The following is a 57,440-nucleotide window of genomic DNA, read 5'->3' as shown; positions in this document are numbered from 1 at the left end:
CGTGCAGGGTCAGTTCGCCGGCTACATCGCCGCGGCCGACAAAGGTTTCTACAAGGAGCAGGGTCTCGACGTCGAGATCCTCGAAGGCGGCGTCGACATCGTCCCGCAGACCGTGCTGGCGCAGGGCCAGGCCGACTTCGCGATCGCCTGGGTGCCCAAGGCGCTGGCGTCGCGGGAGCAGGGCGCGCAGATCACCAACATCGGCCAGATCTTCCAGCGATCCGGCACCTACCAGGTCTCGTTCGCCTCGTCCAACATCAAGTCGCCGGCCGACCTCAAGGGCAAGAAGGTCGGCAACTGGGGCTTCGGCAACGAGTTCGAGCTGTTCGCGGCGATGACCAAGGCCGGCCTCGACCCGGGCAAGGACGTCACGCTGGTGCAGCAGCAGTTCGACATGCAGGGCCTGCTGCGCCATGACATCGACGCGGCACAGGCGATGAGCTACAACGAGTATGCCCAGTTGCTCGAGGCCAAGGACCCGGCCACCGGGCAGCTCTTCCAGCCGTCGGCGTTCAACGTGCTCGACTGGCAGACGGTCGGCACGTCGATGCTCCAGGACGCGGTCTGGGCCAACACCGGCAAGCTGTCGGACCCGTCCTACCAGGACACGGCGGTGAAGTTCCTGACCGCGTCGATCAAGGGTTGGGCCTACTGCCGCGACAACCCGGAGGAATGCCGCGACCTGGTCGTCAAGCGCGGCTCGAAGCTCGGCGCCAGCCACCAACTCTGGCAGGTCAACGAGGTCAACAAGCTCGTCTGGCCGGCACCCGCCGGCGCCGGCATGATCGACGACGCGGCCTGGAAGGCGACGGTCGACCTGTCGATGACCACGAAGAACGCCGACGGCCAGACGGTGCTGACCAAGGCGCCGGAAGGCCTGGCCTACACCAACGACTACGTGACGAAGGCCCTCGACGCCCTCAAGAAGGCGGGGGTCGACGTCAACGGCGCGTCGTTCGCCCCGAAGACCGTCACCCTGACCGAGGGCGGCGCCTGACAACTTTCGCCTCGGAATGCTGTCCCCCGCGAGCTGAACTATGGTTGCGGATTGGCAACTATGAGTTCAGCTCGCGGATGGGAAGCGGATGGTGACAGGGCGTCGGCTGGCTGACCGCTACGAGATCGCGGAGGTGGTGGCCAAGGGCGGGATGGGTGTCGTCTGGCGCGCTCGCGACCTGCGGCTCGGTCGCGCGGTCGCGGTCAAGCTGGTGGCCGGGGAGGTGCTGGCGGACCCGACCGTGGTCGCCCGCTTCGACCGCGAGGCCCGCACGGTCGCGCGGCTCAACCACCCCAACATCGTGGCCATCTACGACGTCGGCACCGACGGCGACGACTCGTTCCTGGTGATGGAACTGGTCGACGGCAGCAGCCTGGCCACGGTGATCGGCGACGGCCCACTCCCGGTGGGCGAGACGCTGGACATCGCGACGCAGGCCTGTCACGGCCTGGCGGCGGCACACGCGGCCGGGGTGATCCATCGCGACATCAAGCCGGCCAACCTCATTCGTACGCCCGCCGGGGTGGTCAAGGTCTGTGACTTCGGCATCGCCCGCCTCGCGCAGGCGGCCGGCCAGGCCCGATTGACCGGCACGGCGGTCGCGATGGGCTCCACCAGCTACATGGCGCCGGAGCAGATCAACGGAGGGTCGGTCGACGCCCGTGCGGATCTCTACGGGTTGGGCTGCACGATCTACGCGATGCTGACCGGCAGGCCGCCGTTCGTCGGGGAGAGCCCGCTGGCCGTGGTGCACCAGCACGTCACCGCGGCGCCGCCGGATCTGCGCACGGCGCGGCCCGATGTGCCGGCGGCGTTGGCGGCGCTGGTCGATGAGCTGCTGGCGAAGTCTCCGGACGATCGGCCCGGCGACGCCGGGGCCGTGGCCGTCCGGCTGGCGGCGTTGCGCGACGACGCGGCTGGGGCCGTGCCGCTACCGCTCGCTTCGCCGCTGTCTTTGCCGTCATCGCGGCCGTCGTCGCCGTCGCTATCGGGGCCGTCGTCGTCGCCGCCTCCGGGCGAGGACCGCCGTCGGTGGTGGCTCTGGGGTTTGGCCGGGTGCGGTTCGGCCGCTCTGGTCGCGATCATCGTGACGTCGTTCCTCGCGACCCGGGAAGGCCCGCCCGTCGTGGTCACCGCCGCGTCGCCGTCAGCGGGATCGGCGTCGGCGCCACCGCCGCCGTCGGCGGCGACAGCGCGGCCGACCCGCGCTCCGGCCGTTCAGCCGACGCGCACCAGCACGTCGCCGAGCGCCGTCCCGACGTCGCCGTCCGCACGTCCGACGCGGACCCGACCGACGGACCCCATCGCCAGGCTGCGATTGTCCATCGAGGAGCAGGTGGCGGCCGGGGCACTGACCGCGGCCACCGCGACCGATCTCCACAAGCGGGTCGACGACATCGCCAAACGGCTCGGCGCCGACGACGACAAAGATCTCCCCAAGAAGGTCAAGGACCTGCGCACCAAGCTCACCGACCTCCGCCGGGAGGGCCGGCTGACCCAGTCCGGCTACGACGCGCTCAACCGCGACCTGGATCCGGTCGCGGCGCTGGCGCCACCACCGCCCCCCAAGTCCTGACCTTCTCCGCCGCCGAGTCACCTGGTGCGGCCGTGGTCGACCCGCGGCCGCCGCTTAGGCCCTGACTGGTTGCGGCGGCGACGCGCTTGGCGCGGCCGTGGTCAGCCCGTCCAGGTTGGCCGCCTTGGTCCTGACTGGCTGTGGCGGCGACGCGTTTGGCGCGGCCGTGGTCGGTCCGTCCAGGTTGGCCGCCTTGGTCCTGACTGGCTGTGGCGGCGACGCGTTTGGCGCGGCCGTGGTCGGTCCGTCCAGGTTGGCCGCCTTGGCTCTGACTGGCTGTGGCGGCGACGCGTTTGGCGCGGCCGTGGTCGGTCCGTCCAGGTTGGCCGCCTTGGCTCTGACTGGCTGTGGCGGCGGCGCGTTTGGCGCGGCCGTGGTCGGTCCGTCCAGGTTCGCCGCCGCCTAGGCCCTGACCGGCTCCGCCGGAGACCCGGTCGGCGCGGCCTCGGTCAACCCGCGCAGGTTCACCACCGCGACGGAGGCCAGCAGCGGTGCCAAGGCCGCGAGGGTCCAGGTCAGGCCGATCAGCCCGGCGACGGCGCCGATGACCGGCGGGGCGAGCAGGATCCCGGTGTAGGTCATCGTGCTGAACCGGGCCACGGTGCCAGCCGCGCCGGTGGTGGCCGCACCCAGATGCCCGGCGGCGCCGAAGAGCACGGGCAGGGGAGTCGCGAGGCCGATCCCGATGAGGGCGAAGCCCGCGATCGCCACCGCCGGCCACGGGCTGGCCACGACGACGACCAGCCCGCCAGCGGCGGTAAGGGTGCCGACCCGGAGCAGTTCGTGCGCCGTCCGCCGCGCGAGCAGACGATCGCCGACGAGCCGGCCGGCGGTCTGGCAGGCGGTGAACGCGACGTACCCGAGGGCGGCCACGCCCAGTGGGGCGGTCAGCCGCTCGTGCAGGAAGATCCCGCTCCAGTTGGCCACGGCCGCCTCGACGGTGAGCACGGTCGCGCCCATGGCGCCGAGCACGACCAGCGGCCGGCTCCAGCGCGCCCGCTCGGCGCGCACGACCGAGCCGCGGTCGGTCGCCGCCGGCAGAAGCCGGTTTGTCCAGGCGGCGGCGACCGGGACGAGCACCACCGCGAGCACGCCGTAGTGCACGGCGCGGGAGAGCCCGAACTGCGCGGCACCGGAGGCGACCAGCGACCCACCGACCGCGCCGATGCTCCAGGCGGCGTGGCACCCGTTGAGGATCGACCGGCCCAGCGCCCGCTCGACCGCGACCGCGTGCGCGTTCATCGTCACGTCGAGCAGCCCGTGCACAGCGCCGAACAGCAGGTGCACCGCGAGGAGGCTCAGCAGTTCGCGGGCCAGAGCGGTGCCGACCAGGGCGATCGGCAATGCGGTCACGGCGGAGCGCACCACCCAGCGGCTGCCGAACCGGCCCGCGAGCGCACCGGCGCCCTGCATGGCGCCGACGGCGGCGACCCCGAAGGCGGCCGTGACCAGGCCGAGCTGTCCGGGGGAGAGCCCCAGGTCAACTTTGAGCGACGGCGTCCGTGCCGCCATCGTGGCGATCAGTGACCCGTTGACGGCGAATACCGCGGTGATCGCCCAGCGCGCCCGTGCGGCCATGTCTCGTCCTCCCGCCGCGGCACCCCCGGCGGGCACCGCACACAGACACGACGAATGGGCGCCCCCCGATTACTACCGGTGGACCAGCAGGCGGCCCCGCCAAGGGACGCTGCCCTCGATGAGTAGCGGAACAGCGGCGCCGTCCGGGCCCACCGCGTGCAGGTGAAGGTGGGGCTCGGTGGAGCGACCCGAATTGCCGACGAGGCCGACGACCTCGCCGGCCGACACCGTCTGGCCTTCCTGGACCGCGACCGACCCCTCGGCGAGATGGCAGAGGAAGAGCCGCGTCGCGCCGCCGATGACCACATGGTTGCCGTAGGGCGGCGCCACCGCCGGACCGTCCGGGTAGCCGTCGACGGCCCGGACGACCGTGCCCGACACCGGCGCGACGACCGGTGCCCGGCCGGAGTTGCGCCATAGGGTCCCGGACACCGGAAGCAGGTCCACCGCCCAACGCTGTTGTGGGTGCACGTGGTGGTGGTTGAGCCAGCGGGACGCGCCACCCTGGAGCACGTAGCCGCCGTGGCCAGGGCCGAGCGGATGCGCCACCGACAGCGGCGGTATGTCCGGTGCGCGGCCCGCCAGCGTGGCCGGCAGGGCGGCGGCCACGATGACGGCGGCGACCAGCAGATCCAGGTGGCCGAAGGAGGCCGTGCCCGTGCCGAGCCAGCCGGCCGCCAGCGCCGCTGCTGACAAGCCTGCCCACCATGGCCGCAGCCGCACGCCGGTCAGGTCCCAGCGATGGTTCGTCCACTGCCCGCGGAGGAACGCCAGCCCGGCCACAGTCCAGGCCGCGCGGGCGAGAGTGGACGGCGAGAGGGCGATAACGACGGCGAGATAGACCGGCACGGCGAGCAGCACGCCGCGGAAGACCGGACCGCGCAGGAGCCGGGGAGCGGAGCGCACCGGGACCAGGGGGTAGATCTCCACCCGGTCGGCGAGGCCGTCGGCGTTGCGCGAATAGAACACGCCGTAGCGGGTGCCGCCGACGGTGACCTCGACGCGGCCGGCGCCCTGCGCCACTAAGGACAACGGCTCACCGAGCCTGGTCACCGCGTCGATCCGGCCGGCTGCGGCCGGCTCGCGGAGGGCCGGCGCGAGCAGCGGGCAGTCGGCCGCCGGACCGCCCAACAGCAGTCTGGTCAGCAGCTCGCCGAACTCCGGCTCAGGGGGCACTCGGCCTGGCCGTTCGTTGAACTGCGGCTCAGGGGGCACTCGGCCTGGCCGTTCGTTGAACTGCGGCTCAGGGGGCACTGGGTTCAGCCGTTCGTTGAACTGCGGCTCAGGGGGCACTGGGTTCAGCCGTTCGTTGAACTGCGGCTCAGGGGGCACTGGGTTCAGCCGTTCGTCGAACTCCGGCTCGGGGAGCGGTCTGGTCAGCCGCTCGCGGAACTCTGGCTCAGGCACCATCGGCGCAGGATCGCATCACCGGTGCCGCGGCATCCTGGCAGCCTGCCGGCCGGCGTCGGGGGTCGCCGGCCGGCAGGGGGCGGGGGTCGCCGGCCGGCAGGGGGCGGGGGTCGCCGCGCTGCCCAGCCGGCGTGCCCCCGCCCGTGGACGCGGGTCGGTCACAAAAGGCGCCAACCGGAAGTGAACCGTCGCGTTCCAGGAGTCAACCTATTCCAACTGGTTGCAGCTGGTCAATGTGCAATCTCAACTTGTTGCAACAAGATGACATGACAAGGGTGGGTGTGGTGGACTCGCGGTGGCCAACTGGAAAGCGAGCGACTCCACCGTGGAACCCACGACCGAATACCGCCGCGTGCTCGACGACCTGGTCCGCCGGATCGGATCCGGCGACCTGGCGCCCGGCGAGAAGCTGCCGTCCACCGTCCGACTAGCCGCCGAATACGCCGTGAGCATCTCCACGATCCACCGCGTCACCACGACGCTGGAGGATCGTCAGCTCATCCGCGGCGTGCCGGGGAAGGGGCGGTACGTCCGCTGATCACCGGCGTCCCACATGTCGGGACCTCCTACTAAGTCAGTAGGATTAGTAGGCTAATCTCAGGACCATGTTCCTGTCATCTGACCTGCTCAGCGTCGCCCGGCAATACGCGGGCGACCCGGCCGGCTGGCCGGTCGCGCCCCGATTCGACCCCGTCGAGCGGTGGTACCACCGGATCGCGGCCACGCCCGACCACGAGGTCTGGGTGCTCACCTGGCTGCCCGGCCAGCACACCGACCTGCACGACCACGGCGGTGCCAGCGGCGGCTTCACCGTCGTCTCCGGCACCCTGACCGAGGAGACGGTCAGCCGGGGCGGCGCGTTGAAGGCCCGCCCGCTGCCGGCCGGCGCCGGGCGCCGGTTCGGCCCGCGCTACGTGCACCGGGTCAGCAACCTCGGCCCCGACCCGGCTATCAGCGTGCACTGCTACGCGCCGGAATTGCGTAGCATGACCCGGTATGACCTGACCGACGGCGTCCTCCGGGTCGCCGAAGTGGCGCGTGCGGGGGTGGCGTGGTGAGCCGTTCGATCGACGAGGTTCTGGAAGCGGCGCGGAAGCGGCTGGTGCGGCTCGACCCTGAGCCCGCCCACATCGCCGAGCGTGAGGGCGGCGCGGTGCTGATCGACACGCGGCCGATCGGCCAGCGCGAGGCCACCGGCACGATCCCCGGTGCTGTGATCATCGACCGCAACGTGCTGGAGTGGCGGCTCGACCCGCGCAGCGACGCCCGGCTGCCGTTCGCCGACTCCTACGACACCCACTACATCCTGTTCTGCCAGCAGGGCTACGCCTCGTCGCTGGCCGCCGCCTCGCTTCAGGACCTCGGCCTGCACCGGGCCACCGACCTGGCCGGCGGCTTCATCGCCTGGCTCGCGGCCGGCCTGCCGGTGCTCCAGCCAGGCGTGACCCAGGCACCGCAACTCGTCGGCGCACATCCCGCCCCCCGGGAGGACCGGTGACCGTCACCGCACACACCTCGCTGTTCGCCTTCGCGCCCGAACGCATCCAGGCCGAGACGAGGGCCGAGACGAGGGCCGAGACGAGGGCCGAGACGAGGGCCGGGACACAGGCCGAGACGCAGGTCGACATCGACGTCGCCGCCCGCCAGGTCGTGCGGCACGGCCGCGAGGTGCCGCTGACCCGGCTCGAGTTCGACCTCCTGGTGTTCTTCGCGCGCCACCCGCGCCGGGTCTTCACCCGCGACCAACTGCTGCGCAACGTCTGGGGCTACGACATCGCCGGGCCGCGCACCGTCGACGTCCACATCAGACGGTTGCGGGCCAAGCTGGACGTGCCGGTGGTGCGCACCATCTACGGCGTCGGCTACCGCCTGGCCGACGACGCCGGCGTCACCCTCAGCGCCGACGACTAGTCGAACAGGTCGAGCAACCCCTGCGCGTTGCGCTGCGCATAGTCCGAGTAGCAGTTGTTCATGAGCACGTGCGTCTCGTCGGCCGTCGAGGCCAGCTTGCGCAGCTTCGGCGCCCACGCCTTCAGCTCGCGCTCCGAATACTCGTACCCGAACTTCTCGTAGATGTTCTTGCTGGTCCACTTGAGACTGTGCCCGTGGAAGCGCATCACCGCCAGCTCCGCGGTCGCCTCCAGGATCGGCGGGATCGAGGAGCGGTGCCCCTGTGGCATGTCGACCGCGACGTAGGGCAACCGGTGGTGCCGCAGGAACTCGAGCGTCTCGGCATGGTTGTCGCCCTCGAACCACGACGCGTTGCGGAACTCGAACACGGGCCGCAGCGGCTTGACCCGGTCGCGCACCTCGACGAGGAAGTTCTTGTTTGACCGGCGGATGCCGAACCACGGCGGGAACTGGAACAGCAACGCCCCGAGCTTGCCCGCCGCGACGAGCGGGTCGAGGGCGGTCAGGAAACGAGTCCAGATCTCCTCGTACGCCTGCGTCGGCAGGTCTTTGGGGTAGATGTTCGTTTTGTCGGTGTCAGGCCGCAGGTCCTTGAAGATCGAGCTGACCTTCGTCGGGTGCCCGGTCAGCAGGCTGTAGGCCTTGACGTTGAAGGTGAACCCGGGCGGCGTGCGGGCGGCCCACAGCGTGGCGGTCTGCTCCGACGGCGGCGCGTAGTAGGTCGCGTCGACCTCGACCAGCGGGAACCGGCCGGCGTAGTAGGCCAGCCGCTTCTCGGGCGTGTCCGCGTCGGGCGGATACCAGCCCGACGCGAGCAGCGTCTTGTCGGTCCACGACGCGGTGCCGACCTTGATGTCGCCCACAACCAAAACCCTAAGCGGCCCGCCGCTCCCGCGTCTGCTTGCAGGCCACGCAGGTCGTCGCCGCGGGGAAGATTTCCAGCCGCTCGACCGGGATCGGGGCCGCGCAGCCCTCGCAGGACCCGTAGCCGCCGGCCGCGAGCCGGTTGAGCGCGTGCTCGTATTGGTCGCGCCGGTCGAGGATCGTGCGCAGCACCGAGCCGGCGGTGTCGCGTTCGGCGGTCTTCGAGCCGCTGTCGGCCTGGTCGTCGCCGGCCGAGTCGCTGACCTCGACCAGCCGCAGCACCTGGCCGCGCTCGTGCTCGGCCTCGTATTCCGCGGTCAGCTCGTCGTAGCGGGCCAACAGGGTGAGCCGGATCTGCTCGGTCCGGGTCGCTTCGTCGACTGGCATGGCGGCCGCCTTCCGGGTTGTGTCGCGGATGCGGGCTGTTACCCCGCGACCACCTAAGTCAAACCCTTCACTCCCGTTTCACCAATGCCGGGTGACGTGGGTCATCAGTGCGCACCACCACGTCGGCCCAGCCGGCCGGGTCGACCTCGCCGACGTAGCGGTCCCACGCGGGCAGCGTCCAGGCCCAGTCCGGCGGCGTGCGGCGGGCCAGCGCGGCGGGCGACACCACCAGGTGGACGGTGACGTCGAAGGGCAGCCCGCCGCCGAGCAGGAAACCGCCGGTGACCAGCACGACCGCCGCCGGTTCGAGGGGGAGGTAGCCGGCGCGGCTGGCCCGGTCGGTGGCCGGGTCCCACAGCGACGGCAGGATCTCGCCGCTGCCGTCCGGCCCGGCCGGATCGAGCACCTCCCGGCGCAGCCCCGACTCGTCGAGCCAGTCGGTGTAGAACGCGTCCGGATTGGTCCTGCCCTGCTCGAACCGAAGAGAGGCAGACCGCAGAAAACCATTCGCGGGTACGGCGTGCGCCGGCCGCCCGCGCAACCGCAGCGCCTCGACCAGCGCGGCGGCGAGCGGATCGGGTCCGGCCAGCGGACTGTCGGCCACCGGATCCCGGCTCAGCGGCGTCGCGCCGGCCGGCGGCGGACCGTCGAGCGCCACCCGCAGCCGGCCGTCCGACGGCGCCGCCGCGATCCGGTCGGCGAGATCGTCGACGAACAGTTCCGGAGTGATCGGCCGCACACGCACCCGCCCATGATCTCTCGACACGGCAGGATGGCCGGCATGCGGGCGGTCCTCACCGGGTTCGCCGGGATCTGGCTGGTGACCCTGGCCGGCTACCTGGCGGGCCGGTTCGGCGTCCTGGGCCAGGACGCCACCGCGCTGCTCGCCCGCCTGGTCTTCTACCTTGCCGCACCGGCGCTGCTGTTCTCCACCCTGGCCACCTCGAGCCTCGACAAGGTGTTCACGCCGGCGCTCGCGGTGTTCGTGCTCAGCACGGTCGTGGTCGCCGCCCTCTACGTGGCGCTCACCATCAGACGTCACCCCGCCTCCGAGGTGACCATCGGCGCGCTCTGCGCCTCCTACGTCAACGCCGGCAACCTCGGCCTGCCGATCGCCGCCTACGTCCTCGGTGACGCCTCGCTGGTCGTACCCGTGCTGCTCTTCCAGCTTCTGATCGCGACCCCGACCGGCCTGGCCGTGCTCGACGTGACCGCGGCCGGAAATCGGCCGAAGGCGTTGCGGCTGTTGTCGGCACCGTTGCGCAACCCGATCAGCGTCGCCTGCCTCTGCGGTCTGGTGGTGGCCGCCGTGGGCTGGCACCCGCCGGCCGAGGTGCTCCGCCCGTTCGAGTTGGTCGGCGGCGCCGCCGTGCCATTGGCGCTGATCGCCCTCGGGCTCGCGCTGCGCGGCAGCCGCCCGCTGGCCGCCGGTCCCGAGGCGGGGCAGCGCTACCTCGCCGTCGCGCTCAAGGTCGCCGTGCAACCCGCCGTCGCCTGGGCGATCGGCCACTTCGCCTTCCGCCTCGACGGCCACGCGCTGCTCGCCGCCGTGGTGCTCTCCGCTTTGCCGAGTGCGCAGAACCTCTTCGTGTACGCGACCCGCTACGACCGCGCCACCGCCCTGGCCCGCGACGCGATCGTGCTGTCCACCCTCGCGGCCGTCCCCGCGCTGGTGATAATCGCCGCGCTCCTGACGTGAGGTTTTGTTACGGTTCCGCGCGTGACGGTTACCCCCGCTGATGTGACGACCGCGGTCGCCCTGCTCCGCACCACCCTGCGCGACGTGCCCGACGACGCCTGGGACGTGCCGGCCGGCACGCTGACCTGGACGTGCTGGGAGACGATCGAGCACACGGCCGACGACCTGTTCGCCTACGCCCTGCAGATCGCGCCGTCCGATCCGCCGCAGGACACCCACATGCCGGCCGGCTGGAAATACCTGCGCGAAGGCGGTCCGGCCCTCACGATCTTCGTCGAGCGCGACTCCGGCACGCTCGGCCTGCTCCGGGTGCTGGAGGGCTGCGGCGCGATGCTCGCCGGCGTGGTCGCCGCGGCGCCCGCCGACCGGCTGTCCCACCACGGCTACGGCATCAGCGACCCGGAGGGGTTCGCGGCCATGGGGGTCGTGGAGACCCTGGTGCACGGCTTCGACGTGGCGGGCACGCTGGGCGTCACCTTCCAGCCGCCGGCCGACCTGTGCCAGCGGGTGATCGACCGGCTCTTCCCCGACCTGCCCGAGCACCCCGACCCGTGGGAGCGGCTGCTCTGGGCGACCGGCCGCGGCATGCTGCCCGGCCACCCGAAGCGCGACTCGTGGCGCTGGGACGGGCGCCCGGCGGCCATGCGGCTTAGCGTGGGGTGATGCTGACCGCGCGGCCCACCAGCGTGTGGCGCAACCGCTACGAGATCGCCGTCGACGGCCGGCCGCTGACCACCTGGGACCAGTCGTTCTGGAAGCACGGCGGCACCTTCACCCTCGACAGCCGGCCCTACGAGGTGCGCGGCAACTTCTGGGGCACCCGCTCGACGCTGGTCGACCAGCTGGGCGGCGAACTCGCTGCGGCTGAGCGGGTCGGGCGTCGGCGTTGGACAGTCACGTCCGCCGGCCAGACCTACCGGTTCCAGCGCACCTCATGGTGGAACAGCAGCCGGCAGGAGCTCTACGTCGACGACCGCCCGGTCGGCTCGGTGGCCCGGCGCAGCGCCTGGCGCCGCGACGTCGACGCCGACCTGCCCGGCGTCCCGGCCCCCGGTCCAGGTGTTCGTGCTCGCCGTCGTCATCGCGATGTGGGACGCCGAGCGGGCCGCCGCCACGTCGAGCTGAGCGGCGTCTATGCCCGGCCGGCCGCGCGGGGCTAGCCTGATGGCGTGCTGGTCGCACGCGAAGTCAGCAGGTGGACCAACCGCTACGCGGTGATCCGTGACGGCCGGCGGGTCACCACGCTCGACGCCGTGCTCCGCGACGGCCAGCCCGCGTCGTTCACGCTCGAAGGCCGGCGCTACTCGATCCCCGGCGCCATCTGGGACACCCGGCTCGTGCTGCACGACGAGACGGGCGGCGCGCTCGGCGTGGCCGAACGGGGCCGCGACGAATGGTGGAGCATCACCTCGGCCGGGCAGACCTACCACCTGCGGCGCACCTTCATCGTCGCCGCGCGCGACCGACTCGACTCCGGGGATCCGCCGCTCGGCCGGGTCTACCGGACCGGGGGCGCGGAGCGTGCCGTCGAGCTCGAACTCCCCGGCGCGCCGGAGCTGGTGCAGGTCTTCCTGCTGGCAGTGGTCATCGCCGGGCGCGACGCACAGGTGACGTTCCGGGGGACCGGGTTCTGGCAACGGTGGGCGTGACCATCAGAGCCCGGGCAGTCGCACGTCGGTGGCCTCGCCGAGTGCGCGCAACGGGGTCACCGCCGCATAGCCCTGGGCCAGCAGCGCGAGGTCGGTGCCGGGCACCAGGTCCTGATCGGACTGGCGCAACGCCGTGCGCACATAGCCCTCGCCGGACTCCACCACCGTCATCACCACCTGGCCGAACGCGGCGAGCGTGGCCCGGCGTACCCCGCGCAGCTGGTCGGCGGGCAGGTCCGGTGCGTTGACGTTGAGCACCACGCCGGCCGGCGCGGCCAGCAGCGCGTCGACCAGGTCGACGGCCGTCGCCGCGGCGGAAGCCCAGTTGCGGGCCGCCTCGTCCGCCGGCGACAGCGTCACCACGCCGCCGCCGCTGGCCGTGGTCGCGTTGGAGGCGGAGAGGATGTCGAGCGAGACCGCCATCGCCCGGCAGCCGGCGGCCGACGCGGTCAGCGCGGCGCCGACCGTGCCCGAGTGCAGCACCGCGCGGCCCGCGTTCGCGCCCCGGTTGATGCCCGAGAAGACCAGGTCGGGCGGGGGACCGAAGGCGCCGTGCAGGCCGAGCAGCGTGATGTAGGCGGGCGAGCCGGCGATCGCATACCCGGTGCTGCCGTCGAGGTCGTGCCGTTCGATCAGCACCCGGCCGTCGTCCTCGGTGGCCCGCAGCGCGGCGCTGGTCCCGCTGGAGTCGGCCCGGGGCGCGGCGACGACCAGGTCGCAGCCGCGGTCGGCCAGTGCCGCCGCGAGCACCCGGATGCCGACGGCGTCGATGCCGTCGTCGTTGGTGACCAGGGCCCTCATGGCGTACGCGACGGGGACAGCCCGACCGCCGACACCTGGCGCGCGAACGCCTCCGCGTCGACGACGGCCGCCCCACCGTGGTCGTTGTTGAAGTAGACGTACGCGTCGGCGAACGCGTCCTTCAGCCGCCCCGCCCAGGTGCGCAGCGCGGTTCGCCCGTACCGCGGCCGGGGTGTCGCCCTTCCTTCGTGAAACCGCAGGTAACCCCAGTCGGTAGTGCGCCACAGCGGTGTCATCGGCCGGCCCAGCCGATCGGCCCAGGCCAGCGCCGCGCGATGTTTCTCAAGAACCGTGCGCACCTCGTCGGTCCACCAGCTCTGATGCCGCGGCTCGACCGCGACGCGGACCTCCCTCGGGAAGCAGGCCAGCACGGCATCGAGGGAGGATGGCGCGGCCTTCAGGTTCGGCGGCAGTTGGATCAACACTGGCCCCAGCCGATCGCCCAGCCCGGCCGCGTGGTCCAGGAAACGGCGCACGGGCTCCGCGGGGTCGTTGAGGCGCCTGATGTGGGTGAGGTAGCGGCTCATCTTGACGGCCACGACGAAGTCGCCGGGCGTGCGGGACCGCCACTGGGCGAACGTGTCGCGCTCCGGCAGCCGGTAGAAGGCGTTGTTGACCTCCACCGTGGCGAATTGCCCGGCGTAGTGCTCCAGCCAGGCCCGCTGAGGCAGCTTCTCGGGGTAGAACGGGCCGCGCCAGTCCCGGTACTGCCACCCGGACGTGCCGACGAGAATCACGGGTCCTCCATACCCCGCATTCGTCCCCGCAGCCCGGGCGCCGCGGGTCATTCTGAGGGCGGTCGCCGGTTACAGGTGATCGCTGGCCGGGTACAGGGGCGTCTGGAGCGCCCCCGTACCCGGGGCGCCGCAAGCGCGAGGGGGCTTACTCGATGACACTCGACGACGACGACATGGCCACGACTGGATCCGGTAGCGCGGAAGGCCCGGCCGACGGCGGGGCGATGCCAGGACGCCATGACGGCGGTGCCGACGGCAGCGCGGAGGGCCCGGCGGATGGCGGCACCAACCCGTCCGGCCACGACGGTGGCGCCGACGGCGGTGCCGAAGGGGTCGCCGACGGCGGCACCAACCCACAGGGCCACGACGGTGGCGCCGACGGCAGCGCCGAAGGCCCCGCTGACGGCGGCACCAACCCGAACGCCCACGACGGCGGCGCCGATGGCAGCGCCTGACGGGAACCGCGGGCTGACAACCGGAGCGCCGGGCGGTGCACACCGCCCGGCGCTGTCCCGTTGCGTCAGCGTCGACCCGGCCAAGTTCGCCGGCGCCTACTGGGGCCGGGCGCCGCTGCTCTCCCTGGCGAGCGAACTCGAGGGCGCCGACGGCTTCCGCGACCTGCTGTCACCGGACGACGCCGACGAACTGCTGAGCCGGCGGGGCCTGCGTACCCCGTTCATCAGGGTCGCCAAAGACGGCGCGCTCGTGCCGCCCGGCCGCTACACCGGAAGCGGCGGATCCGGCGCCGAGATCGACGACCAGGTCCTGGACGAGAAGATCCTGACGTTGTACGCCGACGGCGCGACCCTGGTCTTCCAGGGTCTACATCGGACCTGGCCGCCGCTGATCGAGTTCGCCGGCGAGCTCGGCGCCGCCCTCGGCCAGCCGCTCCAGATCAACGCCTACCTGACCCCGCCGGGCAACCAGGGCTTCGCCACCCACTACGACACCCACGACGTGTTCGTGCTCCAGGTCGACGGTCGCAAGCGCTGGAAGATCCACCCGCCGGTGCTCGACGACCCGCTGGAGCGGCAGAACTGGAACGGCCGGGCCGACGAGGTGACCGCGACCGCGGCCGGCGAACCCGCGCTCGACGTGGTGCTCGAGCCCGGCGACGCGCTCTACCTGCCGCGCGGCTGGCTGCACAGCGCCGCCGCGCAGGACGACTCCTCCCTGCACCTGACCATCGGCATCCGCGCGCTGACCCGCTACGCCCTGGTCGAGGCCCTGCTCGGCGAGGCGGCCAACGACCCGCGACTGCGGGCCACGCTGCCCTACGCGCTCGACGTCAGCGACCCCGACCAGCTCGAGCCGGAGCTGACCGAGACGATCGAGGCCCTGCGCGACTGGCTCGACACGGCGTCACCGGCCGCGGTCGCCGAGCGGCTGCGCCGCCGGGCCTGGCCGGCCGCCCGCCCGGCCGCGCTGCGCCCGCTGGCCCAGGCCGCGGCGATCCGCGCGCTCGCGCCCGACGACCGCATCGTGCCCCGGGAACGGCTGCGCTGGCGGCTGGAGCCCGACGGCGACGACCGGATCACGCTGCGGGTGTTCGACCGCGCGGTGACCTTCCCGGCCGGCTGCGCGCTCGCCCTGCGCGCCTTCCTGGACGGCGGCGTCACCCGGGTCGGCGACCTGCCCGGCCTCGACGAAAACGAGGACCGCCTGGTGCTGGCCCGCCGGCTGCTCCGCGAGGCGATCGCCGTCCCTGCGTAGCCGGCCTACTAGCCTGGGCTGGTGACGCGACGCCCGGTGCTGTGGATCTGCGGACCGTCCGGGGTCGGCAAGACCACGGTCGGCTTCGCGCTCTTCGAGGAGCTGAGCAGGGCCGGCATCGCGATCGCCTTCGTCGACCTGGACCAGCTCGGTCTGTGCTACCCCGCGCCACCGCACGATCCGCGGAACCACCGGTTGCGGGCGCGCAATCTGAGCGAGGCGTGGTCGGCCTTCGCGGCCGCGGGTGCGCGGTGTCTGGTGGTCAGCGGCCTGGTCGACGATGCCGCGGAGGTGCGCCGGCACGCCGAACTGCTGCCCGACAGCGACGTGACGGTGTGCCGGCTACGGGTCGGCCATGACGAACTGCGCGGCCGGATCGCCCGCCGGGGATCGTTCGTCGACCAGACCGAGGAGGCGATCCGCAACGCCGACGCGCTCGATCGCAGCGACTTCGCCGACCTGGTCGTCGACACGTCGGGAACCGCGGTCGCGAAGCTGGTCGCGCGGATCCGGGACAGCGGCTGGCCGGGCACCGTGGCGCCGCCGGCAGCGCTACCCGCGCCACCGTCCACACCGCCGCCGGTGCCCCGCCCCGCCGCGTTCCCGGTCCTGCTGGTCTGCGGTCCGCCCGCGGTCGGCAAGTCCACCGTGGGCTACGAGATCTTCCGGCGGGTGGTCGGTGACGGCATCCCGGCCGCCTACGTCGACCTGGCGCAGATCGGTTTCTGCCGGCCGTCGACCGACCGGCACCGGCTCACGGCGCCGCTGCTCGCCCGGTTGTGGCCGGGATTCCACGCCGCCGGCGCGCAATGTCTGGTCCTGTCCGGCAGCGTCGCCGACGCGGAGGCCCTCGACCGCTACCGGGCCGCGCTTCCGTCGGCCCGGTGGAGCGTCTGCCGGCTGCGCGCCGAGCCCGGCACGCTCGCCGAGCGCGTCGAACTGCGCGGCCAGGGCGGTGGGCCGGCGATCGCCGGCGACGAGTTGCGCGGTCGACCGCCGGAGGAGTTGCACCGGCGTGCGGCCCAGGCCGTCGAGGTCGCCGCGGCACTCGACCGGGCCGACATCGGCGACCTCCGCGTCGACACCGACGGGCGGGAGGTCGCCGACCTCGCCGATCTCGTGCGCGACCGGCTCGGCGGTTGGCCCGGCTGACCGCGCGGGCCGGTCAGGCGTCGGCCGGGGCCGTCATCAGCTCTTCCGGTGCCGAGTCGAGCAGCGCCTGGGTGGTATAGGAGATGTGCTTCGTGAGCGCCGCCTCGGCCTGGTCGACGTCGCGGGCCAGCACGGCGTCGCGCAGCGCGCGGTGCTCGCCCGCGATGTCGCGGGTGTCCTCGCTGCCCAGGTGACGTGACCAGCGCCGGTAGAGCTCGGCCGCGTCGCGCAGCGACGCCGCGATGTCGCGCAGCCGCCGGCTCGGGCAGCCCTCCAGCACCGCCGCGTGGAAGGCGGCATGCGCCGTCGCCCAGTCTTCGTTGACCGCGCGCGGCTGGACGGTCGCGAGCTCGGGGGTGCGGTCGAGGGTGTGGTAGGCCGCGACGACCCGCGACTCCCAGGCCAGGTCGCCGTGGTTGATCGCGTGCCGCAGGCAGAGCGTCTCGATGTCGATCCGGGTGCTGGTCAGGTCGCGGAGGTCCTCCTCCGAGACCGGCGTGACCCGGAACCCGAGCTGCGGCTCCGAGAGCACGAGGCCCTGCTCGACCAGCCGGGACAACGCCTCGCGGAGGACGCCAACGCTGGTGCCGTAGCGGACCCCCAGGTCAGCGAACGGCAGCCGCTGCCCGGGCAGCAGGCGCCCGGTCAGGATGTCACCGCGGAGGTTGATATAGATGCGCTCCGCGCGCGTTTCACTGCGTGGCATGGCTGACACTCTAGCGGACTCGCGAATGTCACGGGTGAAGTAACAGATCCTCGCTCGGATTCGAAAATGTATTGACACCTCGAACGTGGGCTGAACATACTCGGCGATCAAAGGGGCCCTGTGGGACGGGCAGCTTTGACCGACGAGGAGCGTGGCCAATGGCGATCCAGCGGGTCGAGGTTTTCCGGCTCAGCCAGCCCGTCACCGCGGCCGCCGGCCCGTCCGGCGCCACCTACCGCGAGCGCAACAGCGTCCTGGTCAGGCTCCGCGACAGCGACGGGCTCGACGGTTGGGGCGAGACCTACGCCCGCGTCGGTGTCGCCGCCACCATCGAAGACGTCGGCGAGGTGCTGATCGGCCGCGACGCCGCCGACGCCCGCCCGCTCCTCGACGCGCTGCGCATCGCGACCGCCGACGGCCTCGCGTTCAGCGCGCTCGCCATCGCCCTCGACGACCTGCGCGCCCGCCGCCTCGGCGTGCCGGTGTCCACGTTGTACGGTGGCCGCCGGCGCGACAGCGTCCGCGGCTACGCGTCCAGCGGTGGCTACGTCGACGGCGTCGACCCCGAGCAGAGCTGGCCCGACGAGGTCTCCGCCGCGACCCGCGACGGCTTCACCGCTTGCAAGATCCGGATCGGCCGTTTCGCGCCCACCCGCGAGCTGCCGATCCTGGCCAAGGTGCGCGACCAGGTCGGCCCCGATGTCGACCTGATGGTCGACGCCAACGGCGCCTACGCCGTGCCGCGGGCCCGCGAGGTCGCCCGGGGCCTGTCCGACCTTGGCTTCCGCTGGCTCGAGGAGCCGCTGATCCGGCACCGGGGCGGGCTGACCTACCCGGGCTACGAGCACCTCGGCGGCCTGGGCATCGCGATCGCCGCCTACGAGGGCCTGGAGACCCGCGGTGCCTTCGACTCCTATCTGACCCGCACCCCGGTCGACATCGTCCAGCCGGACGTGGCGATCTGTGGCGGGATCGGCGAACTGCTCTTCGTCGCCGACCTCGCCGCCCTGCGCGGCCGGCAGTGCGTGCCGCACGCCTGGGGCGGCGCGGTGCTGCTCGCCGCCACCCTCCAGGCGATCAGCCTGCTGCCCGAACCCTCCGAACTGGATGGACCGGACTCACCTCTGCTCGAGGTGGACCGGTTCGAGAACCCGATGCGCACGCGGCTCGCCCAGGAGCCGCTCACCCTCACCACCACCACCGGCCGGATGGCCATTCCGGACGGTCCCGGCCTCGGCATCACGGTCGACGAGGACTTCGTCCGGCACGCCTCCGCCGGCTGACACCACGCATGCACTGATCGCGATCGGAGACCCCCCTCATGACGAATGTGATCAATCGACGCACCCTGTTGAAGACGGGCGCCGGCGCCGCGCTCGGCCTCGGAGTCTTCGGCCTCGCCGCGTGCGGCGACGACGGTTCGCCGGCGCCCGCCGGTGCCGGTGCCGCCGGTGGCCCGAAGAAGGGCGGCACGCTGCGCTGGGCGGTGGCCGCCGGCAACGCCACGCAGGTCGCCGACCCGGCCAAGGCCGGCGGCACGATGCCGCTGCTGATCGCCACCAACTGCTACGACACGCTGGTGCGGGCCGACGAGAACTACCAGCTCACCCCCGCCCTGGCCACCGAGTGGTCGTCCAGCGCCGACGCCCTGACCTGGACCTTCAAGCTCCGGCCCGGGGTCAAGTTCCACGACGGCGGCCCGCTCACCGCGCAGGACGTCGTCTACTCGTTCAAGCGGATCCTCGACCCGGCCCTGGCCGCCGTCGGTCTCGCGCAGATCGGGCCCTACCTCGACGCGTCCGGCATCACGGCGGCCGACCAGACCACGGTGAAGCTGACGCTGAAGAAGCCCAACGCGTTCATCCCGGTGATGGTCTCGCACGCCGGCTTCAGCATCGTCAAGGACGGCACCACCGACTTCAGCAAGGGCAACGGCACCGGCCCGTTCACGCTGACCGGCTTCGACGCGGCCGCCCGCACCTCGCTGGCCCGGTTCGACGGCTACTGGCAGGACAACAAGCCCTACCTCGACGCCATCCAGATCGTGGTCATCGCGGAGGACGCCACCCGCCTCCAGGCCGTCACCTCGGGCAGCCAGGACGTCGTCGACAACATCACCGGCGCCAACACGCTGCTGCTCAAGGGCAGCGTCGAGCCCTACATGCTGAAGAACGGCGGCTGGGTCGGGCTGACCATGTTCGGTGACACCGCGCCGTTCAACAACCAGAAGATCATCCAGGCGATGCAGTACGCCGCCGACCGCAAGAAGATCATGTCGGTCGTGGCGCCGGGCATCGACATCATCTCGCCCGACATCCCGATCCCGCCGGAGGACCCGTTCTTCCCCTCCGGGCTCCAGCCGCGGGCCTACGACCCCGACAAGGCCAAGGCGCTGCTCAAGGAGGCGGGCGTCAGCGGCAACTTCAGCTTCGACGTCTACGCCTACGAGGGCGACAAGCTGGACACCGCGGTCAGCTTCAAGAGCACCGCCGAGGCGGCCGGCATCAACGCCAACGTGATCACCTGGCCGCACGCCACGTTCTTCACCGACATCTTCAAGAAGAAGCCGGCGATCGGCATCAGCGTGGCCCGCCTGCACATCTCGCAGGCCCTGCCCCGGCTCTACGGCAAGGGCGGCGACCTCAACATCACCCACTTCAGCAACCCGCAGTTCGACGACCTGGTCGCACAGGCCACCGCGTCGTCCGACCAGGCGAAGCAGAAGCAGCTCTTCTCCGACGCGCTGACCATCGTCAACGACGGCGCCGCCAACGTGATCCCCGGCTGGGAGGGTCAGGTCTACGGGAAGAGCAAGCATGTGCAGGGGCTGGACGCGGCCAACGGCGCGCACATGTACCTGTCCGGCGCCTACCTCAGCTAACCCATGACACAGACCGCACAGCAGGCCGGGCGCCCTCGAATCCGGAGGGCGCCCCGCCGCCTGCCCTACCTCGTCCGCCAGCTCATCACGCTCGTGGTGACGCTCTTCGCCATCACGATCGTGATCTTCGGGCTGACCGCGATCGCCGGCGACCCGGCCCGCGACATCCTCGGGCAATACGCGACCGACGCGCAGGTGACCGCGTTCCAGCAACTGCACCACCTCGACCAGCCGGTGGTGGTGCGCTACTTCGAGTGGCTCGGCGGCGTGCTGCACGGCGACCTCGGCGTCTCGTACCAATCGAATGGTCCGGTCTGGGATGTCATCTCGCCCCGGCTCGGCCCGTCGATCGTCCTCGTGCTGCTCTCCTGGGTGCTGACCGTCGTCATCTCGGTGCCGATCGGCCTCTATTCGGGGGTACGCCTGCGCGGCAAGCGGGACGCCTCGCTCACGTTCGTGACGCTGATCGTCGCCGCGTTCCCGGAGTTCGTGCTCGGCCTCATGCTCGCGATCCTGCTCGGCGTCTGGCTCGCCTGGCTGCCGGTCGACTCGACGGCGGTCAGCTACGGCGGCCTGTTCGACAGCGCGTCGGCCTATGTGCTGCCGGCCATCACCATCGCGCTCGGCACGATTCCCTACATCATCCGGCTCATGCGGGCGAACGCCCGCGAAGTGGCGTCGGAGACCTATGTGCGGGCGGCGGTGCTGCGCGGCGTCACCGAGCCGTCGTTGTCGCTGCGGCACATCCTGCCCAACGCGGCCCCGCCGGTGGTCACCGCGCTGGGCCTGCAGTTCGCCGGTCTGATCGGAGGCGTGGTGGTCGCGGAAACCCTGTTCGGCTTCCCCGGAATGGGCCAGCTCCTCGCCCAGTCGGCCGCGTCCCGCGACGCCCCGGTGGTCGAGGCGATGGCGCTGCTGATCGGCGCCGTGTTCGTCATCGCCAACCTGGCCGCCGACGCGATCGTCGTCTACGTGACGCCCAAGCTCCGGGACACCGTCCGATGAGCGCGTCGGTTCTCGACAACGTCACTGCGGCCGATCTCCCGATGCCGCGCCAGCGGCGGTGGCGTAGCTTCCTGGCGATTCCGCAGGGCGGGTTCGGTGTCGGGCTGCTGTTGTTGTTGCTGGCGCTGGTGGTGATTGGGCCGTTCATCGCGCCCGACTCGCCCAACGAGATCAGCGACCAGCCGATCCTCGGCCCGTCGGCGCAGCACTGGCTGGGCACCGACTCCTACGGCCGCGACATCTTCAGCCGGGTGCTGCACGGCGGCGCCTCGGTGATCCTGCTGCCGCTGGTCGCGGTCTCGGCCGCGATGGTGGTCGCCACGCTGGTCGGGTTGCTCGCCGGCTATCTCGGCGGCAAGACCGACGCGGTGGTCACCTGGATCATCAACATCGCCCTGGCGATCCCGTCCTACCTGGCGGTGCTCGTCGTGGTCGCGGCCTTCGGCGGCGGCGGGGCGGTGGTGGTCACCGCGGTCGCGGTGGTCTACGCGCCCTACATCACCCGGGTCATCCGGTCGGCGACCCAGGCCATCGCGCCACGCGAGTTCGTGCTGGCCGCCCGGGCCAGGGGCGAGTCGCTCGGCTGGATCCTGTTCCGCGAGATCACCCCGAACATCGGGCCGACCCTGCTGGTCGAGATCGCGCTGCGGTTCACGTACGCCATCATGTTCATCGCCTCGCTGAGCTTTCTGGGTCTCGGCGTCCAGCCGCCCAGCGCCAACTGGGGCGTGATGGTGGCCCAGAACCGGGCGCTGCTGCTGGTCTCGCCGGTCGGTGTGCTCGTGCCCGCGCTGCTGATCGGCGTGCTCGCGATCGCGGTCAACCTCATCGCCGACGCGCTCACCCAGTTCTTCGGCGACCGCATCCACGAACGGTTGATGGTGTGACGACGCAGACAACGCAACGCGACGGCGACCTCGCGGCGGAGGGCCTCTCGGTCGGCTACCGGTCGCGCGCCGGGCTGACCCAGGTGCTCGCCGACGTCTCGGTGCGCCTGCACGCCGGCAAGATCCTCGGCCTGGCCGGCGAGTCCGGCTCCGGGAAGAGCACGCTGGCCCTGTCGCTGCTGGGCTACCGGGTCGCGGGGCAGGAGACGCTGGCCGGCCAGGTCGCGTTCGACGGCCGCGACCTCGACCGGGCGTCCATCAAGGAGTTGCGCAAGGTGTGGGGAGCGCGGCTGGCCTACCTGCCGCAGGACACCGCGACCTCGCTCAACCCCGCGCTGACGATCCGGCGGCACTTCGTCGAGGGGTTGCGCCGGCATCGCGGGCTCGACACGGCGGCCGCCGTCGCGCGCAGCGCCGAATGGCTGGCCAGGGTAGAGATCCCGGAGCCGGAGTCGGCGCTGCACAAGTATCCGCACCAGTTCAGTGGCGGGCAGCAGCAGCGGATCGCGCTGGCGCTGGCGCTGTCGGTCGAGCCCGAGGTGCTGATCCTCGACGAACCGACGACCGGGCTCGACGTGGTCACCCAGGCACACGTCAACCGGCTGATCGTGGCCCTGGCCCGGGACGCGGGCATCGCCGCGCTCTACGTCAGCCACAACCTCGCGTTGCTGGCCACCGTCTGCGACGAGCTCGCCATCATGTACGCGGGCCAGATCGTCGAGCAGGGCGTCGCCTCGGCCGTGTACGCGGCGCCGCGGCATCCGTACACGTCGGCGCTGATCGGTGCCGTGCCCACGATCGCGTCCGACCGGCCGCTGCACGGTATCCCCGGCATTCCCCTGCCGTCGGTGCCGGTGCACACCTGCGGTTTCGCGCAGCGGTGCGGGTTCCGCACCGACGCCTGTGCCACCGACATCCCGCTGGTCACCCTGGCCGACGACCGGTCGGCGCGGTGCATCCGGCTGGACGAGTTGCCACCGTTCGCGCCGGCCGCCTCGCATGCCTCGGTGTCGGCCGTCGTCGCGCCGCGCTCTGCCCCGGCCGTCGATGCCATCCTCACCGTCGACAATGTCGGCGTCGTCTTCTCCCGGCCCGGCACCGGTGAGCCGTTCGTCGCCGTTGACGACGTGTCGGTGCGGGTGCCGGCGGGTCGCGCACTGGGCATCGCGGGGGAGAGCGGCAGCGGGAAGTCGACGCTGCTGCGCTCGATCGCCGGCCTGGTGCGCCCGTCGTCCGGCTCGGTCAGCTATCGCGGCGCCGAACTGGCCGGGCTGGCCGGCGAGCGCCCGGTCGCGCTGCGCCAGGCGATCCAGATCGTGTTCCAGAACCCGGATGCCACGCTCAACCCGCGGCACACCGTCTACCAGTCGCTGGAACGGCCGCTCAAGCTGTTCCGGGCCGACATCGCCAAGCGCGACCGGCGCGACGCCGTAGCGGCGATGATGAAGCAGATCCGGCTCTCGCCCGACCTGCTCGACCGCTACCCGCGCAACCTGTCGGGCGGCCAGCGGCAACGGGTCGCGATCGGCCGGGCGCTGCTCGCCGAGCCCGAGGTGCTGCTCTGCGACGAGGTGACCTCGGCGCTCGACGTGTCGGTGCAGGCGTCGATCCTGGAGTTGCTGGTGGGCCTCCAGGCCGACCGGGAGCTGACGGTGGTCTTCGTGACCCACGACCTGGGCGTGCTGCGGGCGGTCGCCGACGAGGCGATCATCCTCCAGAACGGTGCGATCCGGGAGGAGGGGCCGACCACCAAGCTGCTGCGCGAGCCGACCCATCCCTACACGAAGGAGCTGATCGCGGCCGTTCCCAACCCGGAGCGGTCCAGTGAGTTCCTCAGTGGAGGGTCCTGACCGTGCATCCCGCCGCACTCGCCGAGTTTTCACCCCTGTCCCGCACCTACTTGAACACCGCCGGCTACGGCCTGCCGTCCCGCCGCACCGTGGCGGCGCTCGAAGGAGCGCTCGCCGCGTGGCAGGACGGTTCGGCCGACTGGGTCAACGACTGGGACGTTCAGGCCGAGCGGTGCCGCGCGGCCGCCGGTCCGCTGCTCGGCGCCCCGGTCGACGAGATCGCGCTGCTGCCGGCCGTCTCGGTCGGCGCGGGCGTCGTGCTCGGTTCGCTGTCCGCCGGCGACGAGATCCTGGTGCCTTCCGGTGAGTTCGCGTCGGTGCTGCTGCCCGCGCTGGTGGCGGCCCGGTCGCGGTCCGTCACCGTGCGCCAGGTGCCGTTCGACGCGCTCGCCGAGGAGGTCCACCCGGACACGGCGCTGGTGGCCACCAGCCAGGTGCGCTCCAACGACGGTCGGGTGCAGGACCTGGCGGCGGTCGCTGCCGCGGCCCGTGCGGTCGGGGCGGCGGTGCTGGTCGACGCCACCCACGCGGCCGGCGTGCTGCCGGTCGACGCGGCAGCGCTCGGCCTCGACTACGTGCTCGTCGCGGCCTACAAGCACCTGCTCTGCCCGCGCGGCGTGGCCCTCATGCGGGTGGCTCGTTCCCGGTGGTCTCAGGTGCCGGCGTTCGTCGCGTCCTGGCGGTCGGCCGGCGACGCCTACGCCCACTACTACGGCCCTTCGCTCGACGACCTCGCGCCGACCGCGGCCCGCTACGACGTCTCGCTGGCCTGGCACGCCTGGGTCGGCGCGGTGCCGGCGTTGGAGTTCCTGGCATCGGTGCCCGCCCCCGACCGGCGCGACTGGTGTGTCGGCCTGGCCGACGAGACCGCCAAGCTGCTCGGCCTGCCACCGACCGGCTCGTCGGTGCTCGCGGTGCCGGTCGCCGACCGCGCCGCGGCCGCTTCCGCGTTGCGGGCCGCCAACATCGTGACGTCGGTGCCGCCCACCGGCCCCGGCGCCCTGATCCGGTTGTCGTTCCACCTCTACAACGACCTGTCCCAGGCGCGGCTCGTCGCCGACGTGCTGGCGCCACACCTGGAAACCCGGAGGTAGTCCGCGATGAGTTCGGTCGTGCAGCTCGAGTACGTCGGCGATCTCGCGCCGTACGCCGAGGAGAAGGCCGCGCTGGCCGAGGTCGGCGCCGAGCTGACCGTGGTCCGCGCGGCCGACGGCGACGCGGTCGTCGAGGCGGCCCGCGACGCCGACGTCATCTGGGTCGAGTGGACCCCGCACCTGACCCGCGACGTCCTGGAACGGTTGCCGCGGCTTGGCCTGGCGATCCGCTGGGGTGTCGGCTATGAGCAGATCGACGTGACCGCGGCGACCGAGTTGGGCATCGCGGTGGCCAACGCTCCGGCCTACTGCACCGAAGACGTCGCCGAGCACGCCCTCGCGCTGCTGCTCGCCGTCTCGCGCCAGGTGGTCTACCGCGACCGGCAGGGCCAGCAGGGCCTGTGGCGGGCGGGCCCGGCCCGGCAGCGCCGGCTGGCCGGCAGCACCGTCGGCGTGGTCGGCCTCGGCCGGATCGGCAGCCACGTCGCGCATGTCGCATCCGCGTTCGGCGCCACGGTGCTGGGCTACGACCCGGTGGCCACGTCGAGCGACCCGGGCGTACGCCAGGTAGGGCTCGAAGAATTGTTGTCGGCGTCCGACTTCGTGAGCGTGCACGTGCCGCTCACGGCCGAGACCCATCACCTCTTCGACACCGACACGCTGGCCCTGATGCAGCCGCACGCCGCGCTGGTCAACACGAGCCGGGGCGGCGTGGTCAGCCAGGCGGCCCTGGTCGAGGCGCTGGACTCCGGCCGGCTCGGCGCCGCCGGGCTCGACGTGTTCGAGCAGGAGCCGTTGCCGGCCGACAACCCGCTGCGTGGCCGCGACAACGTGATCCTGACCCCGCACGAGGGCGCCAACTCGCCGCAGTCCGGGGTCGACCTGCGCCGCGCCGTCTACGGCGCCACCGTCGAGTGGCTTCGCACCGGTTGGACCGACGCGATCGTCAACCCGGCGATCCGGCCGCACGCCCGGGGCGTCCGCTGATGGCCCGCCGCGTGTTGGCGCAGGGCGGCGAGATCATCCTGCGTGAGGTGCCGGACCCGACGCCCGGCCCCGGCGACGTCCTGGTCCGGCCGCGCTACTCGGTGATCAGCCCAGGCACCGAACGGTCGATCGTCCGGGCCACCCGCACCAGCGTCGCGGCGGCCCACGAGTATCCGAACGCCGACTACGAATGGCGCACCGTCCGCTCGGGCGCGGTGCGCGGCCAGACCCGGATGCCGCAGCCGCCGCCCGACGACGCGGCCTCGCTCGGCTACAGCCTGTCCGGCACGGTGGTCGCGGTCGGCGACGACGTGCTCGACCTGCGCCCCGGCGACCTCGTCGCGTGCAGCGGCAGCCAGTGCGCCTACCACTGTTCGCTGGTGTCCGTGCCGCGCAACCTGACGGTCCCGGTGCCGTCGGGGGTCGACCTGGCCGCGGCCGCGCACGTCACGCTGGGCGCGGTCTCGATCGAAGCGTTGCGCCGCACCGAAACCCGGTTCGGCGAGACCGTCGCGGTCTTCGGCAGCGGCATGCTCGGCCTGCTGATCGCCCAGCTCGCGGCCTCGGCCGGCGTCTACGTGGTCGCGCTGGACACCAACACCGACCGGCTCGCACTGGCCACCCGGCTGGGCGCGGTCGCGACGCTCACCGACACGTCTTCTGACGGGCTCGATCGGGTACGCGGCCTGACCGGCGGCTTCGGTGTCGACGCCGTGATCGTGGCGGCCGCCGACCCGAGCAGCACGCTGGTCAACTTCGCGTTCGACCTGCTGCGCCCCGGCGGCCGGGTGGTCGCGCTCGGCGACTTCGGGATGGACCTCGATCGCAAGCGCTTCTTCGGCGCCCAGGCCACGTTCGTGCCGTCGATCGCCTATGGGCCGGGCCGCTACGACCCGGTCTACGAGGAGAACAACGTCGACCTGCCGATCAGCGTCGTGCGCTGGACGGAGAACCGCAACATGGGCCACTTCGTCCGGCTGCTCGCCGAGAAGCGCGTCGACCTCGACGTCATGACGTCGGCCCGGGTGCCGTTCGACGACGCGCCCGCGGCCTACCGGGCGCTGTTCGCCGACGACTCGCCCCTGACCGCGGTGCTCGACTTCGGTGACTGACCCGCGCTGGCTGGCCGATCCCCGGCTCTCGCCCGACGGCACCCGGGTCGCCTACGTCGAACGCACCCTCGACCACGCTGCCGACGTTGTGGCGTCCCGGGTGGGTGTCGTACCGGCCGGCGGCGGTCCCACGGTCTGGCTGGGCGCGGGCGAGGCGCCGCGCTGGTCACCGGACGGCCGCCGGCTGGCGGTGTCGCGTGGCGAGACGGTGTGGCTGGTCGACGCTTTCACCGGCGTCGGTTCGCCGCTCGCCAGGCAGGGCGGGGGACAGGTCACGTCGGCGGCCTGGTCACCGGACGGCTCCCGGCTGGCGCTGGCCCGATCCGCGCTGGTCCCGTCACTCGACGGGGTGCGGGTCGACGGACTGCCGGGGCGCTGGCGGCGGCACCGACGTCTCCAGGTTGTCGCTGTTGACGGCCATCCTTTGTGGACGTTACCTGGCGATGCTTACGATCCACAGTGGTCTCGCGATCGGTTGGCCTTTCTCAGCAACGAGTTCAGCTCCGGTGGCGACCTGTGTGTGGCGACCGGCCCGGACGACATCACCCGCGTCACCGACGGAGCCGGCCCCGTGCGGGGCTTCGCCTGGAGCCCCGACGGCACCCGCTTGGCCTACCTCGGACACCGGCACGGTGACGCCGGCGACGTCAACCTGCGCCTCTGGCTCACCGACCCCGACGTGGAGCTGACCGCCGACTGGACGCACGGCCTGGGCAACCCGGTCCGTGGCGACGACCCGCGCGGCACCGGCGACGCCCCCGTGGTCTGGTCGGCCGCCTCCGGCCGGATCTACGTCGAGGTAGCCGTCGGCGGCCGCGGCCCGCTGGCCTGGTTCGCCCCGTCGTCGGGCCGCAGCGGCCGGGTCTTCGACGGCGCGCACGCCTGCCTGTCCCCGTCGGTCGGCGGCGGCCGGATCGCGTTCGTCCGCAGCGACGCGCTGAACCCGGGCGACGTGCACGTGGCCGAGGAGCCGACGGGCCGTTCCCGCGCACTGACCGACGCCGTTCGTGAGGGTGCCCCGATGGCCCCGCTGGAGGTGCGCGCGGCCGACGGCGTGGCGATCGACACCTGGCTGACCACGGCCTCGGGGCGGCGCCCGCTGCTGGTCAACGTGCACGGCGGCCCGCACGGCGCGGTCGGCTGGCGGCACACGGCCGAGGTCCAGCGCCTGGCCGCCCGCGGCTACGCGGTGCTCACTCTTAATCCGCGCGGCAGCCAGGGCTACGGCGAGGAGTTCGCGACCGCCATCCGCGGCGACTGGGGCGGGGTCGACTGGTCCGACATCACCGCGGCGGTCGACGCGGCGGTGGCCCTACCGGGCATCGACCCGGCGCGAATGGCGATCTGGGGAGTCAGCTACGGCGGCTTCATGGCGCAGTGGGCGATCGCGCACACGGACCGCTTCGCGTGCGCGGTCAGCGAAAACGGCCTGAGCGACTTCGTGGCGGCGTGGGCGGTGCCGGGCTTCTGGGACCTGCCGATGGGCGGCACCCCATGGACCTCACCGCGGTTCGTCGACCGCTCGCCGCTGATGCACGCCGACCGGATCAACACCCCACTGCTGCTCATCCACGCCGAACACGACCAGGTGGTCCCGATCGCGCAGAGCGAGCAGATGCACGCGGCGCTGCGCTCGCTCGGCCGCGAGGTCGACCTGGTCCGCATCCCTGGCGAGGGCCACCTGATGAATCTCCACGGCCGCCCCTCCAGCCGCACCCGCCGAGCGGCGGCGATCGACGCCTTCCTCGACCGCCACCTAAACCCCCAGGCGAGCAAGGCCTAGCGGCGCCAGCCACGCGGAGCCGCCGTTGATGCGGCCCCTGACCCACCACTGTCGGGAGACTTTGCTCTGCTGCCAGATAGGCCCCGCCGAACGCTCTGGGTGGGGCGTATCTGGCAGCAAGGACCCGAGACCCGGCCCGCGCATCTGGAGGCTTTGCTCTGCACCCCTGTAGGAAGCGCCCCGCCGACGCGCGCTTCCTACAGGGGTGCAGAGCAAAGCGGAAAGAAGCACAGCCCACGGTGGGCCCGGTGGAACGGGACCCTGGGAGCGATGGCCGCGGGCCTGCTAAACGGCGGGCTGGACGGCGACTACGCAGCGCTGGCTGATGGTGCCGATTCGCTCGATCGTGCTGACCACCTTGTCGACCGGGCGCGGGTAGACCGGGGTGTGCGGCCCGAGCCGACGCCGTCTGGGGTGCCGGTGAAGATGAGGTCGCCGGGCCGGGACTGCTGCTCGCCGAGCAGGACAGCCGCGCCCGCCGGGTGAGCGGATCCGCGCCCGAGAATGGGATGACCGCGGTGGCGGGCGGGAGGACCCGGTGGGCGACGGGCCCGCCGGAGCCCTAGGGGAAGCCGGAGTAGCCGCGCACGTAGGGCCGCAGGGCCGGATGCGACGCGCCGGCGGGCGCCGCCTGACGCGCGTGCGCCTGCGGGCCGAGCGGCGCCGAGTGGATCTTCGTCAGGCGCCCGCGCGCCGCCGGGGCGGGCTTCCCAGGACCCGGGCCAGGTAGCGCGCGGTGTCGCCGTTGCCCGAGGCGACCTGGTCGGGCGGGCCGGCGGCGACGATTCGCCCACCCGCGTCCCCGCCGCCGGGGCCCAGGTCGACGATCCAGTCGGCGGCCGCGACGACGCTCATCTCGTGCTCCACCAGCATGACGGAGTTGCCGGCGTCGACGAGGTCCTGGAGCTGGCGGGTCAGCAGCTCGACGTCGGCTGGGTGCAGCCCGGTCGTCGGCTCGTCGAGCAGGTAGAGCGTGTGTCCACGGTGGGCGCGCTGGAGTTCGGTCGCGAGCTTGATCCGCTGTGCCTCGCCGCCGGACAGCTCTGTGGCCGGCTGGCCCAGGCGCAGGTAGCCCAGCCCGACGTCGAGGAGGGTACGCAGGCTCCGGGCGGCCGCCGGGACGTCGGCGAGGAACGTCGCGGCGGTGTCCACGGTCATCCCGAGCACGTCGGCGATCGTCGCGCCCCGGTAGGTGATCTCCAGGGTCTCCGCGTTGTAACGGGCGCCGTGGCAGGTCGGGCAGGGCGCGTAGGTGCCGGGGAGGAAGATCAGCTCCACGGTCACGAAGCCCTCGCCCTGGCAGGTCGGGCACCGGCCGGACGCCACGTTGAACGAGAACCGGCCCGGGTCGTAGCCACGTTCCCGCGCCCCGTCGGTGTTCGCGAACACCTTGCGTACGGCGTCGAACAGGCCCGTGTAGGTGGCTAGGTTGGAGCGCGGGGTGCGGCCGATCGGCTTCTGGTCGACGCTCACCAGGCGGTCGAAGGCGTCCAGCCCGTGGACGTCGGCGGCGGCGGTGGTGGTCGCCCCGTCGCGTGCGGGTGCCGCACCGGGGCCGCCCGGCTCCTCGTCGTCGGGCTCGGCCGGCGCCGGCAGGCCGAGGTGGTCGCGCACGATCCCGGCGAGGACCTGGGTCATCAGCGTCGACTTGCCGGATCCGGACACCCCGGTGACCGCGGTCAGCACGCCCAGCGGCAGGTCGACGTCGAGGTTGCGCAGGTTGTGCCGGTCGATCCCGCGCAGCCGCAGCCAGCCGGCCGGCTCGCGGGGCGCCCGGCGCGGTGCCCGACGGCGCGCGGGGAACAGGTAGGGGCGGGTCGCCGAGCCTTCGACGTCGCGCAGGCCGGCAACCGGTCCACTGTAGACGATGTGCCCGCCGCCCTCGCCCGCGCCGGGTCCGACGTCGACGATCCAGTCGGCACGGCGTACCACATCCATGTCGTGCTCCACGACGAAGATGGAGTTGCCGGCGGCGCGCAGGCGGTCGAGCACCCGCATGAGAGGCTCGGCGTCAGCCGGATGCAGGCTGGCCGACGGCTCGTCGAGCACGTAGACGACGCCGAAGAGCCCGGAGCGGAGCTGGGTGGCGATCCGCAGCCGCTGCGCCTCGCCCGGCGAGAGCGTCGGCGCCGGGCGGTTGAGCTGGAGATAGCCGAGCCCGAGGTCGACGAGCACCGTGATCCGGTCGCGGAGGTCGGCGGCGAGCGTCACCGCGACGTCGCTGCGCTCGCCGGACAACGACGACTCCCACGCGGGCTCGGGATCGGTCAGCGCCGCGGTCGGGCGCAGCACCTCGGCGAGCTCCGCCAGCGGCAGCGCCGACAGCTCGCTGATGTTGCGCCCGGCGAACGTCACCGCCAGCGCCTCGGGCTTGAGCCCCGTGCCGTCGCACGTCGGGCATGGTCCCACCTCGACGAAGCGCAGCGCCCGCTCGCGCATCTTCGGGCTTTTCGAGTTGGTCAGCGTGTGCATCACGTGTGAAGCGGCGCTCCAGAACCGTCCGTTGTAGATGCCCTCGCCGCGGTCGCGCTGCGGATGCACCTCCACGACCGGCTGTTCCTCGGTGTAGAGGATCCAGTCGCGGTCACGCTTGGGCAGCCGGCGCCACGGCCGGTCGACGTCGTAGCCGAGCGCCACGAGGATGTCGCGCAGGTTGACCCCCTGCCACGCCCCGGGCCACGCGGCGACCGCGCCGTCGCGGATGCTCAGATTCGGGTCGGGGACCATCAACCTTTCCGAGACGACGTGGGTACGGCCGAGCCCGTGACAGGTCGGGCAGGCGCCGACCGCGGTGTTGGGGGAGAAGGCGTCGGAGTCGAGCCGGTCCGTCATGCCGCGCGGGTAGGTGCCGGCCCGCGACATCAGAAGGCGCAGCAGGTTGGACAGGGTCGTCAGCGTGCCCACCGTCGAACGGGCGCCACCGGCGCCGCGCCGTTGCTGCAACGCGACCGCCGGCGGCAACCCGGTGATCTCCTTGACCTGCGGCGCGGGGATCTGGTTGAGCAACCGGCGGACGTAGGGCGCGATCGACTCGAAGTAGCGCCGCTGGGCCTCGGCGTAGATGGTGGCGAACGCGAGGGAGGACTTGCCCGAGCCGGAGATGCCTGTGAACGCGACGAGCCCGTCCCGCGGGATGTCGACGTCGACGTCGCGCAGGTTGTGCACCCGCGCGCCACGGACCCGCACGTAGGCGTCGTGCGAGGGTCGCGGCGATCTGGGCACGGTCTCCCTCCCGAGCCGGGCGAATGCTGCTTATGCCAGCGTATCGGGCGGACGGCCCGTCGGGCGGCGGACGCGTCCTGGGAAGGGCTCGAACGGCCTGCTAGACGGCGGCGTGGGCGGCGACGACGCAGCGCTGGCGGATGGTGCCGATTCGCTCGATCGTGCTGACCACCTCGTCGCCCGGGCGCAGGTAGACCGGCGGCGTGCGGCCCGAGCCGACGCCCTCCGGGGTGCCGGTGAAAATGAGGTCGCCGGGCAGGAGTGGGCAGATCGCCGACAGGCGGGAGATCAGGGCGGGCACCGACATGATCATGTCGCGGGTGCGGCCCGACTGCATCACCTCGCCGTTCACCGTGCAGTCCAAGGCCAGGTCGTCGATGTTGTCGAACTCGTCGAGGGTGACCAGCCACGGGCCGGTCGGGCCGAAGCCCGGGAACGACTTGCCCAGGCTGAACTGGGGCGACTGGCCCAGGGTCTGCACCCGGCGCTCGGAATAGTCCTGGCCGACGGTCAGGCCCGCGACAAAAGACCACGCGTCGTCGGTCGAGACGTTGCTGGCGAGCCGGCCGACGACGGCGACCAGCTCGACCTCCCAGTCGACCGTGTCGCCGGGGATGGGCAGGTCGCCGTGTGGGCCGGTGATGCAGGTCGGAAACTTCGTGAACGTGATCGGCACCTCGGGGATGTCGTAGCCCGCCTCGAGCGCGTGCGCGCCGTAGTTGAGGCCGATCGCGAAGACCTGTGCCGGGCGCGGCGACGGGGCGCCCAGGGCGGCCTCGTCGATCGGCGTCGCGTCGGCGGCGAGGTCAAGACCGGCGGCCCACGCGGTGAACTCGGCCCAGCGGGCGTAGACCGCGGCCACGTCGGCCGGGAAGCGGCCGCCGCTCGCGCGCTCGACGTCGATGCCACCGGACGGCGTGACGACGGTCAGCCGGCCGGCGACGTTGGCAATCCGCATGTGCCGCTCCTTGCTCGCCAAGAGGGCCGGCCGCCCGGCCCGCCTCAGCATCAGGCCCAAGTGTTCGAGTAGTCAATAGAGTTTCGAAAACAGGGCGACATTTCCTTGAGCGACGTTGAGAGTGAAAGCTAGTCTGTGGCTCGAATGTGGTCCATAGGGGAGGCAAACCCATGACGACCGAGTCCCCACCGGATACGGCCCGCCGCGCCCGCGCGGTGCTCAGCGGCCTCGACCAGGTGCTGCCCGACATCGACGTGCTTTACCAGGATCTGCACGCCCACCCCGAGCTGTCCGGCTCCGAGAAGCGCACGGCCGGCATCGTCGCCGATCGTTACGCCGCCGCGGGGCTCGACGTGACCGCCGGCTTCGGTGGCCACGGTGTCGTCGGCGTGCTGGCCAACGGGCCCGGGCCGGTGGTCGGGGTGCGGGCCGACTTCGACGCGCTGCCGATCGCCGAGGACACCGGGCTGCCCTACGCGAGCACCGCGGTCGGTGGCCGGCCCGACGGGACGACCGTGCCGGTCATGCACGCGTGCGGCCACGACCTGCACACCGCCAGCCTGATCGGGGCGGCACGCCTGCTGGCCGACCGCCGCGACCTGTGGCGCGGCACGCTCCTGCTGATCGCGCAGCCGGCCGAGGAGACCATGCAGGGCGCCAAGGCCATGCTCGGCGCGGGTCTGTTCGACCGCTTCCCCCGGCCCGACGTAGTGCTCGCGCAGCACTGCGCGGTGACCCGCACCGGGATGGTGCACCACCGGCCGGGGATCGCCTACTCGGGCTGCCGCAACTTCCGGATCACCATCCACGGCCGCGGTGCGCACGGCGCGGCGCCGCACTGGTCGGTCGACCCGGTGCTGCTGGCCGCGCAGACCATCGTGTCGCTCCAGGGGATCGTGGCCCGCGAGATCGATCCTGGCGAGATGACCGTGGTCACCGTGGGTTCCGTGCACGCCGGCACCCGGCCCAACATCATCCCGCCCGAGGCCGTGCTCGAGGTGACCCTCCGGGCCACCAGCGAGGCCGTCATGGACACGCTCCAGGCCGCGCTCGAACGGATCGTCCGCGGCGTCGCCGAGACCGGGCGCGCGCCCCGGCCGCCGGACATCGAGTTGCTGGAGCACACCATCCCGGTCGACAACGACGCCGCGGTGACGGCCCGGGTCCGGGCGGTGCACGCCGAGCTGTTCCCGGAGGGCGACGTGATCGACCTGCCGACGGCCAACAACGGCAGCGAGGACTTCGCCTACTTCTCCTCGTGGGACGGCGTGTCGATCCCGGCCACGATGTGGTTCTACGGCAGCACCGCGGCCGACCGGTGGGACGCCGAGCCCGGCGACCTGCGCGAGCGGATGGCGCGGATGCCCGGGCAGCACACCCCGTTCTACGCACCGGATCGCCTACCGACCCTGCGCCGCGGTGTCGAGACGCTGGTCGGCGCGGCGCTCGCCTATCTGCCCGGGAGGCCGTCATGAACGAGGCGTTGGAGGAGATCCAGCGGCGGGTGCTCTGGCTCGCGGTGCGGATGGTCGACGCCGCCAACCGCGAGCGCGAGACCGGCGACGGTGTGAAGGTCGGCGGGCACCAGGCGTCGTCGGCCTCGCTGGTCTCGGTGCTCACGGCGCTCTACTTCGCGCACCTGCGGGCCGGCGACCGGGTCTCGGTCAAGCCGCACGCCGCGCCGGTCTTCCACGCGATCTCCTATCTGCTGGGCAACCTCGACCGGTCCTACCTGACCCAGCTTCGGGCCCGCGGCGGCCTCCAGGCCTACCCGTCGCGCACGAAGGACCCCGACGGCGTCGACTTCTCCACCGGCTCGGTCGGGCTCGGCGCGGCCGCGCCGCTCTTCGCCGCCGCCACCCGCCGCTACGTCGACGCGCACTTCGGCCCGCGCGAGGACTCCCGGTTCGTCGCCGTCATCGGTGACGCCGAACTCGACGAGGGCAGCGTCTGGGAGGCGGTGGCCGACCCGGCGACCGCGGGCCTCGGCAACGTGATGTGGGTGGTCGACCTCAACCGCCAGTCGCTCGACCGGGTCGTGCCCGGCATCCGGGTCGCCCAGTGGGCCGCACAGTTCGCGGCGGCCGGCTGGCACGTGGTCGAGGTCAAATACGGCTCCCGGCTGCGGGCGGCGTTCGCCCGGGAGCACGGCGGCGCGCTGCGGGACTGGATCGACCAGATGCCCAACGAGCACTACCAGTCGCTGTTCGGCCTCGACGGCGAGGCGCTGCGCAAGCAGTTCCTCGACGGTGCGCCGGCGCCGGTCGCCGCGGCCATCGCCGGCGTGCCGGACGCCGATTTGGCGGCGCTTCTCCAGGACCTCGGCGGGCACGACGTCGCGGCGCTGCTGGCCGCCTACGCGGAATGCGACGCGGTGACCGACCGGCCGAGCGTGGTCTTCGCGTACACCGTGAAGGGTTGGCATCTGCCCGCCGCCGGTCATCCGCGCAACCATTCGGCGTTGCTGAGCGGGGAGCAGGTCGACGTGCTGCGCGCGGCGACCGGGCTGACCGTCGACACCGAGTGGGATCGTCTCGACCCGTCGTCGGCGGCGGGCGCGTTGGCCGAGGCCCGTCGCGCGGCGCTGACCCGGCCCGACGCCGCGGCACCGCAACGGGCAGCCGTCCCGCAGCGCTCGGGTGTGCGGGTGGGTGCGCGAGCGTCCACACAGGAGGTTTTCGGGCGGGTTCTGACCGACCTCGCCCGGGATCCTGCGGTCGCGCCCTACCTGGTGACGACCGCGCCGGACGTGGCGACCTCGACGAACCTGGCCGGCTTCATCAACCGCACAGGCATTTTCGCACCCGACCCGCGTACGACCTGGTCGACCGACCCGGTGTTGCGCTGGGTCGAAGGGCCGGGTGGCCAGCACATCGAGCTGGGCATCTCCGAGATGAACCTGTTCATGCTGCTCGGCCAGCTCGGCCTGGCCGGCGACCTGTCGGGGCAACCGCTGCTGCCGGTGGGCACCGTCTACGACCCGTTCGTCTGCCGCGGCCTGGATGCGTTCATCTACGCGGCCTACAGCGGCGCCAGCTTCGTCGTCGCCGGCACGCCGTCGGGCGTCACGCTGGCCCCCGAGGGCGGCGCGCACCAGTCGACGCTGACCGCCTCGATCGGGCTGGAGTTGCCGGGCGTCACGTTCGCCGAACCGGCCTACGGCACCGCCCTCGACTGGCAGCTCTGCGCGGCGCTCGGTGCCGTGGCGGCGGGCAAGGGCGCGTTCTACTTCCGGCTCACCACTCGGCCGATCGACCAGGCGCCGTTCGAGGCCGCCCGGGAGCGGCTCGGCGACGCGCTGCTGCGCCGGCAGGTGCTCGCCGGCGCCTACCGGCTGCGCGACGCCGGGGAGCCGGCCGCGGTGCAGTTGGTGGCCAGCGGCGCGGTGCTGCCCGAGGTGCTGGCCGCGGCCGACGAACTGGCCGACGAGGGCGTCGCCGCGCACGTCGTCGACGTCACTTCGCTGGACCGGCTCTACTCGGACTGGCAGGCGGCCCTGCGCGCGGGCATCCGGTCGGCGCGGGTGCCGGCGTTGCCGGGTGCGCTGCGCGGCGTGTTCGCGCCCGGGGTGCCGCTGGTGACCGTGCACGACGCGGCCTCGCACACGATGGCCTGGCTGGGTTCCGCGCTCGGGGTGCCGGCCGTGCCGCTCGGCGTCGACGGCTTCGGGCAGTCCGGCAGCGTGGCCGACCTCTACGCGCTGCACGACCTGGAGCCCGGAGCGATCGTCAACGCGGCTCTGTCGGCGATGGCGCTCCATGGCTGAGCACGACCTGGTGCTGGCCGGCGGCACCGTGGTCGACGGCCGCGGCGGGCCGCCGGTGGTGGCTGACGTCGCTCTGTCGGGCGATCGGGTCGCTGCCGTCGGGGCGCCGGGAACGCTCGACGGCCACGAGACGATCGACGTCACAGGCAAGGTGGTCAGCCCCGGGTTCATCGACATCCACTCGCACGCCGACTTCACCCTCGCGGTCGACGGGCGGGCGCAGAGCAGCGTGGCGCAGGGCATCACCACCGTGGTGACCGGCAACTGCGGGCACGGGGTCGCGCCGGTGACCGACCGGTCCGCGCCGCTGGTGCCGACGAACATCCCCGGTTGGCGCGCGGCCTGGGACGACCGGCAGACCTGGCGCACGTTCCCGGAATACCTCGACGCGCTGCGCGGCCAGGGCGTCGGCGTCAACGTGTACCCGCTCGTCGCGCACGGCGCGCTGCGGCTCGCGGTGGCCGGGTTCTCGACCCGTTCGCTGACCGCCAAAGAGCTCGACCGGGTACGCGGCCTCGCGGCCGAGGCGATGGACGCGGGCGCAGTCGGCGTCTCGTCTGGCCTGGAGTACGCGCCGGGCCTGGCCGCCGACACCGACGAGCTGGTCGCCGTCGCGACACCGGTGGGGGAGCGGGGCGGCCTCTACGCCTCGCACTGTCGCAATCGGACGGACCGGATCGTGGAAGCGGCAACGGAAGCGGTGACGATCACCGCGCGCACCGGGTGCCGGCTCCAGCTCTCGCACTTCGTGCGGCGGCCGACGTCGACCGACCCCTCGTTGTTCTACCAGGCCGTCGACGTCGTGCGGGCCGGGCCGACCCGGTCGCGGCTCGACGTGTTCCCGTTCCCGCACGGACCGACGCCGCTGCCGACGTTTGTGGTGCCGATGTCGCTGCGCGACGCGCCCCGCCGCGAGGTGGCCCGCCGGCTGCTCAGCACCAGCCTGCTGGAGACGCTCGACCAGCGGTTCGTCGACGCGCTCACCGGCGGCGAGGCCGCGGCCTGCCACCTTGCCTCCGACGGCGGCGACGGCACGCTGGTCGGCCGGACCCTCGGCGAGCTGGCCAAGGAATGGGATCTGTCGTTGCCCGAGGTGGTGCTGGAGATCCTCCGCCGGGCCGGCGACGACTTCTACGACGCGGTCGTGGTCGAGCCCGTCTTCGCCGACGACGACCTGCGCTGGGCGCTGGCCCAACCCGACTTCCTGGTGATGGGCGACGGTTTGACCGGCGCGCTGGACGGCCCGCTGGCCGGGCACGCGATGTGCGCGTCCGACTGGGGCTACGTGCCGGAGATGCTGGCCCGGTTCGTCCGCGACGAGGCCCTGGTGCCGCTGGCCGCGGCGGTCGCACGGATGACCGCCGAGCCGGCCGCCCAGATCGGGCTGACCGACCGGGGCGTGCTGGCGCCCGGCTACCGCGCCGACGTGACCGTGTTCGACCCCGCTCGGGTCGGCACCGCGGTGCGCGAGGACGCGCTGATCGCCGTGCCGGCGGGCATCGACGAGGTGCTGGTCAACGGCGTCGCGGTGGTGCGGGACGGGCGGCTCACCGGTGCCCGGCCGGGGGTCGTGGGACACCGGCCTGGATGACCTGCCGCACCTTGCGGAGCGCGCCGAGGTCGGCCAGCGGGTCGCCGTCGACGAGGACCAGGTCGGCGACCTTGCCCACCTCGATCGTGCCGATCCGGTCGGCCAGGCCCAGGTTGGCCGCCGCGTGCCGGGTCGCCGCGATCAGCGCCTCGGCGTGGGACAGGCCGACCTCCGCCATCAGCGCGATCTCGTGCGGCAGGCCGCCGTGCGGGTTGAACGGGGTGCCGGCGTCGGTGCCGGCGGCGAACCGTACGCCGGCCGCGTGGGCCCGGCGGAAGCTCGCCGCCCGGTCCTCGACGACGGCCTGCGACTTGGTCCGCAGCCAGGGCGCGAGTTCGTCGCCGTGCGCGAGCGCGCACTCGACGCCCGAGAGGGTCGGCACGAGGTAGACGTCGTCGCGGGCGAGCAGCAGGTCGATCGCCTCGTCGTCGAGATAGAAGCCGTGTTCGACCGAGTCGACGCCGGCCCGCAGCGCGTTCTTGATGCCCTCGTTGCCGATCGCGTGCGTCGCGACCCGCAGGCCGGCGTTGTGCGCCTCGTCGACCAGCACCTTCAGCTCGTCGGGTGCGAACGCGGTGCGGCCCGCGGTGACGCCCGGGGTCAGCAGGCCGCCCGTCGACATCACTTTGACGAAGCCGGCGCCGTCCTTGATCGCCTGCCGGGTGGCCTTGCGCACCTCGTCGACGCCGTCGACCTCGCGGCCGAGGAAGTGGCCGTGGCCGCCGGTCATCGTGATGACCAGCCCGGCCGCCTGCACCCGTGCCCCGTCGACCAGGCCGTCGTCGATCGCCCGGGCCAACTCGATCGCGACGCCGCCGAGGGCGCCGCAGTCGCGGACCGTCGTCACGCCCGCGTCCAGGTGGGCCTTCGCGTTGCGGGCCGCGTGCAGGGTGGCGCGGGTCGGGCTGTCGCCGCCCATCTGGGCGATGATGTCGGGGGTCGCGGTGGCGCACAGGTGGGTGTGGCAGTCGATGAGGCCGGGCAGCAGCGTGGCGCCGGTGCCGTCGATCGTCTCGGCCGCGACGTCACCACCGACGGCGCTGATCAGTCCATCATGGATGGTCACGTCTTTACGCGCGGCCGTCCCGGTGACGGCGTCGAACACCTGGGCCCCGACGATCGTGATCATGTGTCCTCCAGCTCGCCCAGGTGGTCGTCCATCACCGCGGCGATGCGCCGGTCGTCCCGGCTACGCAGCGCGCGCAGCGTCTCCTCGTGGATGTGCACGGTGTGGTCGTAGTCGGTGTATTTCTCGTCGAAGCCGTCGAGCAGGATCGCCAGCTCCTCCATGATCTCGTGGGAGTAGCGGGCCAGCCGCGGGCTGTGCGCGGCGCGGGCGATCTCGTAGTGGAACAGGTCGTTGGCGCGCACCCACTCGGCCGGTTTCCCGCGCGCCGGCGCCAGCATCGCGATCGCGTCGGCCAGCGCCTGGAAGTTGTCCTCGGTCGCCCGCTGCCCCGCGAGCCGGGCCAACTCCTGCTCGACCGGGCGGCGGGCCTCGGTCAACTCGGTCAGGGTGGCGCGGTGGCCGGCCCGGGAGAGGGCCAGCACGCCGGTCGGCACGATGTCGGTGGCGACCTCGATCCCGCCGGTGTGGCCGCGCTTGACCCGCAGCACGCCGGCGTTCGCGAGCAGCCCGACGGCCTCGCGCACGGTCGGCCGGCTGGTGCCGAGCATCGCGGCCAGGTCGTCGATGCCGGGGATGCGGTCGCCGGTGACGAACCGGCCACGCCGGATCGCGTAGGTGATCTGGTCGACGACGTCCTCGTAGAGCCGGCCGCCGCGGACCGGGACGAACGGCGCGTCGGTCACGCGTCCACCACCGCGCGGACGGCGTCGAGGGTCGCCTCGATCTCCGGGAACGGCGTTGCCGTGCGGGCCGTCGTCTTCAGCCCGCTGCCGGTGACCACGTGGACGACCCGGTCGTGCGGCCCGATCAGGCCCTCGGCGCGGGCGCCCTGGATCGCGGCGATGCCGGCGGCGGCACCGGGCTCGGCGAAGAAACCGGCGATCCGGCCGAGCAGGCGGGCGGCCGCTTCGATGTCGGCGTCGTCGACCGCGCGGAAGGCGCCGCCGCTGGCCCGCACGGTGCGCAGGGCCTTGACCGCGTTGCGGGGCCGGCCGACCGAGACCGAGTCGGCGACCGTGTGCGCCTCTATCGCCGTGATCTCCTCGCTGTTCCTGACCCACGCGTCGACGATCGGCGCGGCACCGGCCGGTTGCACCGCCAGCAGCCGGGTGTCGCCGTGGCCGCCCTCGGCGAGCCCCTTGCCGATGGCCGCCACGGTGCAGCCGTCGCCGACGGCGACGCTGACCCAGTCGGCCCGCGCGTCGCCGAGCTGGTCGGCCAGTTCAAGACCGCAGGTCTTCTTGCCTTCCATCAGGTACGGGTTGACGGCGCAGTTGCGGTCGTACCAGCCGAACGCGCGGGCGGCGTCTTCGCACAGGTAGTAGGCGTCGTCGTAGCTGCCCCGGACCAGCATCACCTGGGCGCCGAACGCGGCGAGCTGGGCCAGCTTGCCCACCGGTGTCCCGACGGGCACGAAGATGCGGGCGGTCAGCCCGGCGACCGCACAGGCACCGGCCAGGCTGGACGCCGCGTTGCCGGTGGACGCGCAGGCGATGTCGGTGTAGCCGCCGTACACCGCGAGCTCGACCGCCAGCGCCGACGACCGGTCCTTGAGCGAGCCGGTGGGGTTGCGGCTCTCGTCCTTGATCAGCAGCTCGCCGACGCCGAGCAGCGTGGCCAGCCGCGGCGCGGGCAGCAGCGGGGTCCGGGTCAGGTAGCCGGTCGGCAGCACCCGCGGCGTGGCCGGGAGCGGCAGGTGCGATCGGTAACGGTCGAGCGGGTCGTCGCCCGTGCCCCGCCGGGGGTTGTCGACGACGACGTCGAGGATCCCGGCGAGGCCCTCGTGTTCCGGGCAGACGTGTGCGTCGACCGTGGCCGGCCGGTCTTGCTCGCAGAGCACGCAGCGCAGGCGGACCGGGAGCGTCATTGATCTAGTGGACGCTCGCTTCGGGCAAACGTCAAGACCTTTGCCCTTTGAGGGCTGCCGGTCAGCTGTCGCAGGCGATCCCGTCGCCGTCCCGGTCGAGGTCGTAGATGTCGTCGCCGATGACCCGGACCGGACCCTGGACGTACGCCGGGCCGTTTCCGCTGCCGCCCGCACAGTCCACATCGGACGCGATCGGCACGCAACCACTGTAGTTCGGGTCGCACTTGCTGGCCGGCTTCGTGCCGACGGCCACGACCTGGGTCACCGGTGCCTTGGTGATCGTCGAGCTGACCTGCTTCTTCGCGGTCTGCTTCCCGTTGGTGAGGGTCACCTCGAAGGTAATGGTCCGGACTCCGGCGACGCCCTTGGTGCGCACCTTCTTCTTCCCCGAGGCCAGGCTGGAGTCCTTCACCGTCCGGGTCGAGAAGGCGATCCGCTGGGTCTCGCGGACCATCTTCTTCTCCACCACCGGTGCGGTGGTCGCCGGCGCCGTCGTCGGCTCGGCGGTCTCGGGGGCGGAGGTCTCCGGAGCGGCCGTGCCCAGGCCGGCCGGAACCGGCACCGCCAGGTCGACCGGCCGCGTCGCGGTCTGCTCGGGACTGCCGCACCCCGCGACGAACGCCACTGCCGCGATGACTGCCAGCAACCCGGACCGCGCTCCTCGATACGTCATCGTCGCAGTCTGCCCACGATCCACTCCGGAAACGACAAGCGGTCGTGCGGATTCTGACTCTCAACGACCACGCTCCGCGTCGGGTCGGCGCGGGCCGGCAGCCGATCGACGTGATCAACCTCGGACATCCGGACGTACGGCTGACAAGGCCTTCGGCCGATCCCACACGGGCGACGGGACGGGTGCGCGGCAGCGGTAGGTTTTGAGCATGACCGAGGAACTGTCGCGGCGACGGCCGCGCTCGGGACGGGCGCGCAAGCGGGCCATCCGGGCGCATGCCGCGCGTTCCGGTCTGCCCTACTCGATCGCGGCCCGCCAGGTCGCCGCCGGCCTGGGCGCCGGCGAAACGCCCGGCAGTCATGGCCGCACCGTCTATCCGATCGCCCTCGCCGGCCGCGGCTCCCTCGCCGGTCGCATCGCGCGACCGGCGGCGGAGCAACTCGACGACGCCCGGCTGGCCGCCCGCCTCCCGCTCGGGCGCGCGGCACACCTGGTCCTGCGATTCCCACCGGGCGCGGCCGACCACGGACCCTTTTATGCCGGCGAGGGCCGCGCGGACCTGCTCGCGATGCTCTACCTGGTAGCTGCCGGCGACGCACCCGAAGGGCGCGCGTGGGCGGCCGAGACCGGCCAGGAGACCGCGATCGACACCGTGTGCGGTGAACTGGACCGCGCCGCCCGACGCCTCCTCGACGGCGACTGGACGATCCTGTGGGACCGCATCGACGCGGCCGTGACCGCGAACCCGTTGCCCGGGCTCCGCGAGGCGTTCCGGGGCTTCGGCGACGAGGCCGGCGCGCCGTGGACCGGCGTACGCCAGGTGCTCGACGCCCTGCTCGTCGTCGCCGATGACGGTCACGCGCCGGGCACCCGGGTCCGCACGCCGGCGCAGACCGCCGAGGGGTCGATCGTCGGTGCCTGGTGGGCCGCCGACGGGCCGCCGATCGGCTATGACGTGTGGTTCGACGGCGCCCCCGGGCCGCGGCGGGTGCGGCCCGGCGACGTCGTCGTGCTGGCGGGGCAGGAGACCGGCTACCCGACCTGACCGACCGCGGGCTCGCCGACCCGGAACTCCAACTCGGCGTCGGGACAGTCGACCACCACCCGCTGACCCGGTCGCAGTTCCTCGAACAGGATCCGCTCCGACAGCGCGTCTTCGATCGAGGTCTGGATCGTCCGGCGCAGCGGCCGGGCCCCCCACGCGGGGTCGAACCCGAGCCGCACCAGGTGGGCCCGGGCCCGATCGGTCACCTCCAGCACCATGTCGCGGGCGGCCAACCGCTGCGCTACCTGGGCCAGCATCAGGTCGGCGATCGAGCCCAGCTCGACCTCGGTGAGGTGCCGGAACACCACGGTCTCGTCGAACCGGTTGAGCAACTCGGGCGGGAACTGTCGCCCCAGCTCGTCGCGTACCAACCGTTGAAGGTGCTCGTCGCCACCGAGCCCGATGTTGAAACCGACCGGCAGCGCGCGCGCCAGATCGCGGGCGCCCAGGTTGGTGGTCAGGATGATCACGGTGTTCCGGAAGTCGACCTTGCGGCCCTGCCCGTCGGTCAGCGCACCGTCCTCGAGCACCTGGAGCAGGGTGTGGAAGACGTCCGGATGCGCCTTCTCGACCTCGTCGAAGAGCACGACGGAGAACGGCCGGCGGCGCACCCGCTCGGTGAGCTGGCCGCCCTCGTCGTGGCCGACGTAGCCGGGCGGCGCGCCGACCAGCCGCGACACCGTGTGCCGGTCGTGGTATTCCGACATGTCGAGCTGGATGAGCGCGTCGTCGGTGCCGAAGAGGAACTCGGCCAGCGCCTTGCACAGGTCGGTCTTGCCCACCCCGGTGGGCCCGGCGAAGATGAACGACCCCGCGGGGCGGCGAGGATCCTTCAGACCCGCTCGGGTACGCCGGATCGCCCGCGCGACAGCGCCGACGGCTTCGTCCTGCCCCACGACGCGGCGGTGCAACTCGTCCTCCATCGTGGCCAGCCGCAGGCTCTCCGCCTCGGTCAACCGCCGCACCGGCACGCCGGTCCAGTCGGCCAGCACCTCGGCGATGTCGTCGGCGCCGACCTCGGTGCCGGCGGGCACCCCGCGCAGGTGCGTCCGCGCGCCGGCCTCGTCGATCAGGTCGATCGCCTTGTCGGGCAGGAACCGGTCGGCGACGTAGCGGTCGGCCAGCGTCGCGGCCGCGACCAGCGCGGCGTCGGTGAACACCACCCGGTGATGCGCCTCGTAGTGGTGGCGCAGCCCCTTGAGGATCTCGACCGTCTGCGGCACCGTCGGCTCACCCATCGCGACCGGCTGGAACCGGCGCTCGAGGGCGGCGTCCTTGGTCAGGATCCGCCGGTATTCGTCGTTGGTGGTGGCGCCGATGAGCTGCAGCTCGGGGCGCGCGAGCAGTGGCTTGAGGATCGACGCGGCGTCCAGCGCGCCCTCGGCGGCACCGGCGCCGACCATGGTGTGGATCTCGTCGACGAACAGGATGATGTCGCCGCGGCCGCGTACCTCCTTGAGCACCTTCTTGAGACGTTCTTCGAAGTCGCCCCGGTAGCGCGAACCGGCGACGAGTGCGCCCAGGTCGAGCGTGTAGAGCTGCTTGCGGCGCAACCGATCGGGCACCTCACCGGCGGCGATCCGTTGCGCCAGGCCCTCGACGGCCGCGGTCTTGCCGACGCCGGGCTCACCGAGCAGGACCGGGTTGTTCTTGGTGCGCCGGCAGAGCACCCGGATCACCCGCTCGATCTCGGTCTCCCGCCCGATCACCGGGTCGAGCCGGCCGTCCCGCGCGGCCTGGGTGAGGTTGGTGCCGAACTGGTCGAGCACGGCACTGCCGGCCGGCTCCGTGTCGTCGTCGGCGCCGCGCTTGGCGAGCACCTCGATCACGTGCCGGCGCACGGCCGCGGTGTCGGCGCCGAGGCCGGCCAGCACCTGGGCGCCGACCCCACCGCCGTCGCGGACGAGGCCGAGCAGGATGTGCTCGGGCCCGATATGGCCGTGCCCGAGCTGGAGCGCCTCGCGCAGGGCCAGCTCGAGCACCTGACGGGCCCGGGGGGTGAACGGCATGTGCCCCACCGCGGCCTTCCCGCCGGTGCCGACGACCTCTTCGACCTGCTGGCGTACGCCGGCCAGGGACAGCCCGAGCCCTTCCAGCGCCCGGGCGCCGACGTTTTCGCCTTCGTGGATGATGCCGAGCAGCAGATGCTCGGTGCCGATCGAGCCGTGGTTGAGGATCCTGGCTTCTTCCTGAGCCAGCACGACGACCCGGCGGGATCGGTCGGTGAACCGTTCGAACATGCCTTCACGCCCTCGCGAGGCCCCACGCACCTCAGTCCGGGGCACGGCGTGGCCGCGCGGAGCTGGGGCGCTGAGTCGAAGCCTCTTGGCCGCAACGGCGGTCGGCGTGGGCAACCGCACGAGGCGCGGGCAGGCGCACTACCCGCCTAGACGGTAACCCCGCCGCGCTCCGCCGCGCCCGTCGTGATCGTTCGCCTAGAGCGAACCCCGCGCCGCCGCCATCCGGTCGACCGCCGCTTCGAGGATCTCCGCACTGGTGCCGAAGTTGAGCCGGACGTGGCCGTCGCCGGCCGCACCGAACCGTGGGCCCGGCTCCAGGGCCACCCGGCCCTTCTCGAAGAACAGGTCGCGCGGTGCTGCGCCGGCGCCGATGGCCGAGCAGTCGAGCCAGGCCAGGAAGGTCGCTTCGGGCGGGGTCCAGGAGACCTCGGGGAGGCGCTCCGCCAGCAGCCGGCCGAGCAACGCCCGCCGGTCATCCAACGTCGCCAGCAAGCGGTCGAGCCAGCCGACTCCCTCGGTGTAGGCGGCCACGCTCGCCAGCACCCCGAAGTGGCCGACCCGCCACGGCGTGTCCGGCGGGAGGCGGTCGGTGACGGCGGCCATCGCCGGCGACGCGGTGACCAGCGTGGCGCACTTGAGCCCGGCCAGGTTCCACGCCTTGCTCGTCGACACCAGGCTCACCGCGATGGCGGCCGCGCCCGGGATGGTGAGGATCGGCGTGAACGTCGCACCGGGCGGCACCAGCGGCGCGTGGATCTCGTCACTGATCACCGGCACGCCGTACGCCGTGGCGAGGCGCACGATCTCGGTCAGCTCGTCGCGACTGTGCACCCGGCCGACCGGGTTGTGTGGATTGCAGAGCAGGAACGCGGCGGGATGCGTGGCGAACGCCCGCTCCAGGCCGGCCAGGTCGAGTCGCCCGTCGCGCAGCGGCACCTCGTGCACCCGGCCGCCCGCCTCCGGGATCCACCCGAAGAACGGCGGGTAGACCGGCGGGCAGATCACCACTGGGTCGGCGGGCCGCACCAGCACCCGCAGCAACTCGACGACGCCGACCCCGACGTCGGCGACGGCGGTCACCGCCGCCGGGTCGATCTCCCAGCCCCAGCGCTCGCCGGCGAACCCGACCAGCGCGTCGGCGAGTGTCGGAACCGGGGCCGGATAGCCGGTGTCGGACCGCTCGACCGCCGCGCGCAACGCCTCCTGGATGGGCGGCGCGAGGTCGAAGTCCATCTCGGCCACCGGAAGCGGCAGCACGTCGTGCGGATGGAAGCGCCACTTCGCGCTGCGGCGCTGGCGCAGTGTCTCGATCGGGGCCACCGGCAACAGGTCCATGTGACCCAGCCTGCCATCCGCGAGCCCGCCCCGGATCTCCCCGGGGCGGGCCGTCGCGGCGGTCAGCCGATGCGGTAGGAATACAGGTCGGTGTTGATCAGCGAGAAGCGCAGCTTGATCTGCTGCCCGGCGAGGGCCGCCAGCGTCTGGCCGCCCTTCCAGCGCACCTGCGCGTCCAACTGGTCGCCCTTGAGCGGGACCGAGGTGTAGCCGGGGATCGGGTTGCCGGCCGCGTCGAGCACGTCAACGGTCAGCGAGCCCTTGGCGCGTACCACCGCATTGACGTGCAGATTTTCGCCGCTGGTGACCAGCGGCTTGGTGGTGACGGTGCCCGGGTCACCGATGCCCGGCTGGGAGGCGTTGGTCAGCGAGACGAACCCGTCGCGGCGCCAGGTCGCCATGCCGACCCCGCTGGTGTAGGGCACCGACCCGGCGACCTGACCACCGTGGCCGGCGTTGAAGGCGCCGTAGTACATCGTGATCTTCTTGTCGTCGACCAGCACGTTCGACGCCGTGTAGAGCGCACCGTCGTCCCACGCGCCGGGCTGGCCGGGTTGGATGACCGGGTCGCGCACGGGCCGGCTCCAGTCGACCAGGTCACGCGACGACGCGACCTGCGGCAGCACCGGGCCGTCACCGGCCGACGACTGGGTGCCGTGCGTGAAGTTGGTGATCAGCAGGACCCAGGGAATGCCGATGTACGTGCTCTCGTAGGGCAGGACGGGCATGCCGTAGATCTGGCCCTCGAGCCCGTTGAGCGCCTGGGCCGCTCCGTCATCGGCGTAGTCGCCGGCGACACCGAGGATCGGCGTGCTCCAGGTGAGGAAGTCCGTGCTGGTGGAGACGAAGGCCGCCCGGTCGTAGACACCCGGCGTGCGCGAGGTGAACATCCGCTTCTTGATGGTGGCGATGTAGCGCTGCGACCTGGCGTCCCAGGCGACCTGGGAGACGTCGCCGTCGAGCAGCACCGGCGCGCTGCTGGCCTTGGTCCAGGTGTAGCCGTCGGGCGAGAAGTAGGCGTAGTAGCCGAGGGTCTGGTTGACCACACCGGTCTGGAACTGGAGCAACGAGAACCGCCGGTCGGCCGGCGCGGTCGGGTTGTAGGCGATCGTCCCGCCACCCGCGATGATCAGGTTGGTCCGCGAGGCCGGGATGTCCTTGTAGCCGACGTTGCCGCGACCCAGCGGCTTGGTCCACTTGACGCCGTCGCGACTCTCGGCGTAGCAGAGGAAGTAACCGGGGGAGACGTCGTTGTTGCAGTCGTACCACATGCGGTAGAGGTTGCCGATCTTGAATACCGACCCGTAGATGTAGCTGTTGCTCTCCCACGGGTAGGTGGCCCGGATGATCGGCTCAGGCCGCTTATCGGCCGCGTGCACCACCCGCCCGACGTCGCTGCTCGACTCGATCCGGTAGTCGTCGAGGAACAGTTCCCGCTCGGTGCCGAGGTGGGGGTCATAGGCGGCCGGCGCCCCGGTCAGGCTGACCTCGTCGAAGTAGGACCACCCGGCATCGGCACCGGTGATCCGCACGGTGACCTGGGCGGTGTTGGCGGGCGCGGTCCCGCTCACGGTGATGGTCTGCCAGTCGGCGCTGAAGGCGATGTCGGCCGCCTTGACGCCAAGCTCCGTGCGGTTGAAGTCGGTGAAGGCCATGGCCAGGCCCGCCGGGGTGCCGCTACGACCCTTGACCCTCGCTTTCAAGGTGTACGCGCGATCAGGCGCGGCCACCATCCGGTCGCTGGTCACGGTGACAGGTCTGCCCGCGGTCACGTTGACCTCGAGCGAGCCGGGGCCAGCGGTGCGGTAGGCCGAGAGGTTGACGACGTTGACGGCGGCCTCGTCACCCTCGACGCTCCAGCCGATCGGATGCCCGGCCGGATCACCGACGTCGAAGCCGGCGTTGGCCACCAGGTTGCCGTCCTGCGGCACCCCGGCGTCGGCGGGCGTCTGCCCAGCCGCGGCGGTCGGCACGGTGAGTGCCACCACGCCCATCAATCCAGCGAGAAACCCGGTCCGGACGCGTCTGCCGGTGACGGTGCGCCACCACTCTTTGTGAACCATGCCGACCTCCCGTGTGCCCACTTACGGAGATCAGCAGTCCACCTGGAACACCGTTCCATGTCAATGCCCGGTCTCATCGCGACCGTCCACTGTGGTGGTCATGCGTGGCGGAAGAGGTCTGCCTCGAATCGGTAGGCGTCGCCGCGATATTTGTTGTGGCCGATGAGGACGGGTGTGCCGTCAGCGGTGTAGGCGACCTCGTCGCCGACGAGGACGGGTGCTCCGGGGGTGATGCCCAGGAGTCGGGCCAGTTCGGCGTCGGCACTTTCGGCCATGAGGGTGTAGGTGCTGCGGTGGACTTCGATGCCGCAGTGCCGGCGCAGCGCGTCGTAGAGGGACGCGTCGGTGAGGTCGGCGGTGGCCAGGGCGGCGGCGCGGTTCTCGGGAAGAACGACCACGTCGAAGCAGACCGGCGTGCCGTCCATGCCGCGCAGGCGGTCGATCTCGATGACCGGGGCGGCCGGCGCGATGCGCAGCTTCGTGGCCTCGTCCATGCTGGCGGGCCGGCCCTCCTGGCGCATCACGCGCGCGGTCGGGCGCAGGCCTCGGGACCGGGCCATCTCCGTGAAGGACTGAAGTGTGCTGGGTGGCTCGCCCAGCACCTGCGTCGGGACGAACCAGCCGCGCTGCGCCGAGCGCTGCAAGGTGCCCTCGGACTCGAGACGGCTGAGCGCGAGGCGCAGCGTCGCCCGGCTGACCCCGAGCTGGACGGCGAGGTCGCGCTCGCCGGGCAGCCGGGAGCCGGGTGCGTAGCGGCCGACGACGAGGTCGCGCGTCAGCGATTCGTAAGCCTGTGTCGAGGCGGTCCCAGCCGTCACATAGAGCACAGTACCAGTTCTCTGTTCGGTTCGACCAGTAGCGATTTCTGGTTCAGCACTGGACTAACTGGTATAGCTGCGTTTAGTGTCTGGTCGAGCGTGGGCCACAAGGCGCGAGCACCCCCGTTCCACCTGCATGTGGCTCAGCGACACAACGGAGTGAAGATGAGAGCAATCGCAGCCAGGAGGACAGCTGCGGGAATAGCGGCCGGCATCGCGCTTTCCCTGGCAGTAGCGGCGTGCGCACCGGGCGGCGGCGGCGGCGCCACCGCGCAGGACACCCCGAGCGCCGTGTCCACCGACGTCGCCGGGGCCGGCGACGTGACACTCAAGCTCACCGACTTCTGGGGCGGGGCCGAGGGCGAGTGGATCAAGCAGCTGGTCGCCGACTTCGAGAAGAAGTACCCGAACGTCAAGATCCAGGAGACGACCGAGGACTGGGGGCAGCTCAACTCGACCCTCAACCTTCAACTCCAGGACGACAGCGGCCCCGACATCGCGACGGCCAACAACGGCTGGCAGTCGCTGGGCACGCTGGCCAAGGGCGGCCTGGTGCGCAACCTCGACGCGTACGCGAAGGCGTATGGCTGGGATCAGAAGGTCCCGAGCACGATCACGCGGCAGAACAAGTTCACCACCGACTTCAAGACGATGGGCTCGGGTTCCTGGTTCTCGACGCCGATGTCGCGTACGTCGCTGATCGGTCTGTACTACAACGCCGACAAGCTCAAGTCGCTCGGCCTCCAGCCGCCGAAGACCCTCGCCGACCTCGAGGCCGCTGCCGCGACGGCGAAGGCCAAGGGCGAGGTGCCCTTCGAGTACGGAAGCCTCGACAACTCGACGACCGTGCTCCTCGGGCTGCAGGCCCTGCTCGCCGACAAGAAGAAGCTCAACGACTACATCTATGACGACCCGTCGGTGAAGGCCGCCGATGTCGGGATGACCGAGGCCATCACGCTCACCAAGAAGTGGGCCGACGAGGGCTACTTCCCGCCGCACTTCGAGGGCATCGACTACCAGACGGCGGTCGCCAACTACGTCGGCGGCAAGGGGGTGTTCCGCTGGGAATACACGGGCTCGCTCGGCCTGAACGCGCAGCAGCAAGGGCACTTCGGCTATGTGCAGCTTCCGCAGCAGGCCGGCAGCGGGACGGTGGGCGTCGGCGCCGCACCGGGTGCCATGGTGATCTCCGCGAAGAGCAAGCACCCGGACGTCGCCGCGGCGTTCCTCGACTACATGATGTCGGCGGAGTCCGGCCAGGCGGCCGCCGACCGCGGCCTGGTCCCGGCGATGTCGCCGAACGTCAAGGTTCCGGCCGCGTCGCTGAGCCTGACCGGTGAGTCCGCGGGCGCCGCGACGCTCGACTCGAACGACGGCTACGTGCCCTACTTCGACTGGTCCAGCCCGACGATGCTCGACACCATCGGCCAGAACCTGCAACTCGTGTTCGGCGGCAAGATGACGCCGGACAAGTTCACCGCCGCCGTCGACAAGGACCGCGACACCTTCCTGGCAGGGCAGGGCTGACATGCCCGCCTCCGTCGACACCGTGACCGGCCCACCGGCTGCCACGGGCGACGCGCGCCCGGCCTCGGCCACCGCCGTCCGGCGCCGCTCCCTGCGGCGCCGGAGGCGGTGGATCGGCCTCGCGTTCGCCGCGCTCCCGCTGGCGATCTACGCACTCGTCGTGCTCGTGCCGCTGGGGCAGTCGGTTCAGTACTCCTTCTACAAGTGGGACGGGGTCAGCGCGCCGTCCTGGGCGGGGTTCGACAACTACCGGTCGTTCCTCACCGATCCGGTCCTGCGCTCGACCTTCGGGCACGTGCTGGTCCTCATCGGCTTCTTCGCGCTGCTGCCCATCGTGTTGGGCCTGCTGTCCGCGGCGCTGCTCACGCGGACGAAGCAGCCGGGCATGGCCGTCTACCGCTGGATCTTCTTCCTGCCGCAGGTGATGACGACCGTGGTCATCGCGCTCGTCTTCAAGCGGATCTACAGTCCGGACGGCCCGCTCAACCAGGCGCTGCGCGCCGTCGGGCTCGACTCGCTCGCGCGGACCTGGCTCGGCGACTTCACCTGGGCGTTGCCGGCGCTCGGCCTGGTCGGGACGTGGGTGACCTTCGGCTTCTGCATGGTGCTGTTCATCTCCGGCACGTCGGCCATCTCCCCGGAGCTCTACGAGGCGGCGCGGATGGACGGCGCCGGCCCGTTCCGTGAGTTCTTCGCGGTCACGCTGCCGGGCCTGCGCGGGCAGTTGGCCGTCGCGCTGACGCTGACGATCACCGCCGCCCTGCGTACGTTCGACCCTCGTCTGGATCACGACGCACGGCGGTCCGGGAACGTCGACCCTGACCCCCGCGGTGGCCCTCTACAAGGCCGCGTTCCAGAACCCGCAGGTCGGCCTCGCGGCGGCGATCGGTGTGGTGATGGCGCTGCTGTGCCTGGTCATCGCGATCGTCATCACCCGCATCTCGGAGAGGGACTGACCGTGGTCTCGAAGACTGAGCGCATCGTCAACTACGTCGTGCTGACGATCATGGCCGCCCTGGTGCTCGTGCCGGTCGGCACGTTCGTCGCCGCGGCCGTCAGCCCCGACCGGTCCGGCAAGCCCGTCGGGGTGGGCGACTTCCAGTGGGGAAACTTCGCCACCGCCTGGCGCGACGCCGACTTCGCGCGGGCCATGACGGTCTCGATCATCATCGCCGTGTGCGTGGTGGCGGGGCAGGTGCTGCTGGCCCTGCTCGGCGGGTATGCGTTCGGCGTGCTGGGCGTCGTGGGCGACAAGGTGCTCTTCCCGATCGTGCTGCTCGGCATGATGATTTCCCTCGAGGCGATCATCGTGCCGCTCTATTACCAGTTCCGTACGTTCGGCCTGACCAACACGTTGCCCGGCATCATCCTCATCCATCTCGGCATGGGTGTGCCGTTCGGCGTCTTCTGGATGCGTGCCGCGTTCCGCGCGCTGCCGCGCTCGGCGTTCGAGTCGGCCGAGTTGGACGGCGCCGGCGCGTTGCGCATGCTCCGGTCGATGGCCGCGCCGATGGCCAGGCCCGCCATCTACACGCTGATCCTGCTCAGTTTCATGTGGACCTGGAACGACTACTTCCTGTCCCTGGTGTTCCTGCACGGTTCGAACCAGACGGCGACCGTGGCGCTGGGCGTGTTCCAGGGCAGGTATGTCACCCAGATCAACCTGATGGCCGCCGGCGGCCTCATCGTCGCCGCCCCGGTTCTCATCCTTTACATCGCATTCCAGCGCAAGTTCATCTCCGGAATGCTCGCGGGCGCGATCAAGGAGTGACCGTGCCCGCAGCTTTGCCCCACCCGCAAGAGGAACCAGTGAAAGCCTTGTCTCTGCATCCCACTGTCCTGCCCGACGCCGACGCCGTCGGCGACGACGTCGCCGCGACGATCCTCGATCGCATCGCCGCGACCGATCGCGACCAGTTCCTGCTCGGCTGCCCCAGCGGCCGCACCGCGAAGCCGACCTACCAGGCCCTGGCCCGCCACGCCGCGCGCGGCGCGGACCTGTCGCGGCTGGTCATCGTGATGATGGACGAATACGTCGTGCCCGGCGCCGGCGGTGCCTTCGACCGCGTCGACCCGGAGCTGTCCTACTCGTGCGTCGGGTTCGCGCACCGGCGGATCCTCGGCCCGATCGCCGCGGCGTGTGCCCAGGCCGGCACGGTCGCGCCGACCGAGATCTGGACGCCCGATCCCGCCGACCCGGCGGCCTACGACGCGCGCATCGAGGCGGCCGGCGGGATCGACCTGTTCCTGCTCGCCAGCGGCGCCGGTGACGGACACATCGCGTTCAACCAGCCCGGCACACCCCGCGACGCACGCACGCACGTCACGCCGCTCGGTGAGGCGACGAGGCGCGACAACATGTCGACCTTTCCGGAGTTCACGCGCCTCGACATGGTGCCCACGCACGGCGTGACCGTCGGCGTCGACACGATCGCCGCGACCTCGCGTGAGGTGGTCATGATCATCTGCGGTGAGCACAAGCGTGCCGCGTACGCGCGCATCGCCGGCGCTGAGGCGTACGAACCGGACTGGCCGGCCACCGTGGTCGTCGAATGCAAGAACCCCACGCTCATCGCCGACCGCGCCGCCGCCGGTCGCTGAAAGGAACTGATTCACATGGCAGCCATCAAGCTCGTCTACATCGGCGGCGGATCGTCGCGCGGCGCGGGGACCATGGCGTCCATCCTGTCGCACGGCAAGGAGTTCGACGGCTCGGAGATCGTCATCCAGGACGTGAACCCGGAGCGTCTGCAAGCCGTGGAGACCATCGCCCGGAAGCTGGCTAAGGCGCAGGGCCTCGACATCACCATCTCCGCGACCACCGACCGGCGGGCCGCGCTGACCGACGCCGACGCCGTCCTCGCGAGCTTTCGCCCGGGCGACTTCGCCGCGCGGGCCCTCGACGAGCGCATCCCGCTCAAGCACGGCGTCATCGGCCAGGAGACGCAGGGACCGGGCGGGTTCTTCATGTCGCTGCGCTCGATCCACATCTACGAGGACATCATCCGCGACCTCGACGCGGTCGCGCCGAACGCGGTGATCTTCAACTACACCAACCCGGTGAACATCGTGTCGCAGGCGGTGACGCGGTTCACCGACCGCACGATCTGGTCGATGTGCGAGGGCCCGATCGTGTTCCCGAAGACCGTGCTGCGCGCCGCCGGCCTCGACCCCGACAAGGCCGACATCGTGATGGCCGGCGTCAACCACAACTGCTGGTCCTACGAGCACACCTACGAGGGCCAGGACCTGATGCCCCTGCTCGACCAGGCGTGGGAGGCACGCAAGGACGACCCGACGCTCAGCGTCCACGCCAAGCGGATGCTGCGCCTGACGACGACCATGCGCTCGGTGCCGGCCGACTACTTCCAGTACTACTACTTCCGCGAGGAGGTGCTGCGGGAGCTCCAGGGCGCCCGCACGACCCGCGCCGAAGACCTGCTCGCCGCGCTGCCGGGCTACTGGCAGCACTACGAGGAGCAGATGGCGGTCGACGTCCCGGAGCTGGACCCGGCCCGCTCCCGCGGCGGCATCCACGAACTCGAGCTCGCGATCGACGTGATGAGCGCCTACTACAACGACAAGAGCGCCCGGTTGCCCGTCAACCTTCCGAACGTCGGCGGCGCGCTGCCGGGGTTCGACGACGACGTCGTCGTCGAGGTGTGGTGCGAGGTCGACGGGCAGGGCGTCCGGCCGCTGCCCCAGAAGCCGCTCCCGCACGCCGTCCGCGGGCTCGTGCAGCAGCTCGCCGAGTTCCAGTACCTCGCCGCCGAGGCCGCGTGGAAGGGCAACCGGGCCGACGGGATCCGCGCGCTCGCGGCGAACCCGATGGTGCCCACGCTCGCGGTCGCCGAGGAGCTCTACGACGAGATGGCCTACGCCCACCGCGCCTACCTCCCGGAGCGGCTGCTCAAGTGAAGCGTGCCTACCTGGCGGTCGACGCCGGAAACTCCAAGACGGTCGCCCTCGTCACCGACGCCGAGGGCACCGTCCTGGGGCGCGGCCGCGGCGGAAACGGCGACATCTACGGCGCCGCGAGCGTTCCCGAGGCGATCTCGTCCGTGTTCGGCGCGGTTGACGCCGCCCTGGCCGACGCCGGGACCACGCCCGGCGACGTCGCGTCGGCGGCGTTCCGGATCGCCGGCGTCGACTACCCCGAGGACGCCGAGTTCTGGGACGGCCACGTCCGTGAACGGCTCGGCGACATGGGCCGCTGGAGCGTCAAGAACGACGCGTTCGCGTCCCTGCGGCTGCTCGACGGGTCGGGCGTCGCGGTGTCGATCGCCGTCGGCACCGGTCCCGCCGTCGCCGCCCGGGCGAAGGACGGCCGCGAGGAATGCTCCGGCTTCTTCGTGTTCGACCACCTCGGTGGCAGCGGACTCGGCAATTCCGCCCTCAAAGCGGTGTGCCAGGCCTGGATGGGCATCGGCCCGGCAACGGCCCTGACCGAAGAGCTGTGCACGTTGTACGGCGTCGCCGACGGCTGGGAGCTGCGCCACGCGTTCACGCGCAGGTTCGGCGCGCGACCGGCGACGGACCTGTGGCGGGCCGCCCGGCTCGTGCTCGCCGCGGCCGACGCGGGCGACGCGGTCGCTCGCGACATCGTCGACACCCAGGCGGCAGCCTTCGCGCGGTATGCCCAGTGGTGCGCCACCCGGGTCGGCGTCGACCTGGCGTCCGGCGAGCTGCCGGTGCTGCTCAACGGTTCGGTCGCCACGTCGGAGCACCCGGCGATGCGCGCCGCGCTCACCGCCGAGCTGGGCCGGATCGCGCCGGCCGCGCGCGTGGTGGTCGCCGACGCCTCACCGCTGAGCGGAGTCGTGCTCGACGCGCTGGCCGAAGGCGGCACCGTCATCGGCCCGGACCTGCTCACCCGCGTACGCGACGCCCACCCCCACGACTTCCTCAGCACCTGATTTGTCTCTAAGGAAACCCGATGACCACTGCCCCGTTCGACGTCGACGCCGTGCTCGCCACCCTGACCCTGGAGGAGAAGGCATCGCTGCTCTCGGGCCACGATGACTGGTACACCGAGACGATCGACCGTGTCGGCCTCCCCGCGATCGAGGTCGGCGACGGCCCGCACGGGCTGCGCAAGGAGACCGGCATCGACATGGTCTGGGTGCCCGCCACGGGCTTCCCGACCGCGTCCGCGATGGGCGCCTCCTGGGATCGCGACCTGACCCGGCGGGTGGCGGCGGCGATCGGGGAGGAGGCTCGGGCGCAGGGCGTGCAGGTCGTGCTCGGCCCGGGCGTCAACATGAAGCGGTCACCGTTGTGCGGGCGCAACTTCGAATACTTCTCCGAGGACGCGCTGCTGTCCGGCGAGCTCGGTGCCGCGTATGTCGAGGGCGTGCAGTCGGTCGGTGTCGGAGCGTCCCTCAAGCACTTCGCCGCCAACAACCAGGAGATCGAGCGGACCCGCATCTCGGTCGAGGCCGACGAGCGCACGCTGCGCGAGACCTACCTCGCCGCGTTCGAACGCGTCGTGACGACCGCGGATCCCTGGACGGTGATGTGCTCCTACAACCGCCTGCACGGTGTGCACGCATCCGAGAACCGGTGGCTGCTCAACGACGTGCTGCGCGACGACTGGAAATACGACGGGCTCGTCGTCTCCGACTGGAACGCCGTCCACCACCGCGTACGCGCGCTGGCGGCGGGGCTCGACCTCGAGATGCCCGGCACCGGCGGGGTGACCGACGCGGAGGTCGTGGCCGCCGTCCGGTCCGGTGAGCTCGACGAGAGCGTCGTCGACGCCGCGGCCCGCCGCGTCCTGCGCCTGGTCGCCCGCGCCTACCCGGGCCCCGACCGGGTGAACGGGCCGATCATGGACCTGGGCGTGCGGCCCGGGGATCGACTGTCCGGCGAGCAGCTCGCCCTCCTGCACGCCGACCAGCACCACGAGCTCGCGCGGGAAGCCGCCGCCGGTGCGGTGACGCTGCTGCGCAACGAGACCGGCCCTGGCGGTTCCGCCCCCCTGCCGCTCGAGTCCGGCCGCCGCGTCGCGGTGATCGGCGCGTTCGCCGCGCACGCCCGGATCCAGGGCGGCGGTTCGTCGGGGGTCGACCCGACGCGCGTCGACAACGCACTCGACCTGCTGAACGACGAGTTCGGCGACCGGCTCGGCTACGCGCCCGGATACGTCCACGCGCCCAAGAACGCCTACCAGGACGACATCGGCGCCTATCTGGCCGCACACGACGCGCCGTTCGTCGACGACGGCCGGGGACCGGCGCGCCGGTCGGCCGCACTCGCCGAAGCGCTGCGGATGGCCGCCGCCGCCGAGGTGGTCGCCGCCGGGCCGCTCTCGGCGCAGGCCCGCCGGCTCATCGACGAGGCCGTCGTCGCCGCTTCGGACGCCGACGTCATCGTCGTGTTCGCCGGCCTGCCGCTCGCGTTCGAGCAGGAGGCCGACGACCGCACG

At 72.1% G+C, this 57,440-nt stretch carries 50 protein-coding genes (2 of these 50 only partly in view); 32 read left to right on the top strand and 18 right to left on the bottom strand.

Annotation, left to right across the window (positions count from 1 at the left end):
• Positions 1-997 carry the 3' portion of an ABC transporter substrate-binding protein gene (locus DFJ67_RS38045; RefSeq protein WP_116073959.1) on the top strand. Its footprint begins 134 nt before the window's first position, so only the last 997 of its 1,131 coding nucleotides appear in the window; its start codon lies beyond the left edge, outside the window; its stop codon occupies positions 995-997.
• Between the two features lie 88 nt (positions 998-1,085).
• Positions 1,086-2,573: a serine/threonine-protein kinase gene (locus tag DFJ67_RS38040; protein WP_116073957.1), complete on the top strand. Its 1,488-nt coding sequence runs from the start codon at positions 1,086-1,088 to the stop codon at positions 2,571-2,573.
• Positions 2,574-2,975: 402 nt separating this feature from the next.
• Here DFJ67_RS38040 and DFJ67_RS38030 read toward each other — a convergent pair whose 3' ends face one another.
• Together DFJ67_RS38030 and DFJ67_RS38025 are read right to left on the bottom strand one after the other, a co-directional pair.
• Complete coding sequence (locus DFJ67_RS38030; RefSeq protein ID WP_116073953.1) at positions 2,976-4,151, bottom strand: MFS transporter; 1,176 nt, start codon at positions 4,149-4,151, stop codon at positions 2,976-2,978.
• A gap of 72 nt (positions 4,152-4,223) precedes the next feature.
• Positions 4,224-5,327, bottom strand: coding sequence for a M23 family metallopeptidase (locus DFJ67_RS38025; RefSeq protein ID WP_116073951.1), 1,104 nt, complete (start codon positions 5,325-5,327; stop codon positions 4,224-4,226).
• Positions 5,328-5,886: 559 nt separating this feature from the next.
• Between DFJ67_RS38025 and DFJ67_RS38020 the strand changes: the two genes are divergently transcribed.
• The 4 genes from DFJ67_RS38020 to DFJ67_RS38005 all read left to right on the top strand — a co-directional run bounded on the left by DFJ67_RS38020 (position 5,887) and on the right by DFJ67_RS38005 (position 7,472).
• On the top strand, positions 5,887-6,099 hold the full coding sequence (locus DFJ67_RS38020) for a winged helix-turn-helix domain-containing protein (protein ID WP_116077136.1): 213 nt from the start codon (positions 5,887-5,889) through the stop codon (positions 6,097-6,099).
• A 67-nt stretch (positions 6,100-6,166) separates the two neighbouring features.
• A complete protein-coding gene (locus DFJ67_RS38015; RefSeq protein ID WP_116073949.1) occupies positions 6,167-6,619 on the top strand; it encodes a cysteine dioxygenase in 453 nt (150 codons plus the stop codon).
• Positions 6,616-7,059 (top strand): rhodanese-like domain-containing protein, encoded by a 444-nt coding sequence (locus DFJ67_RS38010; RefSeq protein ID WP_116077134.1) that lies wholly within the window; start codon positions 6,616-6,618, stop codon positions 7,057-7,059. The genes DFJ67_RS38015 and DFJ67_RS38010 overlap by 4 nt, the downstream gene beginning before the upstream one ends.
• A complete protein-coding gene (locus tag DFJ67_RS38005) occupies positions 7,056-7,472 on the top strand; it encodes a winged helix-turn-helix domain-containing protein (RefSeq protein ID WP_203784056.1) in 417 nt (138 codons plus the stop codon). The genes DFJ67_RS38010 and DFJ67_RS38005 overlap by 4 nt, the downstream gene beginning before the upstream one ends.
• On the opposite strand, the gene DFJ67_RS38000 is transcribed toward DFJ67_RS38005, so the two are convergent.
• The 3 genes from DFJ67_RS38000 to DFJ67_RS37990 form a co-directional block, all read right to left on the bottom strand.
• Positions 7,469-8,335: a DUF72 domain-containing protein gene (locus tag DFJ67_RS38000; RefSeq protein WP_116073947.1), complete on the bottom strand. Its 867-nt coding sequence runs from the start codon at positions 8,333-8,335 to the stop codon at positions 7,469-7,471. The genes DFJ67_RS38005 and DFJ67_RS38000 overlap by 4 nt on opposite strands.
• Positions 8,336-8,345: 10 nt before the next feature.
• Positions 8,346-8,723 (bottom strand): TraR/DksA family transcriptional regulator, encoded by a 378-nt coding sequence (locus tag DFJ67_RS37995; RefSeq protein WP_116073945.1) that lies wholly within the window; start codon positions 8,721-8,723, stop codon positions 8,346-8,348.
• 67 nt (positions 8,724-8,790) lie between these two features.
• Positions 8,791-9,468: a nucleoside/nucleotide kinase family protein gene (locus DFJ67_RS37990; protein WP_116073943.1), complete on the bottom strand. Its 678-nt coding sequence runs from the start codon at positions 9,466-9,468 to the stop codon at positions 8,791-8,793.
• Positions 9,469-9,504: 36 nt separating this feature from the next.
• Here DFJ67_RS37990 and DFJ67_RS37985 point away from each other — a divergent pair, with 36 nt between their 5' ends.
• Genes DFJ67_RS37985 through DFJ67_RS37970 form a run of 4 tightly spaced genes read left to right on the top strand, consistent with a single transcriptional unit; the run spans position 9,505 to position 12,071 of the window.
• Positions 9,505-10,422 (top strand): AEC family transporter, encoded by a 918-nt coding sequence (locus DFJ67_RS37985; RefSeq protein WP_116077131.1) that lies wholly within the window; start codon positions 9,505-9,507, stop codon positions 10,420-10,422.
• 21 nt (positions 10,423-10,443) lie between these two features.
• Positions 10,444-11,085 carry a maleylpyruvate isomerase N-terminal domain-containing protein gene (locus tag DFJ67_RS37980; RefSeq protein ID WP_116073941.1) on the top strand — a complete coding sequence of 214 codons (642 nt, stop codon included), beginning with the start codon at positions 10,444-10,446 and terminating at the stop codon, positions 11,083-11,085.
• Positions 11,085-11,582 carry an LURP-one-related/scramblase family protein gene (locus tag DFJ67_RS37975; protein ID WP_116073939.1) on the top strand — a complete coding sequence of 166 codons (498 nt, stop codon included), beginning with the start codon at positions 11,085-11,087 and terminating at the stop codon, positions 11,580-11,582. The genes DFJ67_RS37980 and DFJ67_RS37975 overlap by 1 nt, the downstream gene beginning before the upstream one ends.
• 9 nt (positions 11,583-11,591) lie before the next feature.
• Positions 11,592-12,071, top strand: a complete 480-nt coding sequence (locus DFJ67_RS37970; protein ID WP_116073937.1) for a hypothetical protein — start codon at positions 11,592-11,594, stop codon at positions 12,069-12,071.
• Between the two features lie 3 nt (positions 12,072-12,074).
• Here DFJ67_RS37970 and surE read toward each other — a convergent pair whose 3' ends face one another.
• On the bottom strand, positions 12,075-12,872 hold the full coding sequence (gene surE / locus DFJ67_RS37965; RefSeq protein ID WP_116073935.1) for a 5'/3'-nucleotidase SurE: 798 nt from the start codon (positions 12,870-12,872) through the stop codon (positions 12,075-12,077).
• Positions 12,869-13,609, bottom strand: a complete 741-nt coding sequence (locus DFJ67_RS37960; RefSeq protein WP_203784052.1) for a DUF72 domain-containing protein — start codon at positions 13,607-13,609, stop codon at positions 12,869-12,871. The genes surE and DFJ67_RS37960 overlap by 4 nt, the downstream gene beginning before the upstream one ends.
• Before the next feature lie 152 nt (positions 13,610-13,761).
• On the opposite strand from DFJ67_RS37960, the gene DFJ67_RS37955 reads away from it, so the two are divergent.
• The 3 genes from DFJ67_RS37955 to DFJ67_RS37945 are packed head-to-tail and all read left to right on the top strand — an operon-like array spanning position 13,762 to position 16,474.
• On the top strand, positions 13,762-14,064 hold the full coding sequence (locus tag DFJ67_RS37955; protein ID WP_116073931.1) for a hypothetical protein: 303 nt from the start codon (positions 13,762-13,764) through the stop codon (positions 14,062-14,064).
• Positions 14,051-15,322: a cupin domain-containing protein gene (locus tag DFJ67_RS37950; protein WP_116073929.1), complete on the top strand. Its 1,272-nt coding sequence runs from the start codon at positions 14,051-14,053 to the stop codon at positions 15,320-15,322. The genes DFJ67_RS37955 and DFJ67_RS37950 overlap by 14 nt, the downstream gene beginning before the upstream one ends.
• A gap of 21 nt (positions 15,323-15,343) precedes the next feature.
• A complete protein-coding gene (locus tag DFJ67_RS37945) occupies positions 15,344-16,474 on the top strand; it encodes an ATP-binding protein (RefSeq protein WP_116073927.1) in 1,131 nt (376 codons plus the stop codon).
• Between the two features lie 13 nt (positions 16,475-16,487).
• Here the strand turns inward: DFJ67_RS37945 and DFJ67_RS37940 are convergent, their stop codons facing one another.
• A complete protein-coding gene (locus DFJ67_RS37940; protein WP_116073925.1) occupies positions 16,488-17,180 on the bottom strand; it encodes a GntR family transcriptional regulator in 693 nt (230 codons plus the stop codon).
• A gap of 158 nt (positions 17,181-17,338) precedes the next feature.
• On the opposite strand from DFJ67_RS37940, the gene DFJ67_RS37935 reads away from it, so the two are divergent.
• From DFJ67_RS37935 to DFJ67_RS37895, 9 genes are read left to right on the top strand one after another with little or no spacing between them, the layout of a single operon-like run.
• The gene (locus DFJ67_RS37935; protein ID WP_116073923.1) at positions 17,339-18,463 is read left to right on the top strand and encodes a mandelate racemase/muconate lactonizing enzyme family protein; all 1,125 of its coding nucleotides are present in this window, start codon (positions 17,339-17,341) and stop codon (positions 18,461-18,463) included.
• Between the two features lie 38 nt (positions 18,464-18,501).
• Positions 18,502-20,061, top strand: coding sequence for an ABC transporter substrate-binding protein (locus DFJ67_RS37930; protein WP_116073921.1), 1,560 nt, complete (start codon positions 18,502-18,504; stop codon positions 20,059-20,061).
• A 3-nt stretch (positions 20,062-20,064) separates the two neighbouring features.
• Positions 20,065-21,066 (top strand): ABC transporter permease, encoded by a 1,002-nt coding sequence (locus tag DFJ67_RS37925; protein WP_116073919.1) that lies wholly within the window; start codon positions 20,065-20,067, stop codon positions 21,064-21,066.
• Positions 21,063-21,953, top strand: coding sequence for an ABC transporter permease (locus DFJ67_RS37920; RefSeq protein ID WP_116073917.1), 891 nt, complete (start codon positions 21,063-21,065; stop codon positions 21,951-21,953). Before DFJ67_RS37925 ends, DFJ67_RS37920 begins: the two co-directional genes overlap by 4 nt.
• On the top strand, positions 21,950-23,803 hold the full coding sequence (locus tag DFJ67_RS37915) for a dipeptide ABC transporter ATP-binding protein (protein ID WP_116073915.1): 1,854 nt from the start codon (positions 21,950-21,952) through the stop codon (positions 23,801-23,803). Before DFJ67_RS37920 ends, DFJ67_RS37915 begins: the two co-directional genes overlap by 4 nt.
• A gap of 2 nt (positions 23,804-23,805) precedes the next feature.
• Positions 23,806-24,897 (top strand): aminotransferase class V-fold PLP-dependent enzyme, encoded by a 1,092-nt coding sequence (locus tag DFJ67_RS37910; protein ID WP_170216157.1) that lies wholly within the window; start codon positions 23,806-23,808, stop codon positions 24,895-24,897.
• Positions 24,898-24,903: 6 nt separating this feature from the next.
• Positions 24,904-25,884 (top strand): C-terminal binding protein, encoded by a 981-nt coding sequence (locus tag DFJ67_RS37905; protein ID WP_116073911.1) that lies wholly within the window; start codon positions 24,904-24,906, stop codon positions 25,882-25,884.
• The gene (locus tag DFJ67_RS37900; RefSeq protein WP_116073909.1) at positions 25,884-26,996 is read left to right on the top strand and encodes a zinc-dependent alcohol dehydrogenase; all 1,113 of its coding nucleotides are present in this window, start codon (positions 25,884-25,886) and stop codon (positions 26,994-26,996) included. The genes DFJ67_RS37905 and DFJ67_RS37900 overlap by 1 nt, the downstream gene beginning before the upstream one ends.
• On the top strand, positions 26,989-28,779 hold the full coding sequence (locus DFJ67_RS37895) for a S9 family peptidase (protein WP_116073907.1): 1,791 nt from the start codon (positions 26,989-26,991) through the stop codon (positions 28,777-28,779). The genes DFJ67_RS37900 and DFJ67_RS37895 overlap by 8 nt, the downstream gene beginning before the upstream one ends.
• A gap of 678 nt (positions 28,780-29,457) precedes the next feature.
• Here DFJ67_RS37895 and uvrA read toward each other — a convergent pair.
• Both uvrA and DFJ67_RS37885 read right to left on the bottom strand, forming a co-directional pair.
• Positions 29,458-32,001, bottom strand: coding sequence for an excinuclease ABC subunit UvrA (uvrA, locus tag DFJ67_RS37890; RefSeq protein WP_116073905.1), 2,544 nt, complete (start codon positions 31,999-32,001; stop codon positions 29,458-29,460).
• Positions 32,002-32,101: 100 nt separating this feature from the next.
• Positions 32,102-32,959 (bottom strand): fumarylacetoacetate hydrolase family protein, encoded by an 858-nt coding sequence (locus tag DFJ67_RS37885; RefSeq protein WP_116077129.1) that lies wholly within the window; start codon positions 32,957-32,959, stop codon positions 32,102-32,104.
• Positions 32,960-33,129: 170 nt separating this feature from the next.
• Between DFJ67_RS37885 and DFJ67_RS37880 the strand changes: the two genes are divergently transcribed.
• Genes DFJ67_RS37880 through DFJ67_RS37870 form a run of 3 tightly spaced genes read left to right on the top strand, consistent with a single transcriptional unit; the run spans position 33,130 to position 38,316 of the window.
• Complete coding sequence (locus DFJ67_RS37880; RefSeq protein ID WP_116073903.1) at positions 33,130-34,434, top strand: amidohydrolase; 1,305 nt, start codon at positions 33,130-33,132, stop codon at positions 34,432-34,434.
• On the top strand, positions 34,431-36,725 hold the full coding sequence (locus DFJ67_RS37875; RefSeq protein ID WP_116073901.1) for a thiamine pyrophosphate-binding protein: 2,295 nt from the start codon (positions 34,431-34,433) through the stop codon (positions 36,723-36,725). Before DFJ67_RS37880 ends, DFJ67_RS37875 begins: the two co-directional genes overlap by 4 nt.
• Positions 36,718-38,316, top strand: a complete 1,599-nt coding sequence (locus tag DFJ67_RS37870) for an N-acyl-D-amino-acid deacylase family protein (RefSeq protein ID WP_116073899.1) — start codon at positions 36,718-36,720, stop codon at positions 38,314-38,316. The genes DFJ67_RS37875 and DFJ67_RS37870 overlap by 8 nt, the downstream gene beginning before the upstream one ends.
• Here the strand turns inward: DFJ67_RS37870 and DFJ67_RS37865 are convergent.
• From DFJ67_RS37865 to DFJ67_RS43510, 4 genes are all read right to left on the bottom strand, one after another.
• Entirely contained in the window at positions 38,273-39,445 is a 1,173-nt protein-coding gene (locus DFJ67_RS37865) for a metal-dependent hydrolase family protein (RefSeq protein WP_116073897.1), read from the bottom strand. The genes DFJ67_RS37870 and DFJ67_RS37865 overlap by 44 nt on opposite strands.
• Complete coding sequence (locus DFJ67_RS37860; RefSeq protein WP_147315770.1) at positions 39,442-40,128, bottom strand: FadR/GntR family transcriptional regulator; 687 nt, start codon at positions 40,126-40,128, stop codon at positions 39,442-39,444. Before DFJ67_RS37860 ends, DFJ67_RS37865 begins: the two co-directional genes overlap by 4 nt.
• Entirely contained in the window at positions 40,125-41,312 is a 1,188-nt protein-coding gene (locus tag DFJ67_RS37855; protein WP_116073895.1) for a threonine synthase, read from the bottom strand. The genes DFJ67_RS37860 and DFJ67_RS37855 overlap by 4 nt, the downstream gene beginning before the upstream one ends.
• Before the next feature lie 61 nt (positions 41,313-41,373).
• A complete protein-coding gene (locus tag DFJ67_RS43510; protein WP_203784050.1) occupies positions 41,374-41,985 on the bottom strand; it encodes a G5 domain-containing protein in 612 nt (203 codons plus the stop codon).
• A gap of 208 nt (positions 41,986-42,193) precedes the next feature.
• Here DFJ67_RS43510 and DFJ67_RS37845 point away from each other — a divergent pair, with 208 nt between their 5' ends.
• A complete protein-coding gene (locus DFJ67_RS37845) occupies positions 42,194-43,030 on the top strand; it encodes a hypothetical protein (RefSeq protein ID WP_116073893.1) in 837 nt (278 codons plus the stop codon).
• On the opposite strand, the gene DFJ67_RS37840 is transcribed toward DFJ67_RS37845, so the two are convergent.
• The 4 genes from DFJ67_RS37840 to DFJ67_RS37825 form a co-directional block, all read right to left on the bottom strand.
• Positions 43,018-45,270, bottom strand: coding sequence for an ATP-dependent Clp protease ATP-binding subunit (locus DFJ67_RS37840; RefSeq protein WP_116073891.1), 2,253 nt, complete (start codon positions 45,268-45,270; stop codon positions 43,018-43,020). The genes DFJ67_RS37845 and DFJ67_RS37840 overlap by 13 nt on opposite strands.
• Positions 45,271-45,465: 195 nt before the next feature.
• A complete protein-coding gene (locus tag DFJ67_RS37835; protein WP_116073889.1) occupies positions 45,466-46,605 on the bottom strand; it encodes a MalY/PatB family protein in 1,140 nt (379 codons plus the stop codon).
• A 62-nt stretch (positions 46,606-46,667) separates the two neighbouring features.
• A complete protein-coding gene (locus DFJ67_RS37830; protein WP_147315769.1) occupies positions 46,668-48,668 on the bottom strand; it encodes a glycoside hydrolase family protein in 2,001 nt (666 codons plus the stop codon).
• A 98-nt stretch (positions 48,669-48,766) separates the two neighbouring features.
• Complete coding sequence (locus DFJ67_RS37825) at positions 48,767-49,486, bottom strand: GntR family transcriptional regulator (protein WP_116077124.1); 720 nt, start codon at positions 49,484-49,486, stop codon at positions 48,767-48,769.
• Positions 49,487-49,651: 165 nt separating this feature from the next.
• Between DFJ67_RS37825 and DFJ67_RS37820 the strand changes: the two genes are divergently transcribed.
• The 6 genes in view from DFJ67_RS37820 to DFJ67_RS37790 are tightly spaced (at most 38 nt apart) and all read left to right on the top strand, a layout consistent with a single transcriptional unit that may run on beyond the window.
• On the top strand, positions 49,652-51,013 hold the full coding sequence (locus DFJ67_RS37820) for an ABC transporter substrate-binding protein (protein WP_147315768.1): 1,362 nt from the start codon (positions 49,652-49,654) through the stop codon (positions 51,011-51,013).
• Between the two features lies 1 nt (position 51,014).
• Entirely contained in the window at positions 51,015-52,784 is a 1,770-nt protein-coding gene (locus tag DFJ67_RS43505) for an ABC transporter permease (protein ID WP_211333984.1), read from the top strand.
• A gap of 38 nt (positions 52,785-52,822) precedes the next feature.
• The gene (locus DFJ67_RS37805) at positions 52,823-53,614 is read left to right on the top strand and encodes a 6-phosphogluconolactonase (protein ID WP_203784047.1); all 792 of its coding nucleotides are present in this window, start codon (positions 52,823-52,825) and stop codon (positions 53,612-53,614) included.
• 15 nt (positions 53,615-53,629) lie between these two features.
• Positions 53,630-54,931 (top strand): family 4 glycosyl hydrolase, encoded by a 1,302-nt coding sequence (locus DFJ67_RS37800; protein ID WP_116073881.1) that lies wholly within the window; start codon positions 53,630-53,632, stop codon positions 54,929-54,931.
• Complete coding sequence (locus DFJ67_RS37795) at positions 54,928-55,929, top strand: BadF/BadG/BcrA/BcrD ATPase family protein (RefSeq protein ID WP_116073879.1); 1,002 nt, start codon at positions 54,928-54,930, stop codon at positions 55,927-55,929. The genes DFJ67_RS37800 and DFJ67_RS37795 overlap by 4 nt, the downstream gene beginning before the upstream one ends.
• Before the next feature lie 20 nt (positions 55,930-55,949).
• Positions 55,950-57,440 carry the 5' portion of a beta-glucosidase family protein gene (locus DFJ67_RS37790; protein WP_116073877.1) on the top strand. Its footprint extends 852 nt past the window's final position, so 1,491 of the gene's 2,343 nt are visible here — the first part of the coding sequence; the start codon lies at positions 55,950-55,952; its stop codon lies beyond the right edge, outside the window.

Source organism: Asanoa ferruginea, assembly GCF_003387075.1.
In the GTDB taxonomy this organism is placed as follows: Bacteria; Actinomycetota; Actinomycetes; order Mycobacteriales; family Micromonosporaceae; genus Asanoa; species Asanoa ferruginea.
Note: the sequence above shows the minus strand (reverse complement) of the source record. Positions and strands in the feature narration are given on the sequence as shown.

Bases quoted from the DNA above. Each gene is read 5' to 3' on its own strand.
- DFJ67_RS38040 (WP_116073957.1), top strand. From the start codon at position 1,086: ATGGTGACAGGGCGTCGGCTGGCTGACCGCTACGAGATCGCGGAGGTG.
- DFJ67_RS38030 (WP_116073953.1), bottom strand. From the start codon at position 4,151: ATGGCCGCACGGGCGCGCTGGGCGATCACCGCGGTATTCGCCGTCAAC.
- DFJ67_RS38015 (WP_116073949.1), top strand. From the start codon at position 6,167: ATGTTCCTGTCATCTGACCTGCTCAGCGTCGCCCGGCAATACGCGGGC.
- DFJ67_RS37995 (WP_116073945.1), bottom strand. From the start codon at position 8,723: ATGCCAGTCGACGAAGCGACCCGGACCGAGCAGATCCGGCTCACCCTG.
- DFJ67_RS37985 (WP_116077131.1), top strand. From the start codon at position 9,505: ATGCGGGCGGTCCTCACCGGGTTCGCCGGGATCTGGCTGGTGACCCTG.
- DFJ67_RS37975 (WP_116073939.1), top strand. From the start codon at position 11,085: ATGCTGACCGCGCGGCCCACCAGCGTGTGGCGCAACCGCTACGAGATC.
- surE (WP_116073935.1), bottom strand. From the start codon at position 12,872: ATGAGGGCCCTGGTCACCAACGACGACGGCATCGACGCCGTCGGCATC.
- DFJ67_RS37955 (WP_116073931.1), top strand. From the start codon at position 13,762: ATGACACTCGACGACGACGACATGGCCACGACTGGATCCGGTAGCGCG.
- DFJ67_RS37950 (WP_116073929.1), top strand. From the start codon at position 14,051: ATGGCAGCGCCTGACGGGAACCGCGGGCTGACAACCGGAGCGCCGGGC.
- DFJ67_RS37940 (WP_116073925.1), bottom strand. From the start codon at position 17,180: ATGCCACGCAGTGAAACGCGCGCGGAGCGCATCTATATCAACCTCCGC.
- DFJ67_RS37935 (WP_116073923.1), top strand. From the start codon at position 17,339: ATGGCGATCCAGCGGGTCGAGGTTTTCCGGCTCAGCCAGCCCGTCACC.
- DFJ67_RS37930 (WP_116073921.1), top strand. From the start codon at position 18,502: ATGACGAATGTGATCAATCGACGCACCCTGTTGAAGACGGGCGCCGGC.
- DFJ67_RS37925 (WP_116073919.1), top strand. From the start codon at position 20,065: ATGACACAGACCGCACAGCAGGCCGGGCGCCCTCGAATCCGGAGGGCG.
- DFJ67_RS37920 (WP_116073917.1), top strand. From the start codon at position 21,063: ATGAGCGCGTCGGTTCTCGACAACGTCACTGCGGCCGATCTCCCGATG.
- DFJ67_RS37905 (WP_116073911.1), top strand. From the start codon at position 24,904: ATGAGTTCGGTCGTGCAGCTCGAGTACGTCGGCGATCTCGCGCCGTAC.
- DFJ67_RS37900 (WP_116073909.1), top strand. From the start codon at position 25,884: ATGGCCCGCCGCGTGTTGGCGCAGGGCGGCGAGATCATCCTGCGTGAG.
- DFJ67_RS37885 (WP_116077129.1), bottom strand. From the start codon at position 32,959: ATGCGGATTGCCAACGTCGCCGGCCGGCTGACCGTCGTCACGCCGTCC.
- DFJ67_RS37880 (WP_116073903.1), top strand. From the start codon at position 33,130: ATGACGACCGAGTCCCCACCGGATACGGCCCGCCGCGCCCGCGCGGTG.
- DFJ67_RS37875 (WP_116073901.1), top strand. From the start codon at position 34,431: ATGAACGAGGCGTTGGAGGAGATCCAGCGGCGGGTGCTCTGGCTCGCG.
- DFJ67_RS37870 (WP_116073899.1), top strand. From the start codon at position 36,718: ATGGCTGAGCACGACCTGGTGCTGGCCGGCGGCACCGTGGTCGACGGC.
- DFJ67_RS37865 (WP_116073897.1), bottom strand. From the start codon at position 39,445: ATGATCACGATCGTCGGGGCCCAGGTGTTCGACGCCGTCACCGGGACG.
- DFJ67_RS37855 (WP_116073895.1), bottom strand. From the start codon at position 41,312: ATGACGCTCCCGGTCCGCCTGCGCTGCGTGCTCTGCGAGCAAGACCGG.
- DFJ67_RS43510 (WP_203784050.1), bottom strand. From the start codon at position 41,985: ATGACGTATCGAGGAGCGCGGTCCGGGTTGCTGGCAGTCATCGCGGCA.
- DFJ67_RS37845 (WP_116073893.1), top strand. From the start codon at position 42,194: ATGACCGAGGAACTGTCGCGGCGACGGCCGCGCTCGGGACGGGCGCGC.
- DFJ67_RS37840 (WP_116073891.1), bottom strand. From the start codon at position 45,270: ATGTTCGAACGGTTCACCGACCGATCCCGCCGGGTCGTCGTGCTGGCT.
- DFJ67_RS37835 (WP_116073889.1), bottom strand. From the start codon at position 46,605: ATGGACCTGTTGCCGGTGGCCCCGATCGAGACACTGCGCCAGCGCCGC.
- DFJ67_RS37830 (WP_147315769.1), bottom strand. From the start codon at position 48,668: ATGGTTCACAAAGAGTGGTGGCGCACCGTCACCGGCAGACGCGTCCGG.
- DFJ67_RS37820 (WP_147315768.1), top strand. From the start codon at position 49,652: ATGAGAGCAATCGCAGCCAGGAGGACAGCTGCGGGAATAGCGGCCGGC.
- DFJ67_RS43505 (WP_211333984.1), top strand. From the start codon at position 51,015: ATGCCCGCCTCCGTCGACACCGTGACCGGCCCACCGGCTGCCACGGGC.
- DFJ67_RS37800 (WP_116073881.1), top strand. From the start codon at position 53,630: ATGGCAGCCATCAAGCTCGTCTACATCGGCGGCGGATCGTCGCGCGGC.